The following is a 57,671-nucleotide window of genomic DNA, read 5'->3' as shown; positions in this document are numbered from 1 at the left end:
GTAGCCCACAGCGGACGGCATACGGCCGAGCAGCGTGGAGACTTCCGAACCTGCCTGCGTGAAGCGGAAGATGTTGTCGATGAAGAGCAACACGTCCTGGTTCTGAACATCGCGGAAGTACTCCGCCATGGTCAGAGCAGACAGAGCCACGCGAAGGCGCGTTCCCGGCGGCTCATCCATCTGGCCGAAAACAAGGGCGGTGTCCTTAAGAACGCCTGCCTCTTCCATTTCAACCCAGAGGTCGTTTCCTTCACGGGTACGCTCACCAACACCGGCGAATACCGAGGTACCACCGAAGTTGCGGGCAACACGGGTGATCATTTCCTGGATCAGAACGGTCTTGCCAACGCCGGCGCCGCCGAACAGGCCGATCTTTCCACCCTTGATGTACGGGGTGAGAAGGTCGATGACCTTGATGCCGGTCTCGAGCATCTCCGTGGAGCCCTCGAGGGACGCGAAGGACGGAGCCTTGCGGTGGATCGGCCAGTAGGCGTCTGCCTTGATCTCGGACTCTTCGACGTCCAGCGGCTTGCCGAGAACGTTGAAGATGTGGCCCTTGACGCCGTCGCCGACGGGCACGGAGATGGGAGAGCCGGAGTCCCGCACGGTGGTACCGCGGACCAGGCCGTCGGTTGCCTGCAGGGAGATGGCGCGAACGAGGTTGTCACCCAAGTGCTGGGAGGTCTCGAACGTGATGGTTTTCGTCTGGCCGTTGAGAGTGATCTCAGTGGTCAGAGCGTTGTAAATCGAGGGGATTGCGTCAGCCGGGAATTCGACGTCGACAACCGGACCAATAACACGGGCAATGCGGCCGGTGGCACCGGCCGTAGCTACGTGTTCGGTAGCAGTGGCAGTCATCTCTCTCACTTCACTCAGTAGATGGCGTGGGGTTAAGTTTATCTGTTTGGTGCAGGTGCGGCTTTGAGCCGAATCCGTTGCTGGCTAGGACGCGAGGGCGTCTGCGCCGGCCACGATTTCGGAAAGCTCCTGCGTAATCTCGGCCTGGCGGGCCGTGTTGCGAAGGCGCGTGTACTTCTTGATCAAATCCGTAGCGTTGTCACCGGCCGACTTCATAGCGCGCTGGCGGGCTGCGAGCTCGGAAGCTGCGGCCTGCAGCATGGCTGCGAAAATGCGGGACTCGATGTAACGCGGAAGCAGTGCGTCAAGCACCTGCTCTGTTTCCGGTTCAAACTCGTACAACGGCAACAGCTCGGATTCCGAGGCTGCTTCCTCCTCTACGACCTCCAGCGGAAGCAAACGGATGACCGTCGGCTCCTGCGTCACCATGGACTTGAAGCGGGTGTACACAACGTGGATCTCGTCCACGCCGCCCTCTTCGAAGTCGGTGGAGAAGTCTTCAAGAAGTGCAGCTCCGACTTCCTGCGCGGTTTCGAATTCCGGTGCGTCCGTGCCACCGGTCCATACGCGGGCGTAGGACCGGTTGCGGAAATCGAAGTACGCCTGCGCCTTGCGGCCAACCAGGTACGCCTTGACTTCCTTGCCTTCTGCGTGAAGAAGCTCGGTGAGACCTTCAGCCTGCTTGAGCACACTTGCGGAGTAGGATCCTGCAAGACCGCGGTCCGATGTAATGATCAGGACTGCGGCGCGGCGGATCTGCTCCGGCTCGGTGGTCAGCGGGTGGTCGATTTCGCTCTGAGTTGCGACAGCAGAAACGGCGCGGGTAATCGCGTTCGCGTAAGGCAGTGAAGCTGCTACGCGGGCGCGGGCCTTACCGATGCGCGAGGTAGCGATCAGTTCCATCGCCTTGAAGATCTTGCGCATCGACGTCGTCGAGCTGATCTTCTGACGGTAGACCCGAATCTGGGCTCCCATACTTATCCTTTCCTAAGTTCCCGATGTGCTGCCCTGCCGGGGCCCTTACGGACCCCGGCAGAGCAGGTTATCGAAACTAGCGCTTCTGCTTGACGATCTTTTCCTGGTCGACGTCGCCGCCGGAGATCGCTGCGTGCTCTTCGTGGCCAGCGCCAACCAGGTGGTTGTCGCCTTCGCCGAAGAAGCCCTTCTTGAAGGAAACAATGGCTTCCTTCAAGGCTGCAGCGGTGTCGTCATCCAGGACGTTGGTCTGAGCCAGCGTGGTCAGGATGGAGGACTTGTGCGTGAGGTGCTCCAGGAACTCGGACTCGAAGCGGCTGATGTCCTCAACCGGAACGTCGTCCAGGTAACCGTTGGTACCGGCCCAGATGGACACAACCTGGTTCTCAACCGGGAACGGTGAGTACTGGCCCTGCTTCAGCAGTTCCATCAGGCGTGCACCACGGGTCAGCTGCTGACGGGAAGCAGCATCCAGGTCAGAGGCGAACATAGCGAATGCCTGCATGTCGCGGTACTGAGCCAGGTCCAGCTTCAAGGTACCGGAGACCTTCTTCATGGACTTGACCTGTGCAGCGCCACCAACGCGGGAGACGGACACACCAACGTCAACAGCGGGACGCTGGTTGGCGTTGAAGAGGTCCGACTGGAGGAAGATCTGGCCATCGGTAATGGAGATCACGTTGGTCGGGATGTAGGCAGAAACGTCATTTGCTTTGGTCTCGACGATCGGCAGACCGGTCATGGAACCTGCACCGAGCTCGTCGGAGAGCTTGGCACAACGCTCCAGCAGACGGGAGTGCAAGTAGAAAACGTCACCCGGGTATGCTTCGCGTCCCGGCGGACGACGCAGCAGCAGGGATACGGCGCGGTAGGCTTCGGCCTGCTTGGACAGGTCATCGAAGATCACCAGAACGTGCTTGCCGCCGTACATCCAGTGCTGGCCGATGGCCGAACCTGCATACGGTGCCAAGTACTTGAAGCCGGCGGGGTCAGATGCCGGGGACGCCACGATGGTGGTGTACTCCAGTGCGCCGTGATCCTCGAGGGTCTGACGAACGGCTGCGATGGTGGAAGCCTTCTGGCCAACACCAACATAGACGCAACGTACCTGCTTGGTGACATCTCCCGAAGCCCAGTTGGCCTTCTGGTTGATGATGGTGTCCACGGCGATGGCGGTCTTGCCGGTCTGGCGGTCACCGATGATCAGCTGACGCTGGCCACGGCCGATCGGGATCATGGCATCGATAGCCTTGAGGCCGGTCTGCATCGGTTCGTGAACCGACTTGCGTTCGGTAACGCCCGGAGCCTGAAGTTCCAGTGCACGGGTGGCCTCGGCCTTGATCTCGCCGAGGTCATCGATGGGCTGGCCCAGGGGGTCGACAACGCGACCCAGGAAGGCGTCGCCAACGGGAACGGACAGGATCTCACCGGTACGGTGAACTTCCTGGCCTTCTTCAATACCGGTGAAGTCACCGAGGATAATGACACCGATCTCGCGGACGTCAAGGTTCTGGGCCAGGCCCAGCGTGCCATCTTCGAAGCGAAGCAGCTCGTTCGCCATGACCGAGGGAAGACCCTCAACACGGGCGATGCCGTCACTTGCGGTGGTCACACGACCAACCTCTACGCGCTCTGCGTTTCCGGGTTCGTAGGACGCCGCGAACTCGTTCAACGCATTACGGACGTCGTCGGCGTTGATGGTCAATTCGGCCATCTGCAGTCCCTGCTCTCCTGTTTTCGTGATCATCGTTGCTCACGATGACCGGGTTTTATATCAGTTAAGTTGTGCTTTGTCTTCGCTAGCCAGCGAGCTGGCGGCGGAGTTCGGTCAGGCGGGCGATAACCGAAGCGTCGAGCACTTCGTCACCCACCTGCACGCGGATTCCACCGATCAGTGCGGGATCAACATTGACGTTGACCTTCAGTTCGCGGCCGTACAGGGCATCCAGCCCGGCCTGCAGACGGCTGGCCTGCGTTTCCGTCAACGGACGGGTAACGCTGACAGTTGCAATCCAGCGCTGCTGACGCTTGGCTGCAAGCTTGGCGAATGACTCGACGAGCTTGCTCGGCTTGACACCACGCGGCTGCGTAACTGCCTGGCTGATGAGAACTTTTGCTTCCTCGCTGCTGCCAGGAACAAGTTTCTCGGCCAATGCAATCTTCGCCGCTGGTGATGCCTGCGGCTCAGACAGAGCACGTTGTACTTCGTGGCTGGAGGCGACGGCCTGGTTGAAGGCAAACAGGTCGTTTTCCAGCTCTTCCAGCCCCGTGATACCGGAGGCAGAAACGGCCGACTTGTTTTCAGCTACGGCAATGACAACCGTGGCGGCAAGCGTCTCGAGTGCATCGCCGATATCGCGTGCCGATGCCCAGCGCGAGCTGGCCAATCCGCCTGCAATCTCAGCAGCATCAGCGGAGACTTTTCCGCCAACCAGCTGCTTGACCAGCGCCGACTTCTCGTCACCGGAACGGGACGGGTCAGTCAGGGCGCGGCGCAAGCCAGCCGAGCTGTCCACCGTTCCCAGGATTCCGAAGAGGTCCTTAGCCAACTGCAGCGAGGCGAAGGGAAGCTTGGCTTCCAGCTGCGCCAGCGCTGTGGTCAGCGATTCGCTCGATATACCTGCCATTACTTAGCTGCACCTGCGCTCTGGGTCTCCAGATCTGCCAGGAAGCGGTCCACAACGCGCGCGGCACGCTGATCGTCGGTGAGTGCTTCCCCAACGATGCGGCCGGCCAGCGTGGTGGCCAATGTGCCAACCTCCGAACGAAGCGAGACAACAGCTGCCTGGCGCTCCGACTCGATGGCAGCATGTGCCTGCTCAGTGATGCGTGCAGATTCTGCCGCAGCCTTTGCCTTCAGGTCCGCGAGGATCTGGGCGCCTTCGGCGCGTGCTTCTTCGCGGATGCGGTTGGCTTCGGCACGGGCGTCGGTGAGCTGCTGCTTGTACTCTTCAAGAGCTGCAGAAGCTTCCGCCTGGGCCGCTTCGGCCTTTGCAATGCCACCTTCGATTGCTTCAGCGCGCTCTGCGAAAGTCTTCTCGAACATCGGGACAACAAACTTGACCACGATGTACATGAGGACCGCAAAGCCCACGAGGACTACGCCCATTTCCCAGACGTTGGGAACGAGCGGATTAGCCTCCGCAGCGCCTTCAGTGGCGGCTGAGATGATCAGCTGATTCATATTTCACCCGTCCTATCTACTCGTGCTTGGGATTCGCTTGGGTTCCAGGACTAGGAAAGAACGAAAGCGAAGACCAGGCCGAGGATGGCGAGAGCTTCAGTCAGAGCCAGACCAAGGAACGCGATCGGCTGCAGCACACGCTGAGCTTCCGGCTGACGTGCAACACCGTTGATGTAAGCGGCGAACACGAGACCCACACCGATACCACCGCCGATGGCCGAGAGACCGTAGCCGATGAGGTTGAGGGAGCCGTTGATGGTGCCTTCCATTTTTTCTTCCTTTCAAGATGCCGCCCGTGCGGCAGGTTGTTTGGGTTGCTTCATCCCCGCGAGGGGAAGTTTTGGGAGCCTAGTGGCTGTCGGCGTGCAGGGCGCCTTCGATGTAGATCGCGGTCAACAGTGTGAACACGTAAGCCTGCAGGGCCATGATCAGTGCTTCGAGCATGTACATGGCCACGGCGCCTACCAGCACCAGTACCGATGCGCCCTTGAGCAGGACGTTCTCCTGCATAACAAGGAACTCGATGCCGGAACCGGCGAGCATGACGATCAAGTGGCCTGCCAGCATGGTCGCAAACAGACGGAGGCTGTGCGTGACCGGGCGGACCAGGAAGTTGGAGATGATTTCGATCGGTACGACGATCGGAAGGATGTACCACGGAACACCGGACGGAACGGTGGCGAGCTTGAAGTACTTCAGGCCGTTCTTCTTGATGCCGATGGCGATCCAGGTGACATACACGATGCCGGCCATGACGTAGGCGCCGCCTACATGCGAGAAGCTCGGGAGCTGGATCAGCGGGATGGCGCCATAGATGTTGTTCACCAGGATGAAGAAGAACAAGCTGAACAGCAGCGGGACGTACTTGATGAAGTCCTTGCCGCCGATGATGTCCTTGGCGATGCTGTTGCGCACGAAGCCGTACGCCATCTCGCCTGCGAACTGCAGCTTGCCGGGTACCAGCTGCTGCTTACGTGCAGCGAGGATGAAGAATGTAGCGATAATGACGACCGAAAGGATCACCAGCAACATCTGCTTGGAGAAGCCATCGTGCGCACCCCAAGGCAGGATTGCCGGCAGGTGCATTTCGTCGATTCCGGGTGGGGTGAATGACCCCGAATCCTGGGCGGGGAGCGCAAGCGCGATCAACGCGTTTCCTCTCTGCTGTGTCCATCATTGGGCATTGGTTGGAATCCGGACGCGTTGGACGCATCTGTAATCCATGTGAAATTATTTGGCATTACTGTCCCCGTCCGTGGACGGACCGCTGTCTGCTTTGCTCTCGCCAGATGAGGAGCTTTGTCTGGTGAGGCCATGCATATGGGAAAGATAGAACCCTCCTGCGGCTCCCAGCAGAGCGCCAAGGAGCACAATCCAGCGGGTCCCCCACAGATTATCCAGACCCCAGCCTATCAAACTCCAGACAATGATCCCGCCAATGATGTAGCTGAAGACGGCTATGCCGGCGTTGTATCCGCCATCGTTTCCGGCTTCTGCTGATTCACCATGTTTGACGGGCTGCTGAGTAGTGGCCCCGGGGCGTGTATAGCGCTTACGCGGAGACATCCGGGCCACCCTTCTGCTCCTCTGGATCGTTGTAGATCTGGAGACGGGCCTTGCTGAAGCCGTAGATTTCGGCGGCTTGCCAGAACACGACTGTCACAACGGCACCGATGAGGAACCATCGGCCATGGAGCCAGTCCGGAGCACCCAGCACAAAAAGCACTACAGCAAAGCCGACCACCTTGATGAAATATGTTGCAACAAAGAGGCCTACTGCGCCGGAGGGGTTGTTACGGCCAACAAAGTGACCGATCAAAAGGCTGATTCCAAAGAAGAGCATGACCAGCACGGCACCGAACGCGGCTGATAGCGCGCCTTGTCCGCCGTTCATGAAGGCCGCAATCACGCACGTGACAGCAGTGGCTGCCAGAGCTGCTACGGAACTAAGAAGAAGCAACCGGAGCCACAACGAGGACGGCTTGCCAACGGCCCCAACACCACGTTTACCGGACGGGTGTCCGGTTTCGGCGTTGGATGTCATGGGGATACCAATCCTCGTGGCACGGGTGCCATATTCTCAAAGTGGGGTTACGGGCGAGTGACTGTCCGCAGTAAGAATTCTACATGAGATAGAACTGTGACCATAACCGACTCTCACAACTACTCCCCCGGACGCGTCGAGTTCCGGGTGAAGTAGGGCCACGCCGTCACGGCAGCCATGACCAGCGCTGCCGCTACGAGGACAATGAGCACGATCTGCCATGGGAACACCGCAAAGGCGACGCCGCCAAAGGCAAGAATGCTCGTCCAAACATAAAGCATGACGACGGCGCTGCGGTGCGAGTACCCAAGGTCCACCAACTTGTGATGAAGGTGCCCGCGGTCAGCGGACCACGGTGACTGGCCTCTGGCTGTTCTTCGGACAACGGCCATCCCCAAATCAAGAAGGGGCAGGGAAAGCACGGCAAAGGGCAGCAAGATGGGAACAATGGTGGGGATACCGTTGGCGCGGTCGTAGAGACCGGAGCTGATCTGCCCGGTGGCCACGACGCCGGCCGAAGCCATGAGCAAGCCAATGAGCATCGCCCCGGAATCTCCCATGAAGATTTTGGCGGGGAACCAATTGTGCGGCAGGAATCCGATGCAGCTGCCAACCAGGATGGCCATCAGGAGTGTCGCGAGGTCCGAGTTGTCCGTGGACGGATTGTTACGGTGAACCCAGTAGGCGGTAAGGAAGAAGGCTCCGCCACCGATGATGGCGACGCCGGCGGCCAATCCGTCCAGTCCATCAATGAAGTTGACTGCATTCATGGTGGTAACAATTAGCCCTGCGGTCAGCGCAATCTGAACTACCTCGGACTCAAGGACAATCGGTTCCGGGATGAAGGGAACCACAGACATCCGCACGCCCCAGATGGCCACGATCAACGCAGCTGCAGCCTGGCCCAGCAGTTTGATCCACCAACGGATGTCAAGGATGTCATCCGCCACCCCCACAGCGACGATCACCACGGCACCCGCCAGGATCCCCCAAGGTGCATCGTTGTGTCTGAAGATGTCCTTAACGAAGAAGGAATTGCTCGCCACCACCAGGGCGACGAAGAATCCGACAAAGATGCCCAGTCCACCGAGTTTTGAGATCAGCGCCGAGTGCATGTCACGGCTACGGATGGGCTGATACAACCGCAGCTTGTTTCCCAGCACGCGGGCACCCCACGTCCCGGCGTACGCTACAACGGCCGCCGTCAGGGCCATCAGCATGTACATGATCATGACGCGGCCCCGGAAAGCAGCCTGCACACCAAACGGTTGGATAGGACCACCGAATGCAGCCGGCGGGATCGAATGCCGTCGGGTTGTGGGCAGCTCAAGGTGTGGAAATCTGTCTTTGGATAAATGGAACTACTCCGTCGCCATGCCTGCACCGGCTGTGCCGAATGTTGCGGGATTTCTGTGGACTCTAGTCACGATACTAATGCCAATGGCCGTGACCACCCTGTGACGCAGCCGCCATGTCCCAGCGTGTTTGGCTGGGATTCAAGCCGCGTAACAGCTACCTGACAGGCTCTTGGACGTTACGCAGCGCGTAGATCCCGTTCAGTACCTGAGCATTGGATCGCGGGGCTTTCAGGCTGTGGCGCAGGCCCTTGAGAAGCCCGGCCAACAGCACCTTACGATTCGGCGAGGCGGCAATCGTGCGGGTCCAGTTGCGCAATGAAGCACCCGTAAAAAGAACCTTTTCCCACGGTGCCAAGGCGTTCGATCGAGTGTAAACCCAGAGCTTGTTTCGCACTTCATAGTAGAAGCGCGCGCCAGGATCCGCTCCGGCGTCGCCAAAGACCTTCGTATGGTGATTGGCCACTGATGCGTTGGTAGTCAGCGCGGTCCCTCTACGAGAAATCCTGGCGGTGTACTCCAGATCGTCATTCCAGATGAAGTAGTCCGCGATGGGCAGGCCGTGCTGTCTGATTTCCTCAGCACGAATCAGCACCGACACGAAGGAAGCACTGCGGATTTGGGTGGCACCCAGCCTGGCAGCAGCGGTGCGCGCGTTCTCGCTTGCCCCCATACGCGGCCGCATGCGGTTCATCGGGTGGTCGCGGCCATCAGTCCACACCACACGGCTGGCGATGAACGCCGGTGCCTCTCCGGTTTCCCGAAGGTAGGACTCGGAGAGGTCCAACGCCTCGCGCAGGGCGTTCGGCTGAGGTTCGGTGTCGTCGTCCATGATCCACACGTGATCCGCCCCGTGGTCGAGTACAGCCCGTTCCATGCCGACGACGAAACCCCCGGCACCGCCCACGTTGGTGTTCAAGGTGACCACATCAGTGGTCAATGCGCCGTGGTACTGCTGGAGGAACTCAGCGGTTTCATCCGTGGAGGCGTTGTCCACGATCACGACGGCGTCCGGTACCTGTGTACCTGCAGCAATGCCGTCCAAGGTGGTCTGGAGAAGTTCACGCCGGTTATAGGTCACTACAACAGCGACCACGACAGGGTGGGACGTCATTTACTTGCCTTTGGTCTTGGATGGTTGGAAACGGCGCCCGATCAGCAGGCCAGCCAGCTTCCAAGGTTCAACAAAAACTCTGTAAGCCACGCGGCCCGGGTGAAGGACCAGCCGCCAGGCCCACTCGAGTCCTAGGCGACCAAGCCACCGCGGCGCCAGTTTCTGGATGCCCGCAACCTGCTCAATGGCGCCGCCGACGGCGCAATAAACGGCAGCCGGCAGATGGGCGAGCCTGCGGTGAAGGACAGCCTCCTGAAGGGGCATCCCGAGTCCCAACAGGACCAACTGCGGACGGAAGTCCGTCAGCCAGTCCACCACCGCATCTTCCAGGGTGCTGTCCCACCCCTCACCGGGCATTCCGTCCACTGTTGCACCGGGGACGATAGCGCGCAGCCGGGCGACCGCCGTCGTATTGGCCGCGCGTCCCGCGCCTACTACGGCCACGCGCTCCAGCCCCTTGACCTTTCCAAGCTCCGGGATCCAATCCATGGAACCCAGCCGGTATGCCATGGTTCCCTCACCCAAGGGCTGGAGTTGACGCTTGTGGGCTAGCCCCCAGAGCATCGCGACGGGAGCACCATCCAAGAGGACGATCGAGCTGCCCTCATACAAAGAACGGACATCCGGGCGCGAATGAAGCAACGTGATGCTGTGCAGATTGTGGCCAAGAACGGTAGCGGTTGATCCGGCTGAAATGAGACTGCCCATTGCGTCTATAACCTCATTGACGCGCATCGGCGTGGCGTCGACGTCAAGGACGGGGACGCGTTGACGCTCCGGAATCATTCGGACTTGGCTTCGTTGGAGGCCTCCGGCTTTGCAGTCTCATGGGTTGACTCCTCGACGACGACGGCGTCGGCTGCAGTTTCTTCAACTGGGGTCTCTTCAACTGCGGTCTCTACACCTGGGGTCGCTTCAACTACAGGTTCTTCGGTTGCCGTGTCATCAGCAGCCGGCGGCGCAGCAGGAATGGTTTCACCAACACCCAGGATGGACGGAACGATCTCGCGAAGCCGTTCCAGCTCAATCGCTCCTTGGCGCACCACCCGGAACGGAGTGGACGTGGCGTCCACAATCGTCGAGGGCAAGGCAGCAGTTCCCTTGACCGGACGGAAGCCGCCTTCGAGGTAGACCTCAACGGACTCCGCCAGTTGGAGTCGCGCTTCCGAGGCTGTCTGTGCCGCTTCCTGGCCCGTCCGGTTGGCGGAGGAAACAGCCAAGGGGCCCGTGAGCCCCAGGAGTTCCAGGGCGATCTGGTCGTCGGGCATCCTCAGGGCAACGGTGCCCTTGGTCTCGCCGAGGTCCCAGTCCAAGGACGGCTGGGCATGAAGGATCAGCGTCAACCCACCGGGCCAGAAGGCTTGGGCCAGCGCCCGGGCATCGGCTGGTACGTCGGTGGCCAGTCCGTCCAGGGCGTTGACCCGTGGAATCAGGACCGGAGGAGGCATTTGACGGCTGCGCCCTTTGGAGGCCAACAACATGGTCACGGCCAACGGCGAGAAAGCATCTGCGGCAATACCGTAGACGGTGTCTGTTGGCAGCACGACGCACTTCTTCTCGCTGATGGCGCGCTGGGCATGCTGAAGCCCTTCAGAACGCTGGTCATCGGAAGTGCAGTTATAGGTTGTGGTCACAGCGCCATTCTTTCACTTATCAGGAGACAGGCTTGCCAGGATCGCGCTGGTGGCACGTTCCTTGCCGTTCAGGTCGTAGTGCGTGGTGACGTTGTTCCAACGTCCGGTTCTTTGCAGCATCCGGCAGATCCATGCAGCCTGGACTTCCGCGTGCTCCATCACAAAATAGCCACCGGGCTTGAGGAGACGGGCCGCTGAGGCAGCTGCCGCGGTCGGAAGTACCATGCCGTCCGCTCCCCCGCCGTAAAGCGCCTCTGGTGGATCGTGCAGTGCAACTTCAGGCTCTGTGGGGATCGCTTCGGCCGGAATGTACGGCGGATTGGATACGACGACGTCGAAGGTTCCGTTGTGCTCGGGAAGGGCATCCCGTAAGTCGCCTTCAATAAGTACCACGCCCAGCGGTTCGAGGTTTCTGGCAGCCCAGGCATGCGCGAGCGTGCTGAATTCCACCGCATGCACTTCCGCGCCTGGGATTTCGTAGGCGATGGAGCCGGCGATTGCACCTGATCCTGTGCCAAGATCCACCACCTTGGGACTTTGCAGTCCTGAGAGGTGGTCGATGACCAACTGAACAACTGACTCCGTTTCGGGACGCGGAATGAAAACGCCCGGACCCACCCGCAACGCCAGGTGCCGGAAATATGCGACGCCGGTGATGTGCTGGAGGGGGACGCGTCCCGCGCGTTCCTCCACCAGTTCCCGGTAACCTTCGGGAGCGGGAGTGTCGCCGAGCAACAGGGCACGGAGACGACCAAGGCCGACGCCCAGTAGGTGATCGGCAAGCAACTCGGCATCCACACGCGGGCTGGGTACGCCGGCGTCGGACAGGACAGCAGTAGCCTCGCGGACAGCGTCCGCGAGGCTTTGGCCTTGGTGAAACGTCATGGATGTACTCTGCTGTGTTTGTTCGGCGCTGTGGTTGTTCGGCGCTGCTCTGATCGGCAGGTCGTTACTCGCCGATTGCGTCCAGGCGTGCCTGCTCGTCAGCTTCAATGGCTGACTGGATCACTGGTTCAAGATCACCGTTCATGACGGCATCAAGGTTGTAGGCCTTGTAGCCGGTTCGGTGGTCAGCAATTCGGTTTTCCGGGAAGTTGTAGGTCCGGATGCGCTCGGAACGGTCCATGGTGCGGATCTGCGACTTGCGCTGTTCCGAGTTGGCGGCGTCAATCTGTTCCTGCTGGTGGGCCAGGAGGCGGGCGCGGAGAACGCGCATGCCGGCTTCGCGGTTCTGCAGCTGCGACTTTTCGTTCTGCATTGCTACAACGATGCCCGTAGGCAAGTGAGTAATGCGTACAGCGGAGTCGGTGGTGTTCACGGACTGGCCACCGGGCCCGGATGAACGGTAAACGTCAATCTTGAGGTCGTTCTGGCTGATCTCGAGTTCTTCGGGCTCATCAACTTCGGGAAGCACCAGCACGCCGGCGGCCGAAGTGTGAATGCGGCCCTGCGACTCCGTGACGGGTACGCGCTGCACACGGTGGACGCCGCCTTCAAATTTCAATCGGGCAAAAACGCCCTGCGCGGGATCGTTCGAATTGCCCTTGATGGCTACGGCAACGTCCTTGTATCCACCCAGATCGGATTCAGTAGCGGAAATCATTTCGGTCTTCCAGCCGCGCGACTCCGCATAACGCATGTACATGCGCAGAAGGTCGCCGGCGAACAACGCAGCTTCGTCGCCGCCTTCGCCACCCTTCACTTCAAGGATGACGTTGCGGGCATCGTCCGGATCACGCGGGATCAGCAGACGACGCAGCCGCTCTTGTGCGGCGGGGATCTGTTCCTCCAGCTGCTCCACTTCGACAGCGAATTCGGGATCCTCGTCAGCCATCTCTTTGGCAGCTTCCAGGTCATCGTTGAGCCCGCGCCACTTGTTGTACGCCTCCACAATGCCCTGAAGCTGAGCAGACCGCCGCCCCAACTTCCTGGCCGCAGACTGATCAGCATAAACAGCAGGATCACTCAACTGCGCCTGAATAGCAGCATGCTCATCAAGCAATCCCTGTACGGACTCAAACATTTTCAAACCTCTTTCGACTCGCAGACAAGTCTAGTTGCGACGATTGGTGACTTAACGACCAACCGCTCAAATAAGCCGGCCAGCGAAGGTGACGGCAACGCTCAAGGTGACCTGACCGCCGTCGAGTAATTTTGCCGGCCCGGGAGTGGCATCGGGCCTGTCGTAGCGTTGCTGCTGACGTACGCAGTATGTCAGCAGCAACGCGAAGGGGCGGGGCCGGCAAAATTACTCGACGGCCCCACCCCAGATAACGCTATTTGTCGTTGTCCGACTTCGCTCCGAGCGTCGTCTTCTGAACCTGCATGAGGAACTCGACGTTGCTCTGCGTCTCCCGGATCTTGTTGGTCAGCAGCTCAAGGCTCTGCTGCTGCTCCAGGCCCGAAAGGACGCGGCGCAGCTTCCACATGATCTTGACCTCTTCAGGCGAGAGCAGGTTCTCTTCACGGCGAGTACCGGACGCATTGACGTCCACGGCCGGGAAGATACGCTTGTCTGCCAATTGGCGGGAAAGGCGGAGCTCCATGTTGCCGGTGCCCTTGAACTCTTCGAAGATGACCTCGTCCATCTTGGAACCGGTCTCGACGAGTGCGGTTGCAAGGATGGTGAGCGAGCCACCGTTTTCGATGTTGCGGGCTGCACCGAAGAAGCGCTTCGGCGGGTACAGTGCTGCTGAATCGACACCGCCGGACAGGATACGGCCGGAGGCCGGTGCTGCCAGGTTGTAGGCACGGCCCAGGCGGGTCATGGAGTCCAGCAGAACCACCACGTCCATGCCCATTTCCACGAGACGCTTGGCACGTTCAATGGAGAGCTCGGCAACGGTGGTGTGGTCGTCGGCGGGACGGTCGAAGGTGGAGGCAATGACCTCGCCCTTGACGGTCCGCTGCATGTCCGTGACTTCTTCGGGTCGCTCGTCAACCAGAACCATCATGAGGTGGACCTCAGGATTGTTGGTGGTGATTGCATTTGCGATGGACTGAAGGATGAGCGTCTTGCCCGCCTTCGGCGGGGAGACGATCAAGCCACGCTGGCCCTTGCCGATCGGTGCCACGAGGTCGATGACTCGCGGGCCAATCTTCTTGGGGTCGGTTTCGAGGCGCAGACGCTCGGACGGGTACAGCGGCACAAGCTTGGCGAACTCGACGCGATCCTTGAGCTCTTCGGGCGTCTTGCCATTGACGGAAGTGACGCGAACCAGCGCATTGAACTTCTGGCGGGCGGACTGCTGACTGCGGTCCTCACCGTCACGCGGTGCGCGGATGGCACCGACGACGGCGTCGCCCTTGCGAAGGTTGTACTTCTTGACCTGAGCCAAGGATACGTAGACGTCGTTTGCACCGGGCAGGTAGCCGGATGTACGGATGAACGCGTAGTTCTCCAGTACGTCCAGGATGCCGGCGACAGGCAGCAGGACGTCGTCTTCGGTTACTTCGACGTCGTCGACGTCCGGTCCCTGCGCGCGACCACGGCGGCGTTCATTGCGGTCACGGAAACGGTCGCTGCGGGTATTGCCGTCACGGCTGTCCTGACCCCCACGACGATCGCTACGGTCGCTCCGGTCGTTCTGCTCGTTGCGGTCACGACGGTTGCGACGGTTACGGCGGTTGCCGGTATCGTCGCCGTCGTTGTTGTCGTCACGGCGACCGCGGGTGTTGTCGCGACGCTCGCCGCGCTGGTCGCCCGAATCGGACTGTTCGCGCTGCTCCGAACGATCGGCACGCTGCTCACGCTGCTCCGAACGATCGGCACGCTGCTCACGCTGCTCCGAGCGATCGGCACGCTGCTCGGTGGCGGGTGCTTCTGCCGCTTCGGCAGGCGCGGCGGCAGCTTCGCCGCGGCGCCGGTTACGGGTGCGTGGCTGACGGCGCTCCGTAGCGGCCTCAGCGGTCTCGACGACCACCGGAGCAGCGTCAGCTTCGGGTGCGGCTGTTGCCTCGACCGGTGCAGCAGCGGCCTCAGCAGCTGCTACGACTCCGTCGCTGGTGGCACGGCGGCTGCGGCCACGACCGCGGCCCCGCGGTGCTTCCTGGGCAGGGGCTTCCTCAGCCACCGCGGCAGGCGCGCTGGCTTCCTTGGAAGCTTTTGGCTCTGCAGCCGGTGTTTCCTTGGCCGCAGTTGCCTTGGCCGTGGCCTTGGCGGGCGCCTTGGTGGTGGACGTTCCGGCACGATGTGCAGAAATGGCCGTGACCAAGTCCCCCTTGCGCATGCGGGATCCCCCGGAAATGCCCAGTTGGCTCGCAAGAGCCTGAAGCTGGGCGAGCTTAAGGCCTGCAAGGCCGCTGCTCTTGGTGGTTGCTGCAGTTGACGAATCAGCAGCAGAAGATGTTGTGTCCACAGCTGAAGCCAGCTCAGTGGTTTCTGTCACGAAGGATCCTTCCCCCTCGACGGCGTCCAGAGCGAGAGCTGGACGCGATGATTTGTTCTGGGCTGCAGTTCAGATCTGCAGCCGGTGACTTGGGCCGTGCCTGATGGATTATGGCCAACAGGGCCGGATACTGATCGTCATCACTGGATCCAGTTGCCCGGACAGCCGGCGTGCGTTCAGGGAACAGAGAGATTTCTGCGGCACCTGAGACAGGCCGGAAAGAGACGACACCACCGACGTTGGCACAGTTGACGAAAGGTACGGCAAAACACCGAGATCCAAAATCAGGGAACTGCCCGCGGCTTTACCGGCGGTGCACTTCCACTCTAGCACCTTGAACGTCCACAGCCAGCGTCATCACGCGCCAACAGACGTCGGGTGTGTTGACCGCCGTGAACGCTTCAATGAATTCAACAACCGCAGCGGCTTGGTCAGCACCATTAGCCAGCACCATCACTGTGGGACCAGCGCCGGAAACAACGGCCGCATGGCCCGCACCACGGAGGGCTGCAAGGAGGTCGGCGCTGGGCCGCATGGCCTGTGCCCGGTAGCTCTGGTGGAGGTAGTCCTCCGTGCCTGGGAGCAGCAAAGCGGGATCTGCAGTGAGCGCATGGATCAGCAAGGCCGCCCGCCCGGAATTCATGGCCGCCGCGTGGTGACCAACCGATGCGGGGAGTAGACCGCGCGCAGTTTCAGTAGCGAGCTCGTAGTCCGGGACTGCCACTACAGGAATAACTGACGACGCGACGTCAGCGCGCGTGCTGCTGTACTGCTCGCTGTCCTGCCATGACAGCGCCAGTCCGCCGAAAATCGCGGGTGCGACGTTGTCCGGGTGCCCTTCCATCTCGCTTGTCAGCTGCAGGATCCAGTCACGGTCCTGCCGGGATTCCGAAGGGACCAGCGCATTGGCGGCAGTAACCGCGGCTACTACAGCCGAGGCTGAAGATCCCAGCCCCCTGCCATGCGGGTTGACGTTATCCGCAATGATCTTCAGGCCCGATCGCTGGTAGCCAAGGCGATCCAAGGCAAGGTCAATAGCGCGCACAACCAAGTGACTTGCATCACGTGGGAGAGTCTCAGCGCCCTCACCGGAGAGCTCAAACTCAAGCTCCCCGGTGCTGAGGGTTTCCACCGTCAAGGTGTCGTAGATGGACAGGGCCAAACCGAGGCTGTCGTAACCGGGGCCCAGGTTGGCACTCGTACCGGGGACCTTGACGGTCAGCCGCTGGCCTGCCGCGACGAGTGCACGATCGGTCGCGGTGGGCTGCATTGATTCCACTCTTAGTTTTCTTCCAGTCCCAGTTCTGCGGCAACGGTGACGACGTCGTTCGGCACCTTGACGGGCTGCACATCGCTGCCGTCTTCGGTGCGGAGGGCCCACTGCGGGTCCTTGAGTCCGTGTCCGGTAACCGTGATGACGATGGTTTTGCCCGACGGAACCTCGCCTGCGGCATGCTTCTTGATCAAGCCCGCGACACCGGCAGCGGAGCCGGGTTCAACGAAAACGCCTTCCTTTGCCGAAAGCCAGCGGTGAGCCGCAAGGATCTCGTCATCGGTGACGGCCTCGATCAGTCCACCGGATTCGTCACGGGCCGCAACGGCGGTTTCCCACGAGGCCGGGTTGCCGATGCGGATGGCGGTGGCGATCGTGTCGGGCTCGGTAATGGGGTGGCCTGCAACGAACGGCGCGGCACCTGCGGCTTGGAAGCCCCACATGACTGGCGTCTTGGAGGAAACAGCCGGAAGTGTTCCATTGGCGGTCTCGAAGGGCGCGGAGTATTCCTTATAGCCCTTCCAGTAGGCCGTGATGTTGCCGGCGTTGCCCACGGGCAGCACGTGGATGTCAGGGGCGTCGCCCAAGCTGTCCACTACCTCGAAGGCGCCGGTCTTCTGGCCCTGAATACGCGCAGGGTTGACGGAGTTCACCAGGAACACAGGGTAGGACTCGCCGAGTTTTCGAGCGATGTCCAGGCAGTTATCGAAGTTGCCGTCCACCTGGAGCAGCGTGGCACCGTGGGCGATGGCCTGGCTCAGCTTGCCCATGGAGATCTTGCCTTCGGGTACCAGCACAGCGCATTTGAGGCCTGCCGCGGTGGCATAGGCCGCAGCCGAGGCGGAAGTGTTGCCGGTGGAAGCGCAAACTACAGCCTTTGCACCGGCTTCGACGGCAGCGGTCATGGCCATGGTCATGCCGCGGTCCTTGAAGGAACCCGTGGGGTTCATGCCTTCGACCTTCAGGTACACCTCTGAGCCGGTCAGCTCGGAAAGCTTCTGCGCGTGGACAAGCGGCGTGCCGCCCTCGCCGAGGGTGATGACCTTGGTGGCTTCCGTTACAGGCAAACGATCAGCGTATTCGCGGATTACTCCGCGCCATTGGTGAGCCACTTAGACCCCTTCTACCCGAAGTACGGATGTTACAGAATTGATGACGTCCAAGCCTTTGACGGCCTCGACGGTTGCCGCTAGTGCAGCTTCGGACGCACGGTGCGTCACGATTTTCAGCTCGGCTGACTCAACGTTCGAGGCAGAGTCGCGGTGGATCGTTTGGCGCATGGTTTCGATGGAAACGCCGTTCTCGGCAAAGATGTGGGCAATCCGGGCCAGCACGCCGGCCTGGTCAGCGACATCCAGGCCGATGTAGTAACTCGTGGTGGAGGCATCGATGGCCAACGCCGGAACGTGGCCCGTGGTGGTCTCAGTGCGCCCTGGGCCGCCCAGGACCAGACGACGCGCAGCGGACACGAGGTCCCCCAGCACGGCAGATGCAGTGGGAGTCCCACCGGCGCCCTGGCCATAGAACATCAGTTCGCCTGCGTTCTCGGCCTCGATGAACACAGCGTTGAACGCACCACGGACAGCTGCCAGCGGGTGTTCACGCGGCAGGAGGGTGGGGTGAACCCGCACGGAAATTCCGCTGCCGTTATCCGATGAATCGATCTTCTCGGCAATGGCGAGCAGTTTGATCACAAAGCCGGCTTCCTTGGCCGATGCGATGTCGGCAGCGCTGACCTTGGTGATGCCTTCGCAATACACATCGTCCAGGGAGAAGCGGGTGTGGAACGACAACGACGCAAGAATCGCCGCCTTCGCTGCAGCGTCGTGGCCTTCGACGTCGGCAGTGGGGTCCGCTTCCGCATAGCCAAGACGCTGTGCTTCGGCGAGGGCATCGGCGAACTGCGCGCCGGTGCTGTCCATCTGGTCAAGGATGAAGTTGGTGGTGCCGTTGACGATTCCGAGGACGCGGGTAATGCGGTCTCCGGACAAGGAGTCACGGATAGGGCGCAGAATGGGAATCGCTCCCGCTACGGCGGCCTCGTAGGACAGCTGGACTCCGGCCTTATCAGCCTCTTCGTAAAGAGTGGGGCCATCCTGGGCGAGCAAGGCCTTGTTGCCGGTAACGACGCATGCGCCGTTCTGGATGGCCGTCAGGATCAGAGAGCGTGCAGGCTCTATGCCGCCCATGAGTTCGATGACCAGGTCAGCGTCCTTGACCAAGGTATCGGCGTCGGTGGTGAACAGTTCACGCGGCAGTTCGACCTCACGCGGCGCGTCGACATTGCGGACGGCGATGCCGGAGAGTTCCAGGCGGGCGCCGCTGCGTGCGGCGAGGGCCTCGGCGTCGTCAATCAGAATCCGCGCAACCTGGGCCCCAACGTTGCCACAGCCCAGCAGGGCCACCTTCAAGGTTCGCATTTCAGACATTCGCCACTCCCATGTCGCGGTTCAAGAGATCTTCTTCGGTTTCCCCGCGGACAATCAGCCGGGCGGCTCCGTCGCGTACAGCGACAACGCCAGGCCGGGCCAGGTAGTTGTAGTTGCTGGAGAGGGCCCAGCAGTAGGCGCCGGTACCCGGTACTGCGAGCAAATCACCGGCTGCCACATCCGCGGGCAGATATACATCTCTAACAACTATGTCGCCGCTCTCGCAATGTTTGCCCACTACGCGGGACAGTTGCGGAGCCGCCGAAGAGTTCCGGGAGGCCAGAATTGCCGAATAATCCGCGTCGTACAGCACCGGACGGGCGTTGTCGCTCATTCCGCCGTCCACCGACACATAGCGGCGCGGATACGTAACGTTCTCTTGCCCTTCTTCGCCCTCAGGGGCGTCAACCCGGACCGTTTTGAGCGTGCCGACCTCATAGAGCGTGAAGGTTGTGCTGCCCACAATGGCACGTCCGGGTTCTATGGAGATACGCGGTGGCGTGATGTCCAGCTCGGCGCACTTGGCGCGGACGACGTCGGCCATTGCCTGCGCGATTTCCGCTGCCGGGCGGGGCGTGTCCACGGGGGTGTAGGCGATTCCGTAGCCACCGCCGAGATCCAGTTCGGGCATGACGATGGAGTACTTGGCCTGCATCGCGGCAAGGAAGCCCAAGAGCTTCTCCGCGGCAACAGCAAAGCCATCGGGCTCGAAGATCTGCGAACCGATGTGGCAGTGCAGGCCAAGCAGCTCGATGCTGGCGTAAGAGGTTGCTGCGGCTACTGCCTCTTCGGCTGCGGACAGGCCGGCTTCCTCGGTGGAATCCTCGGCCATGGAAAGGCCGAACTTCTGGTCTTCGTGGGCCGTGGCAATGAACTCGTGGGTATGGGCGTGCACGCCGGGGGTAAGCCGCAGCATGACCTTGGCAGTCTCGCCGCGGCTGGAAGCGATCTTGGCAACGCGCTCAAGTTCATCGAGGCTGTCCACCACGATCCTGCCAAGCCTCATATCCAGGGCACGGTTGATCTCGGCGTCGGACTTGTTGTTGCCGTGCAGGCCAAGGTTGGGACCTTCAATACCAGCACGTGCCGCCACAGCCAACTCGCCGCCCGAACAAGTGTCCAGGCGAAGGCCTTCTTCAGCCACCCAGTGGGCCACTGCAGTGCACAGGAACGACTTCCCCGCGTAGTAGACGTCCACTCCCCCGCAAATGTCCGCGAAGGCGGCATCAAAGGCGTCCTTGAACGCACGTGCACGGGAGCGGAAGTCCGATTCACTCATGACGAACAGCGGGGTTCCGTACTGTTCCTTGAGTTCGCTAACGGACACGCCATCAATGGTGACCTCGCCGGCGTCGTTCTTCCCAACCCCAGCCGCCCACATAGGTGCTTGCAAGGCGTTGAGGTCTTCGGGAACAGCCAACCACCCGGGCGCGAGCGGAGAAGCATGTGCAGTGTCTGTGTTCATTTCCCTACATCCGTTCCGGCGCAGAAACGCCCAGCAGTTCGAGTCCGTTGGCGAGGACCTGGCTGGTGGCGTCGTTCAACCACAGACGTGTGCGGTTGACGTCGAGCACGGGTTCCTCACCCTGCGGCGAGACGCGGCAAGCGTCGTACCAGCGGTGATAAGCGCCGGCAATGACCTCAAGGTGGCGCGCCACACGGTGCGGTTCACGCAGTTCGGCGGCCTTCGCCACGATGGACGGGTAGCTGCCCAGATAGGAGAGCAACTCGTTTTCGGTGGCGTGGTCCAGAAGTGAAGCGTCAAAGGCGTCCACTCCGTCAACCTGGCGTTCCACCCCGGCCTCGGCAGCATTGCGGGCCGTACCACGCGACCGGGCGTGGGCGTACTGCACGTAGAACACGGGGTTCTCGTTGCTGTGCTTCTTCAACAGTTCGGGATCCAACGTCAGGGGCGAGTCAGCCGGGAAACGAGCGAGCGAGTAGCGGACAGCGTCCTTCCCGAGCCATGAGATGAGGTCCTTGAGCTCGATGATGTTACCGGCGCGCTTGGACAGTTTGGCACCATTCACGGACACAAGCTGGCCGATGAGGACCTCGATGTTCACCTCGGGATCATCGCCCGCGCAGGCTGCAATCGCCTTCAGACGGTTGATGTAACCGTGGTGGTCCGCGCCGAGAAGGTAAATCTTCTCCGTAAACCCGCGGTCCTTCTTGGAAAGGTAGTACGCGGCGTCCGCTGCAAAGTAGGTGGGTTCGCCGTTGGCACGGATCATCACGCGGTCTTTGTCGTCGCCGAAATCGGTGGTGCGCAACCATACGGCCCCGCCGTCGTCGAATACGTGGCCCTGATCGCGAAGCCGGGCGACGGCAGATTCGATCGCACCGGCGTCGTGCAGTTCCTTCTCCGAGAAGAAGACGTCGAACGCAACACCGAATTCAGCCAGCGTGGCCTTAATGTCAGCCATCTGGGCCTCGTAGGCTGCGGCGCGGATGACGGGCAGTGCCGCCTCGTCCGTCAGTTCGCGGATGCCTGGGTGGGCTTTCAGTACTTCGTCGCCCAGTTCGCGGATGTACTCGCCGGGGTAGCCACCCTCCGGTACGCCACGGCCATGAAGGCGGGAAAGGACCGAGTTCGCGAACACGTTCATCTGCGAACCGGCGTCGTTGATGTAGTACTCGGCGGTGACGTCGGCACCGGAGGCGCGCAGGACGCGGGCAATGGCGTCGCCAAGAGCCGCCCAGCGCGTGTGTCCGATGTGGAGCGGGCCGGTGGGATTCGCAGAAACGAACTCCATATTGACCACCCTGCCGGCGAGCGCCTTGTTGGTGCCGTAGCTGGCCCCGGCTTCAACAATGGCCTTGGCGAGTGCACCGGCTGTGGCCGCGTCTACGGTGATGTTCAGGAAGCCCGGACCGGCAATCTCCACTCCCGTAACACCGGGAATGCCCTGCAAATGGTTGCTGAGGACTGCTGCGAATTCACGGGGGTTCATACCGGCCTGCTTGGAGAGTTGCAGGGCGATGTTGGTGGCCCAGTCTCCGTGCTCCCGGTTCTTGGGTCGCTCCACTCGCACGGCGTCGGGCACGGCAGATTCCGTCAAGGCGATTTCGCCGGTAGCGACGGCGTCCTTAAGGCAGGCGGATATGGCAGCAGAGAGTTCTTCGGGAGTCACGCTTCTAGCCTACCGGGGGCCCGCAGAGTCACGGAATTGAGGCTGCCGTATGTGGATAGTGGGACAAAGCCCGTTCACAGGAATGGCTATCTGGCAGCACAGGGTGAACCATTACGCTGAATCCGACGTTGTGAACACGTAGGAGGTGGCCTTGTTGGCCATCACCGTAGTAGAAGCACCTCTGACGAAAATGACCATTGACGAAATCTTGTCCAGTTGAAACGAGCAGACCCATGACTACGCCACTCCGCAAGAGCCTCTACGTTGGTTTCGCCGGCCTCTCCATCATCGGAACGGCCGCGGCATGCGCCCCCACAACCGAAGCCCCCACCAGCAGTACACCGGCCACACAGGATGGCGGTCAGGCCGCCACAGGCAGCCCAACACCTGCAGGTACGTCGTCATCAACGGCTGTAGCCTCCACCGGGGGATCCACCTATAAGGACGGAACCTACAGCTCCGACGGCACGTACACCTCGCCCAATGGTCAGGAGAAGGTGGGTGTTGAACTGACGCTTGCCTCGGATAAGGTTTCTGCGGTCAACATCACGGTCCACCCTTCCAACCCGAATACCAAGAAGTTCCAAGGTGAATTTGCCAGCGGAATCGCCGCGCAGATCGTGGGCAAAGACATCGACGACCTCAATGTCTCCAAGGTCGCTGGCTCTTCTCTGACGTCCGGCGGCTTCAACGAGGCCGTGGAACAGATCAAGTCCCAGGCCAAGTAGGGGCCATGCCGCACCCTGGCTGGAGCACTTTCCGCTTCGAAGGGATCGGTACGCAGTGGGAAATCTCGACGCCGGACCGTTTGGCACCCGCGATCCGCAGCGAACTGCTGGAGATTGTTGCGGAGTACGACAAGACGTGGTCCCGGTTCAGGCCGGATTCATTGGTGTCCATCCTGTCCCATGGCCCGGGCATCATCACGCTGCCGGATCATGCAGTAGCCCTCCAGAAGCTCTATTCCGTGCTGTACCGCCTCAGCGATGGTGCCATGACGCCACTTATCGGGAGCAGCTTGGAGCGACTGGGTTACGACGCCGGTTATGCGCTTGTTCCGTCAGGACTCCCCCTCGCTCCGCCGCGGTGGGAAGACGTCCTCGATTGGACAGGCACGGACCTGGCCGCGAAAGAACCGGTGGTTTTGGACGTCGGAGCAGCCGGGAAGGGCCAGCTCGTTGACCTGCTGGGCGCAGCCCTGCGAGCACAGGGACAGAGCGATTTCCTGGTGGATGGAAGCGGCGACATGCTGCACTCCGGTGACCATCCGGTCACCGTTGCTTTGGAACATCCCTATAACCCCCGGCAGGCCATAGGAACGGTGGAGCTGCACAATTCCGCGCTGTGCGCCTCCGCCTCCAACCGGCGCACGTGGGGTGACGGTCTCCACCATGTCCTGGATGGAAGTACGGGCGAGCCCATACACACCACTGTGGCTACATGGACCATGGCTGAAAGCGCCCTGGTTGCGGACGGACTTGCTACGGCATTGTTCATGCTTGAACCGCCTCGGCTGGAGGTCGAATTTGATTTCTCATGGCTTTCGGTGTCATCGAATGGTGCTGCCGCGTTTTCGCACGGTTTTGAGGGGAGACTGTTCACATGATTGCCGCTAAGTCGCGCCTGGACACCTGGTTGGGCCACTTCACCATGTACCGCCTGATTCTCTGGGTGCTGGGCGTACTGGTTGTTTACAGCATGGTCCTGAACATCCTGGGATGGTTGACCTTCGGGCTTCCGGAGATGGCGGTACACCTGGTGCTTTGCCTGGGTGTGACCTACGCGTCCAGCCGGCTGCTTGCCTTGCTCTTCGGGGTCAAACCGCACACGGAGTCCTCGCTGATCACCGGGCTGCTGCTGTACTTCCTGTTTTGGCCCGCTTTTGGGGTGATGGACATGGCGGGGGTTGCTTTGGCTTGCGTGCTGGCCAGCGTCTCCAAGTATGCCCTGGCGTTCCGTGGCCGGCACATCTTCAACCCGGCCGCGGTGGGCGCGTTCATCACGGGTCTGACCGGGCTGAACATCGCCACATGGTGGGCCGCGACGCCGGCCATGCTCTGGCTCCTGGTTCCCGGGGTCCTGCTTGTCCTGTACCGCACACGAAAATTGCTGATGGCCACCGTTTTCCTGGTGGCTGCCACAAGCATCATCACGGTGGAGCTGCTCAGCCGCAATATGACGTTGGGCCAGGCCCTGTGGCAGTCCCTGGCGCAACGGCCCTTGCTGTTTTTTGTGGGCTTCATGCTCTCGGAGCCCCTCACCCTGCCTCCCCGTCGTTGGCAGCAGCTGGCGTTGGCCGCCGTCGTGGGTGTTGTTTTTGCGGTGCCTTATAACTTTGGTTTCATTGCCAACTCCCCGGAACTGGCACTGTTGGTGGGCAACCTCATGGCGTTCTTCCTGGGACAACGAGGTGGCATCCAACTGACGTTCAAAGGTTCGCGCCCCCTCACCCCGGCAAGTACTGAATTCAGGTTCGAGGCGCACAGGCCGGTGCGCTTTGCCGCAGGGCAGTTCATGGAGCTCAACCTCCCGCATGCAGGCTCTGATGGTAAGGGGCGTCGTCGCGTCTTCAGCATCACCAGCCCGCCCGGCGCCACCGAAATAACGTTTGGCGTGGGCACGGCGGAGCCCCTTTCTACGGCGAAGAAGGCACTGTTTGCGCTTCGGCCCGGGGACCGTATCTCCGCAACGGCCGTGGGTGGGGACTTTGTTCTGCCGAACGACGCCGGGAAGCCGGTGTTGCTCATCGCTGCGGGAATCGGCATTACCCCTTTCCTGTCGCAGCTGGCGGCCAAGGACGCCGCGCGCGACACCGTGGTGCTGTATCTCGCGAAGGGGCGCCATGAGCTGGCCAGCGTGGAACAACTGGAAGCATCGGGCGCCAAGGTAATAGCCCGGCTTGCGGACGGGTCCACTCCCCCGGAGTTCATGGTCGACGCCGGCGCCTCCAGGATCGACGCCCCGCGCCTTAAGGAGCTGGTTCCGGACATTGGGGAACGGGAAGTGTTTGTATCCGGGTCTCCGGCGAGCGTGGATTCCCTGCGCGCTGCGGCACGTGGTGCAGGAGCCCGGCGGGTCCACGTGGACTCGTTCGCAGGCTACTGATGGGCAAGGTTCCGGCCGGGCTCGCCGGCTTGGCGCCGGGTTTTCATTTGCGGCTCAGTGGCTGCTAAGCTCTAGGACGTCCCACCGGCAACGGAGGGAACCCTGGATGCCCTCGTAGCTCAGGGGATAGAGCGTCTGCCTCCGGAGCAGAAGGCCGTAGGTTCGAATCCTATCGAGGGCACAACGAATACCCCGCCAGCAAAGCTGGCGGGGTATTTTTGCGTGCCGGATACTCACTATCAGTTCGGGGCTTGCCGGTCCTGTGCCGCAATAATGTCTGCCCCTACTCCTAGGCTGAATTCAGTTGGTCATACCGATAGCCAAAGGGGTTAGCCATGATGTGCTCCATCGTCCCTCCGTACATGCTTCGCAAGTTAGCCGCCCAGAACGAGCCACGGCTGCGCGCCGTGGCCAGGGCAGCAAAAGAGTCCCTGCTTCACATCAAAGACTTGCAGGCCATCCGCACAGCCCCCATCCCCGCCGCTCCCCCCAGCGCACGCCAAGCCAAGCCCGGCCCTGCCAAACGGACCATTTACGATGCTGAGTCTTTGGAAACTTTGCCCGGACGCGTAGTCCGGAAGGAAGGTGCGGCACCTGTCGGGGACGTGGCAGCCGACGAGGCCTACGACGGCCTGGGGAGCACGCATCGCTTGTATGGCGAGATTTTCGGCAGGGACTCCATTGATGATGCCGGGCTGGCCCTGGACGCCACCGTCCATTACGGGAAGCTCTATGACAACGCCTTCTGGGATGGCTCCCAAATGGTGTTTGGCGACGGCGATGGGCAGATCTTTCAGCGCTTCACCAAGTCCCTTAGCGTCATCGGCCACGAACTCGCGCACGGAGTTACCCAATACACGGCCAATCTGGCCTACCGGAATCAGGCTGGCGCACTCAACGAGTCCATGTCTGATGTCTTCGGCGTCCTCGTGGAGCAATACCTGAAGAAGGAGTCGGTAGAGCAGGCTAGTTGGCTCATCGGGGAGGGCCTCTTCACGGACCAGGTTCAAGGCGATGCCCTGCGTTCCCTGAAAGCACCGGGCACCGCTTACAACGACGACGTTCTCGGCAAGGATCCCCAGCCGGACTCCATGGATACATACGTACGGACCAGTGCTGACAATGGCGGAGTCCATATCAACTCCGGCATCCCCAACAAGGCTTTCTATGTGGTGGCCTCTGAAATTGGTGGCAATGCGTGGGAAGCGCCGGGCCAGATCTGGTACGGCACGCTGACCAGCGGAAGCCTTCCAGCGACGTGCACGTTCGGAAAGTTTGCCAAGACCACTGTGGCCACGGCAGAGGAACTCTTCGGCTCCGGTTCAGCGGAGCATGACGCCGTCCTGAAGGCGTGGGAGACTGTGAAGGTCAAGGTTTAGTCAGGTGGCGGGACCGGATGTCTTTCCTTCGGTCCCTGCCGGTCGGCTAACTAAGGATCAACCGAACGAGAAGCAGCCGGTCATGAAGATCACCGTCCAACGCAGTGGGGGAATCGCAGCGCTGACCCGCATCTGGAGCGTGGACGCAGTCTCCCCTGATGACAAGAATCGATGGGTCCCGATCGTGGAGGCTTGCCCATGGGATGAGGCCAAAAGCCAGGCGCAAGCGGCCAACGAGCCGGACCGCTTCATGTACTCCATCAGGGCAGGCCAACGCCGTGCCACCCTCCCGGAACGTGCTGTTACCGGCCCTTGGCAGGAATTGGTCGAATGCGCCAAGGCTGAAGGATCAGAGTCACGGGGTCGTTTAGGTAGCCGTCGTTAAAGCCGCTGCCCCCGCGGAGCCGGCGTCCGCCCGTCAAAGCTGCGAACATCTGCCCAGCTGACTCAGATGGCTTCCTCCAACTGCCCACGGAATGCACGACGATAACTTTGCGGACTTGTGTCCAGCACCTTTGTGAAGTGGTGGCGGAGCAGCACTGAATGTCCGAACCCGGCTTCCCTGGCAATTTCGTCGATGTTCAATTCAGTGGTCTCCAACAGTTCCTGCGCACGCAGCACGCGTTGCGAATTCAGCCACGCTGCAGGGGTCGCTCCGGTTTCCGCCCGGAAACGGCGGGCGAACGTCCTGGGAGACATGTGGAGTCGGGCCGCCAGTTCGTTCACACTGTGCTCTTGGTCGAGGTGTTCAACCATCCAGCGAAGCAGCTCCTCCATGGGCGCGGAACCGCAACGGGGCATGGGCCTGTCGATGAACTGGGCCTGGCCGCCGTCGCGGTGTGGCGGTACCACCATGTCGCGTGCAATTGCGGCGGCCACATTGGCTCCCAGCTCCTCGCGGACAAGATGGAGGCAGGCGTCGATTCCGGCGGCCGTCCCGGCGCTGGTGATGATGGTCCCGTCCTGCACATAGAGGACATTCTCATCCACGATCGCAGACGGGTACCGGCTGGCCAGATCCTGAGAATAATGCCAGTGAGTGGTGCACCGGCGCCCGTCCAACAAACCGGCACGGGCAAGCGCGTAGGCGCCCGAACAAATGGACATCACCCACGCGCCCCTGGCATGTGCTGCCCGCAACGCCTCCATGACGGACTCGGGGACGTCCTGGTCCCGGCCAAACGGCGCCATGATGACGAGGTCTGCATCGGCCGCTGCTTCGAGGCCGAGGTTCACATGAAGGGACAGGCCGGACTTCATACGGACGTCACCCGGTTCCGGTGTCACCACCCGGAAATCGAAGGCCGGCACCCCGGCCCCACGGTCAGATCGGTCGATGCCGAAGACCTCGAAGGCCGTACCGAATTCGAAGACCGAGAAGTTGGGTACCACCATCACAGCCACTGATTTCAACACATCTCCAGTGTGGCAGAAATTTATCTATTTGGGGCATTTCTGCCACTGTTTCTTGTCCGTCCTCAGGAGCAGGCTTGAGGCATGGAAATCTTCGGAATCATCCTCTTCATCGTCCTCATCACCGCCGTAGCAGCTACCGTTTCAGCCCTGCTAAAGGATGGACTCGGGCACAACCCGCCCATCAACTCAAAGGAACCCTGGAGCGCCTTCGACTCTCCGAGCAGCCCGTACTGGAACCCCCGCATCTACTAGGGGCATGCCAAGCGACTGCAAGGTCCACCAAAGCCACTCAAACCGACGCCCGTCCGTTCACGGAATTCTGCAGGATTCTTCGATCGACGGGCGTCCCTACGCGGTCCCAATCCCACCAAGGTTTTACGCGGACATGAGCTAGATTCACTTGCATGATCCAAACCTCTGCCCGGCTCCTCCAGCTGCTGTCACTGTTGCAGGTGCGTCGGGAATGGACGGGCCCGGCACTCGCTGATCGGATGGGCGTGACCGAACGGACCGTCCGCCGCGATATCGACAAACTGCGCAATCTCGGGTATCCCATTCACGCATCCCCGGGAATCGCGGGTGGCTATCAACTTGGTGCAGGTGCGCAGCTCCCGCCTCTGCTCCTGGATGACAATGAAGCCCTGGCGGTGGCCTTGGGATTGAACTCTGTGGCTGCTGGCCCCGTAGCCGGCATTGGTGAGGCCTCTGTGCGCGCGTTGGCGAAGCTGGAACAGGTCCTGCCGTCCAGGCTGCGTCCCAAGTTCGCCATGCTGAAGGCCGCCGTCACTACCCTTCCCAGCAATGCAGGAACTGTTGATCCTCAACAACTGACCGTCGTCTCCGCCGCAATATCGGACAGACGGCAAATCTCCTTTGAGTACGTCACGTCCGGCGGCGAATCCGCACGAAGGCTGGTGGAGCCCTACAGGTTGGTGGACACCGGCCGGCGATGGTATCTGGTGGCGTGGGACGTCGAACGGGAGGACTGGAGAACCTTCCGGGCGGACCGTCTTGCTTCGCTGCCATCGGAACGCAAGAAATACACTCCACGTCCGCTGCCCGCGGAAGACCTCGCCGCCTACGTGCAGCAGTCCATCACCCGTTCGCCGTACAGGTTCGACGTCGTGGTGCGGCTCCGCGCGCCCCTGGCCGAGATTGCCGCCGTCGTAAATTCCCAGTACGCAACACTGGCGTCCGACGGACCCAAAGCCACCATCCTGCGGTCCGGATGGGACAACCTCGCAGCCCCGGCGGCGTATCTTGCAGCACTCGATGTTGACTTCGAGATCCTCGAGCCTGCTGAATTCAAGTCCTACGCCATGGAACTTTCGCACCGTCTCAGTGCTGCAGCCGGGACTGTGACGGACACAGCGGACGCGGGAGCCCAGCCACAGTAGACTGGCAGCAGCCATGACACTTCATATTTCCTACCCCGCAGAGCTGCCCGTATCCGAGCGCCGCGAGGATCTGATGGCGGCCATCTCCGCAAACCAGGTGACCATCATTGCCGGTGAGACCGGTTCGGGCAAGACCACACAGATCCCCAAAATGTGCCTCGAACTGGGCCTTGGAGACAAAGGCCTGATCGGGCATACCCAGCCACGCCGACTCGCAGCCCGGACGGTGGCCGAGCGCATCGCCTCTGAACTGGACGTAGAGATTGGCCAGGAGGTGGGCTTCCAGGTCAGGTTCACCGGTGAGGTCAGCTCATCCACCAAGATCAAGCTGATGACTGATGGCATCCTCCTCGCCGAGATTCAGCGGGACAAACTGCTCCGGAAATACAGCACCATCATCATTGACGAAGCCCACGAGCGCAGCCTCAACATCGACTTCATCCTGGGCTACCTCAAGCGCATCCTCCCCCAGCGCCCGGACCTCAAGGTCATCATCACCTCGGCAACCATTGATCCCCTAAGGTTCGCCAGGCACTTCGGCAGTGAGGATGATCCAGCGCCGGTCATCGAAGTCTCCGGACGAACTTACCCGGTGGAGATCCGATACCGTCCTTTGTCCCAGCCGGCCGGCGGAGAAGAAGATACCTCGGACGACGAACTCGAAGAGGACCGCGATCCCTTGGACGCTGTGTGCGACGCTGTGGACGAGCTCGCTAAGGAAGCGCCCGGGGACATCCTCATCTTCTTCTCCGGCGAGCGCGAAATCCGGGACGCCGCTGAGGCGATCAACGGCCGTATCCAAACAAACAGGCGACTTGCCGGGACGGAAGTCCTGCCGCTCTTTGCCCGTTTGAGCCTGCAGGAGCAGCACCGGGTGTTCAATCCCGGCGGAAAACGTCGCATCATCCTGGCTACCAACGTGGCCGAGACGTCCCTGACCGTTCCCGGCATCAAGTACGTGATAGATACCGGAACCGCCCGCATCTCGCGCTATTCACACCGGACCAAAGTACAACGGCTCCCTATCGAGCGTGTTTCCCAGGCTTCTGCCAATCAGCGCTCGGGCCGCTGTGGCCGCGTCTCGGAGGGCATTGCCATCCGTTTGTACTCCGAAGAGGACTTCGAGTCGCGTCCTTTGTTTACGGACCCGGAGATCCTCCGGACCAACCTCGCGGCCGTCATCCTGCAGATGACCGCCATGGGAGTTGCCCGCGGTCCCAAGGACGTTGAAAACTTCCCGTTTGTGGAACCACCGGACTCGCGGGCCATCAACGACGGCGTCACTCTCCTGCGCGAACTCGGCGCCTTGACCTCGCCCAAGTCCGGTAACGCGGCCGGCAACGGTCGCAGCGGCAGTGGACTGACCGCCGTCGGGCAGAAATTGGCCCAACTGCCGGTGGATCCACGGCTGGGCCGGATGATCGTGGAGGCGGGCAAGCGGGGTTGTGTGCGCGAGGTGATGATCCTGGCGGCTGCCCTGACCATCCAGGACCCCCGGGAACGGCCGACGGACAAGCAACAGTTGGCTGCGGAGAAGCATGCTCGTTTCCGTGACGAGCTCTCGGACTTCACCGGCTTCCTCAATCTGTGGAACTACATCCAGGAAAAGCAGCGCGAGCTCTCCTCCACCCAGTTCCGCAAACTGTGCCGCAACGAGTTCATCAATTACCTGCGCGTCCGTGAGTGGCAGGACCTCTTTACCCAGCTCCGGCAAATGGCCAAACCCCTCGGCATCGCGCTGGACAATAAGCGCGAAGCAGATCCCGTGGGCAACTACGAGGGCATCCACATCAGCCTGCTCTCCGGGTTGCTGAGCCACATCGGCCTCCTTGATGAGCGCAAGCGTGAATACGCCGGTGCCCGCGGAAGCCGTTTTGCGATCTTCCCCGGCTCAGCGCTGTTCAAGAAATCACCCACCTTCGTGATGGCCGCTGAGCTGGTGGAGACAAGCCGCCTCTGGGCGCGCGTCGCCGCCAAGTTCGATCCCCTGTGGGCTGAACAGGTAGCCCCGGATCTGGTGAAGCGGTCCTACAGCGAACCGCATTGGTCATCACGGCAGGGCGCTGTCATGGCTCACGAGAAAGTGACGCTGTACGGCGTACCCATCATTCCCAACCGTCGCATCAACTACGGGCGCGTCGATCCCGAGTTGTCGCGCGAATTGTTCATCCGCCATGCCTTGGTGGAGGGCGAGTGGAAGACACACCATAAGTTCTTCCACCGGAACCGGGCCCTGCTCCAGGAGATCGAAGAACTCGAAACCCGCATGCGGCGCCGGGACATTCTGGTGGACGACCAGACACTCTTCGAGTTTTATGACGCCCGCGTCGGCAAGGACGTAGTTTCCGAGAGGCACTTTGATAAGTGGTGGAAGGATGCCCGGCAGTCAGATCCCGATCTCCTGGACTTCGACCAATCCTTACTCATGAGCGAAGACGCCGAAGCACTGGACGACTCCGCGTATCCGAAGAGCTGGCTGCACAAGGGCTTCGACCTGCCGTTGAGCTATGAGTTCCATCCCGTGGCGCCAGGCTCGGCCCCCAACCCATCTGACGGTGTCACGGCTGAAGTCCCGGTGCTGTTCCTGAACCAACTGGACGACGCCCCGTTCCGCTGGCAAATTCCCGGGCAACGGGTGGAACTGGTCACGGCGCTGATCAAGTCACTACCCAAACAGGTACGGAAGAACTTTGTGCCTGCCCCGGACGTTGCACGGCAGGCAACCGCAGCGCTGGAAGCCGACTTTGATCCCGCCACCGACGAACTTGAGCCATCCTTGGAACTTGTTCTTCGCCGGCTCCGCGGACACGTCATTCCTCCAGGTTCGTGGAACTGGGATGCCGTACCGCCGCACCTACGGGTTAGCTTCAAGGTGGTGGACAGCAAGGGCAAGGTGCTTGACGAAGGAAAGAACCTTGCTGAACTCCAGGAGAAGCTGGCGCCGGCAACGCGCCGCGCCATCGCCGAATCGCTCGGCGCCACACCCGCGACGACGTCACGCGCCAAGGGCGGCAAGGGAACCGGCACGTCGGGCGCACCCAACGGTCAAACGCCAGCCCCGGGCGCAACGCCGGCAGGCGATGGAATTATTGCCGAACGCGGCGGCATCACCATGTGGGAGTTCGGCACGGTGGAGCGCCAGGTTACCCGGACTGTCAAGGGCCATGCCGTCACCGGCTTCCCGGCGATAGTGGACGAAGGAAAATCCGTGGCACTGCGGGTATTTCAGACCCGGCCGGAGCAGGAAGCCGCCATGCGTGGCGGCGTCATCCGATTGCTTGCCTTGCGGATCCCGCCACCGGACCGTTACGTGCTGGAGCACCTCAGTAATACGGAGAAGCTGACGTTTAGCCAGAACCCGCATGGATCCGTGAGCGCACTCATCGCGGACTGCGCACTGGCAGCCATCGACAAACTGGTTCCGCAGGATCTGCCGTGGGACAAGAAATCGTTCGATGCGTTGTACGAGGTAGTCCGTGCAGAACTGATCGATACCGTGTTCACGGTGACGGCCGTCGTCGAACGTGTCCTGGCCAGTACCCGCCGCATCCAGAAGCAGCTGAAGTCCAACACCAGCCTGCATCTGATCAGCGCCCTCAATGACATGAAGAGCCAACTGGAGCAGCTGGTGTTCCCGGGCTTTGTGGCACAGACGGGCTATGCGCAGCTCAGCCAACTCCCGCGGTACCTTCAGGCAATCGAGAAGCGGCTGGAAAAGCTCCCGGGCAACGTCCAGCGTGACGGCCTGAACATGGCAGTGGTACAGGCGTTGGAGGATGACTACGACGACGCCGTATCGGCTCTGCTTCCAGGGCGCGGCGCCGGCCCGGAGTTAACACGTGTGCGCTGGATGATCGAAGAACTGCGGGTGAGCCTCTTCGCGGTTGAACTTGGCACGGCCTACTCCGTGTCGGAGAAGCGAATCCGCACGGCACTGAACCAAGCACTCGCGCCGGTATAGCCGGGCAGGCATGAGAAAACCCGGCGGCGCTTCACAAGCACCGCCGGGTTAAATCATGCAGGAATCAGCCACAGGCAGAGACCGCCACCACTGGCAAAGTCACCCCTCGGGGACAGCGTCGCTGTGGCCCGCGTCGCGTAAAGCCGCGCGCAGCTTCACGGCAGTGGCATCCATGATGGCGGGGTCCGGGTTGTGGTCCACGTTGTGAAGTTCAAAATCCGCCGTGGAATACGCCGGCCACACGTGGACGTGCAGATGATCCACCTCGAAACCCTCCATCAACACGCCAACACGCTTGGCGTCGAACAGGGACTCCTGCACCTTGCCGATGCGCTGGGCCACGTCCATGACCTTGGCCAGCAATTCCGGGCTGGCTTGCGTCCACGAATCCACCTCTTCACGCGGCACCACCAAGGTGTGTCCTTGGGTGATGGGCGAGATGGTCAGGAACGCCACCACGTCCTGGTCCTTCCAGACAAAGCGGCCCGGGATCTCACCGTTGATGATCTTGGTAAACAGCGTGCTCATGCGTCTGCCCTTTCCGATGGTTCCTGAAGTGTTGCTGTGTCCAGAACGAAACGGTACTTCACGTCTCCGGCCACCATGCGGTCATAAGCTTCGTTGAGTTGCCCGGCCGCCACCACTTCGATGTCGCTCACTACGCCGTGTTCGGCACAGAAGTCCAGCATTTCCTGCGTCTCCTCAATGCCACCAATCAACGAACCTGCGTAGGCGAGCCTCCGGCGGATGAGCAACCCGGGGCTGACCGGTGGCATGTCATCGGCGGGAAGGCCCAGCTGGAAGAGGGCCCCGTCCAGGCGAAGGGTCCGGAAGTACGGGTTGAGATCGTGCGGGGCTGCAACGGTGTCGATGATCACGTCAATGCTCCGGTTGGCTGCCTCCATGGCATCGGCGTCCTTGGACAGGACCACATGGTCCGCGCCCAGCTCCCGTGCGGCCTCGAACTTGGATTCGGAGGTGGTGAATACCGTTACTTCAGCACCCATGGCCTTGGCGATCTTGACGGCCATGTGTCCCAGTCCGCCCAGGCCAACAACACCCACGGAGTCGCCTTCCTCTACCTCGAAATACCGCAGCGGCGAGTACGTGGTGATACCGGCACACAGCAGCGGAGCCGCCGCAGCCGGATCCAGCGCATCCGGGACCCGCAACACGAAACGCCTGTCCACCACCACCGAGGTTGAGTATCCACCTTGGGTGATCTCGTCACCGTGCCGCGGATCTGCAGCCCCGTAGGTGCCTACATTGCCCCGCTCGCAGTACTGTTCCAGTCCTTCGAGGCAGCTCTCGCATTCGCGGCAGGAATCCACCATGCAGCCAACGCCCACGCGGTCACCTGGGGCGAAGTCCTGAACGGCCGCCCCAACACGGGTTACGCGGCCCACGATTTCGTGACCCGGGATCAACGGGTAGGGCGGAACCCTCCACTCACCGCGCGTTGCGTGCACATCCGAGTGGCACAGCCCGCAGAACTCAATGGCAATCTCCACGTCATCCTCTGTAGGTACGCGGCGGGCCACCGTCAGGGGTACCAACCCACTATCCGGGGATGTGGCACCGTACGCTGCAGCCAGCGTTCCGGGGCGATCTTCACTGGTGTCCATGGTGATCGGCTTGGCAAGGGGCGGGGGCACAGGGCGTCCGGGAGTCATGCTTCGACGCTACTCCCGGCAGCCCTGCTTGTGCCACTTGGTCCGGCGGCGTGCTGTTCAAACGGCGCACTGCCCACGGCAACGTCATGGGCAGGATTGTTGGACCATTGCGAAAACGAGCCCGGATACAGCGCAGCCCGGTATCCAGCGATTTCCAAGGCAGCCACCTCGTGGGAGGCCGTGACCCCGGACCCGCAATAGACAGCCACCTTGGACGACGGCTCCAGACCCAGCTCCTCAAAGCGCCGGCGTAGCTCCTCTGCCGGAAGGAACGTGCCATCAGCGGCGACATTCCCCGTGGTGGGCGCGCTCACGGCGCCCGGAATGTGCCCGGCCTTGGGATCGATGGGTTCCACCTCACCGCGGTACCGCTCCCCTGACCGGGCGTCCAGCAAAACACCGTTGCGGTGCCACTGCCCCGCGTCATGCTCAGTGATCGCCGGCATGCGGCCCTCACCCAAAGTGACATTTCCGACGGCGGGTCGCACCTCACCGAATTCCACCGGGTGCCCTGCCGCGCGCCAGGCGGCCAGGCCGCCGTCGAGCAGGTACACAGAGTCAAAGCCCGCATTCCGCAACATCCACCAAACGCGTGCCGCGGCCATGCTGCCACTGTTGTCATACGCCACCACGGTGTCGCCGTCGCTGATGCCCCACGAGCGCGCGGATTCCTGAAAGCGCTCACGGGTTGGCAGAGGATGGCGGCCTTGCCGGGGCTGTGCGTGATCGGCCAGCTCTGTGGGGAGATCCACGAACACCGCGCCAGGAAGATGACCGGCCGTGTATTCGTCGTGTCCATCAGTACGGCCCAGGACCCAGCGGACGTCCAGAAGTGCAGTGCGTTTCCCGGACTCGAGGCGCGCGTGCAGTTCCGACGCGCTGATCAGCGTGGCCATAAGTTCTCCTTCGTTCCTGCGGCATGGACCCCTTTGCTTCCGGCGCCCGGATTCCAGCCTAGGCTTATCCGGTGAGCAATTCGTGTATTCAGGACAGGGCATGGGCCAACGAGGCCATCCGTAAAATCGAGGCTGAGAACAACCGCTCGGCCGACACCCACCTTTATGCCGTCCCACTCCCGGACCACTGGGGAGTCAACCTGTACCTTAAGGACGAGTCGACCCACAGATCGGGCAGCCTCAAGCACCGCTTGGCCAGGTCACTTTTCCTATACGGCCTGGTCAACGGCTGGATCACCGAAGGCACTACCATCGTCGAAGCCTCAAGCGGGAGCACCGCGGTGTCCGAGGCATACTTTGCCCGGCTCATCGGGCTACCGTTCATCGCGGTCATGACCAAGACCACCAGCCCGGAGAAGATCGCCCTGATCGAAGACTTCGGCGGCGCATGCCTGCTGGTTGACCATGCTTCGGAGGTCTACGCCGTTGCGGAAGAGACCGCAAAGACCTCGGGTGGTTACTACATGGATCAATTCACCTACGCCGAACGGGCAACGGATTGGCGCGGCAACAACAACATCGCGGAATCGATTTTTGAACAGCTCTCCTTGGAAGAACACCCGATTCCGGAATGGATTGTGGTGGGTGCAGGCACCGGCGGTACCAGCGCCACCATTGGCCGCTACCTCCGATACAACCGCTATGACACCCGGCTGGCCGTCGTGGACCCCGAAAACTCGGCTTTCTTCCCGGCCTGGCGCGACGGAAACGCGGCCGCGGCAACAGGCCTTCCGTCCAGGATCGAGGGCATCGGCCGGCCGCGGTCAGAGCCCAGCTTCGTCCCGGCAGTCATCGACCACATGATCCAAGTGCCGGATGCTGCCTCGGTAGCCGCCATGCGGCACTTACGGAAACTCACCGGCCTGCACGCAGGACCATCCACAGGGACAAATCTTTGGGGCGTCTGGCAGTTGGTGGCCGCGATGGTGGCCGAGGGCCGGCAAGGCAGCATCGTGTCTCTCATGTGCGACGCCGGCGACCGTTACGCGGGTAGTTACAACGACGCCGGGTGGCTGGCCGCGCACGGCCTGGACCCCGCACCGCATGAAGCAGTTCTGGAACGCTTTCACGACACCGGGGTGTGGCCCGCCTAGACCTCCACCGACTCCTTCGGGGCAAGACGCCTGTAGGTGGTTCCGTAGCGGGCGCCGATCCGGGTGACATGGCCCTCTACGATCCCCCGGCCCAGTTCGTTGAGCAGGGCGTCGTGGACCGGAAAAGCCTGGGGAGCACGGACGGAGATGACGAAGTCCACTACCTCGCCCACTTTGGACCACGGAGCATGGAGGGGAACCAAAAGGGTCTGGACATTGATTCCATCGGGGACTACGAACGAATCGCCGGGGTGAAAGACGTTGTCATCCACCAGATAGCCAATATTCGCCACCACCGGGATCTGAGCGTGGATGACAGCGTGCTGGCCACCAAAAGTCCGGATGCTGAACCCTGCCGCTTCGAAGCCAGAACCGGCCTCCACGGCATACACGCGATCGGCCACATCCCCGTTTTCCTTCAAAGCAGCAGCCACCCCGGCCGGCGCATGGACCTCCAGCGCAGTGTTGCTGCGCAGGGCTGCTGTCACTGCCGCTTGGTCGATGTGGTCATTGTGTTCGTGGGTGACAAGTACGGCGTGGGCTCCGCGCAGGGCTTCCTCAGACTCGGAGAAAGTCCCGGGATCAATCACCAGGACCTTTCCTTCCTTCTCCAACCGGACACAAGCGTGGGTGTACTTGGTGAGCTTCATGGAGACAGCCTATGGGCGCCCACTGACAGTTTCCAAGCCTCCCCTACTGGTAAAATTGGGCTTTGCCAACATCCCCAGGGAAGTGAGTCTTTCAATGCCACAGGGCACCAATTCGGCCACGACCGGCAACGCAGCGCCGGCCACCAGCGGTGTCAGGGAGCAGCGCGTCACCAAGCAGCGCTTGGCCGTCAGCGCCGCCCTGGACGAATTGGATGACTTCGTGAGCACTCAAGAGCTTTACCGGCTGCTGCAGAACAAAGGCATCTCCGTGTCGCTTGCCACGGCCTACCGGATTCTGCAGTCCCTGGCCGACGACGGCCTCATTGATGTCCTTCGAAACGGCGACGGTGAAGCCGTCTACCGGCGCTGCGCGGTCACCGGACACCACCACCACCTGCTCTGCCGCAACTGCGGTAAGGCAGAAGAAGTGGAGGCACCCGCCGTCGAGACCTGGGCTGCCCGGACGGCAACTGAACACGGCTTCACCGAGGTTGCCCACACAGTGGAAATCTTCGGGTTGTGCCCCGAATGCACAGCCAAAAAGGCAGCCGGCAAGCTTTAGAGCGCTCCCGCCGGCTGGTCCCGTGATACGCGGCCATTAAGGCCCCTGTTAGCGCGGACCCTGCCGATGATCCGGCACACCACGTAAATCAGGAAGGACAGCGTGGTGACATACGGGCTGATGGGGAGGCGGCTGCCCAAAGCCAAAAGAATTCCACCCACTGTGGCCGTCATCGCGAAAAGCACACTCAGCAGCACTACCAAACGGGGTGATGTAGTCACCCTCAGCGCGGCAGCTGCAGGGGTGATCAGCAAGGCGAGGACCAAGAGCGCGCCCACGATCTGGATGGACAACGCCACACTGACACCCAGCAGCACCATGAAAGCGATGGCAAGGCCACGAACCGGCACACCCCTCGCTTCTGCCATTTCAGGGTCCACGCTGGCGAAGCTCAGTGGACGCCAGATTGCCGCCAAAGCAATCATCACCACCACAGCCGTGCCGGCAAGCACCTGCAGTTGCACCGTATCAACGGACACGATCTGACCTGTCAGCAGACCGAACTTATTTGCCGCGCGACCCTCATAGAGCGCCAGGAACAAAATGCCCAGGCCCAGCCCGAACGGCATAATCACACCAATAATCGAGTTCTTGTCGCGTGCCCTTACTCCCATGAAGCCCAGGAGTACAGCCGCGGCCACAGAGCCAATCAGGGAGCCGAAAATGATGTCGGCTCCGATCAGCAGGGCGAAGGCAGCACCGGCGAAGGACAGTTCGGAGATGCCGTGGACCGCGAAAGCCAGGTCCCGTTTCATCACGAACGTACCCACCAACCCGCCCAGAAGCCCCAGTACGGCACCCGCCCAGATGGAATTCTGGACGAGAACCAGCAATTCACCATAATTCTCAAAATTGAAAATGGTCTGCAGGATGCTCTCGACGTCCATCTAGAACTCCTCCCCGGTGGTTGCGTGGGCTTCGTCATGGAAGTGGGTGGTTGCGTCGGGAAGACCCACCACCACGATCCTTCCATTGGCGTGAATGACTTCCACGTGGCTGTCGTACAGTTCGGAGAGTACTTCCGTGGTCATGACCTCCTGCGGAGTTCCGACACGGAACTTTCCACCGGCCAGGTAGAGCACACGATCCACGTAGTCGATCACAGGGTTGATTTCGTGGGTCACGAAGACCACGGCGCTGTTCCGCTCATGGCATTGCTTGTTGATGAGTGAACTGACGCCCTGTTGATGATGCAGGTCCAGGGAAAGCAGTGGCTCATCGCAGAGGAGAACCTGCGGCTCGGTCGCCAAGGCCTGCGCCACCCTGAGACGTTGCTGCTCGCCGCCGGATAACTGTCCAACCGGCACCCTGGCGTAGTCCGATGCGCCCACCTGCTCCAGCAGCTGGTCGATCCGCTCGTTGACTTTGCCGGATGCAAACCGCATTCCCCAGCGGTGCCCATCGATCCCCAGCCCCACCAGGTCACGGGCGCGAAGCGGGGTGTCCGGGGCAAACGATTTTTGCTGGGGTATATAGCCGATTTTTTTGCTTCCCCGCTCCACCGGGTGCCCACCCAGGGACACGGTTCCGGAATGCAGTTCCTGCAATCCGAGCAGAACTTTCAGGAAGCTGGTCTTGCCGCTGCCATTTGGACCAAGGACAGCGAAGAACTCACCCGGGTTGATGTCCAGGTCCAGGTCCCGCCAGAGTGTCCGCTTGCCGAACTGCAGGCTGGCTCCGCGGAGGCTCACTACCGGTGTCAAAAGTTATCCTCATATCCATGCATTCCGTGGAACGCAGTTGTTGTGCCGCTGGTATTGGCCACCAGGCTGGTGGCAAGCAAAAGGCCCCGCAGCCATCCTGAATATCTTAGGACGCCAGCGGGGCCCTTCACCCCATAACGGGTGCAGGGAACGCTACTTCTTGAGTGCGGCGGTGACTGATTCCACGTTGTCCGTCATCCACTGGAGGTAGTCTTTCCCGTCCGGCAGCGTTTCAGTGAAGTTCACAACAGGTACCCCGGCCGCTTCCGCAGCCCGCTTGACCGACTCGGTCTGCGGCCCCTCCGTCTGCTCGTTGTACGCCAGGAACCGGACCGATTTGGCACTGACCAGATCTGTGGTTTCCTTCAGTACCGCAGCCGGGACATCGGTCTCTTCTTCGATTGCCGCGCTGTAGGCTTCCGGCGTCTTGTTTTCCAAGCCTGCAGCTTCGAGGAGGTACAGCGGAACGGGTTCAGTGACGGCCACGGGGGCGTGCTCATTGCCGGCCTTGATCTCGTCAAGCTTGCCCGTCAATTCTGAGAGCTTTGCCTTGAATGTCTCCGCATTAGCCGTGAAGGTCGAGGCCGATCCCGCGTCAAGGCTGCCCAGCTTGGCGGCCACCGCGTCGGCAACCTTGCCCATGGTGTCCAGGCTGTACCAAACGTGCTCGTTAAAGTCTCCGTGGTTGTGGGTGTGGCCCTCTTCGCTGTGCGCTTCTTCGCTGTGGCCCTCCTCTTCCGGAGCAAGGCCTGAAATCTCGACGGCGCTGATCATGTTCTCGTGGCCGACTTTCGTCTCATCAGCAATCTTGTGGAGGAACTCGTCATAGCCACCGCCGTTCTCCACTACGAGCTTGGCTTTGGAAATCACCAGCTTGTCCTGGGCGCTTGCCTCGTATGAGTGCGGGTCCTGGCTGGTCTTGGTGATGATGGCGTTCACGTTGACTTTGTCCCCGCCGACAGCCTTCACGACATCCCCGTAGACATTGGTAGAGGTGACAACTTCAATGGCGCCTTTTGTGGGATCATTGTTCGCTCCGGCGGTCCCGGCACAGGACGACAGCAGTAGGGCGGACAGAGCTGCAGAAGCGGCCACGGACAGGCGGGTGGCGGAACGACGCACGAAGACCTCGGATCTACTCAAAATGAGAATCAAACACAATTACTGGGAGATTTCAGTGTAGCCCCAAATGGGAATGATTCCTATTTAGAAGGCTCTGGCGTCACCTGGAACCAGGCGACGCCAGAGGGATCTACCGCTTCCTACTGCACCTGCTGACCGCCATAACGGCGAATGCCGGTTGCCTGTGTAGCATCGCGGATCTCACCCACTAACTGCTCAATGACGTCCTCCAGGAACAACACGCCTTGGGTCTCCCCGCCCGAACCCACTACACGGGCCAAGTGCGAACCCGTTCGCTGCATGACGGACAATGCCTGCTCGATCTCGTCGTCCGGAGCCAGGTTGGCCAATGACCGTATCCTGCCCTCGGCAATCGGGTGTTTCCTGCCCTCGTCCGGAATGGACAGGATGTCCTTCACGTGGAGGTACCCGGCGAGTTCGCCGTCGTCGTCAACCATCGGGAACCGTGAGAAACCGGTGCGGCTGACCGCCTTCTCCAAATCCACGGGAGTGGATGCTGTCTTCAGGACCACCAGCTTGTCCAAGGGAACCATGATGTGCGAAGCAGTGTGTTCGGAAAATTCCAGAGCACCGCTCAAAAGACCCGCTTCATCGTCCACCAACCCATGGCGCGTGGACTCCCGGACGATCGACTGGACTTCCTCAAGCGTAAAGGAAGAGGACACTTCATCCTTGGGTTCAATTTTCATCAGCCGCAGGATGTGGTTGGCGAGCCAGTTCAATGACCAGATCACCGGGTTCACCACCCGGGCTATGAACATCAGCGGCGGCGCCAACAAGAGAGCCGCCTTGTCTGCAACGGAAACCGAGATGTTCTTGGGCACCATTTCGCCAAAGGTAACGTGCAGGAACGTGACGAACAGCAAAGCGATGGCAAACGCGATGATGTCTGCCAATTCAACCGGAACACCAACCAGCTCAAGGGGCTCCGCCAACAGATGGTGGATGGCCGGCTCCGCAACCTGAAGGATCAGGAGCGAGCAGACGGTAATGCCAAGTTGCGCACAGGCGAGCATCAGCGAGACGTTTTCCATTGCACGCAGTGTTGTTTGCGCGCGCTTGGACCCGGCTTGTGCCAACGGCTCAATCTGGCTTCGACGCGCGGACATGACCGCGAATTCAGCGCCAACAAAGAAGGCGTTGCCAATCAGAAGCACCACAAGCCAGACGATTCCTACCCAGTCATTCATAGGGCACCTGCTTCACGGCGCGGATTTTCGGCATCCGCAGCATCCGACATGTCCGTCTCCACGTGATGGAAACAGATCCTGTCGATCCTTCGGCCGTCCATCCTGGTCACAGTCAGCGTCCCGCCGACGGTTTCGACGACGTCGCCAGTCCTTGCGATGCGCCCCAGTTGGCTCATGACGTACCCGCCCACGGTCTCGTAGGCCGATTCGTCGGGGACAGTGAGGTTGGGTATCTGCTCGGATACCTCGTCCGGCCTCAGCAAGCCCGGAAAGTACCAATCGCCGGATGCACTCTGCAGCACTCCCGGCCGGACTTTGTCGTGTTCGTCAGCAACTTCCCCGACGATTTCTTCCACAAGGTCCTCCAGCGTGGTGATTCCTGCGGTTCCGCCGTATTCATCGAGTACAACCGCCAGTTGGAGGTTGCCTTCCCGCAACTCGGACAGGAGCGCATCCAAGTGGATCGTCTCCGGGACCTGCAGGACATCCGTCATGATGGCACCGGCCTCGAGCTTGGCCCGGCGCTCAGCGGGGACGGCTACCGCCTTCTTGACGTGGACCACGCCGCGGATGTCATCGGTGGAATCACCAATGACAGGGAATCGGGAGTATCCGGTCCGTCGCGCAGCATCCAGGACATCGGATACAGGCTGGTCGGCGTCGATCGTTTCCATGCGGATGCGTGGCGTCATGACGTCCGCCGCAGTGCGACCGGAAAAGTTCAAGGTGCGGGCAACAAAGTTGGCCGTGCCGGCATCCAATGTCCCCAACTCGGCGGAGCGCCGTACCAAGGAAGCGAGTTCTGCAGGTGTCCTTGCCCCTGAGATCTCTTCCTTGGCTTCAAGACCGAACAGGTTCAACACCTTGTTCGAGAATCCATTCAGCACCACGATTGCGGGCTTGAAGACAGCTGTGAACATCAATTGGGGGCGCGCCAGGCGCTTACCTAACGGAAAAGCGAGAGCAATGGCCATGTTCTTGGGGACCAGTTCGCCAATCAGCATGGACAACAGGGTTGCGATCACCATGGCAAGGATCAACGCCACGGAATGGGTGACCTCGGCAGGGATGCCCACCGCACCCAATGGTCCCAGGAGAAGCTGCCCCAGCGACGGTTCCATCACGAAACCTGTCAGCAAGGTGGTGAGCGTAATGCCCAACTGGCAGCTGGAAAGCTGGGTGGAGAGGGACTTGAGGCACTTCAACAGCGGGGCGGCGGCGTGGTCGCCATTATCCACCGCGCGCTGAACGCTGGCTTGGTCCAAAGCAACAAGGGAAAACTCAACTGCTACGAAAAAGCCGGTGCCAAGAATCAGAGCAAAACCGGCTAGGAGGAGAATCCATTCCACTTAGCGCATCACTCCAAGAGTGGGCGCGTGCAGTGGAGATAATGCCTGCTGCGCCGGGATTCGCCCGGGCGGAGGCTGGTCGGGTCCCGCAGACGGACGGTCCGCAGAACCACCGGCAGTGAGCGCCGGCGAGTGATGGGCATGTGAACGGGTGTTGCCGGCTCGACGGGCACGCTGTGCGGGGTTGCCTGAGCGGCTCCCCCGACAGTTCCCAGGCCGGCACCTAGATTTACTGTCCATAAGACTTTCAGTCTACAGTCAGCCGGGCAGTGATGCCCTGCCGGCGTCACGTACCCTTCAAAGAAGAGGCACATGTCCATTAAGTCAGCCGCAACATGATTTAGGTCACCACTATTGGCAGTTAACCAACGATGCTAACTAGACTGACATGGGTCTGAGTTCGCGGGACCCGGACCCTGGCCCGTCATTGTGGAGAGCATCTGTGGCCAGCGGGAAAACAACACTCATGGAAGAGGCGTATTTCAAGTGCCAGAGCAGCCCAGCCACCGTCTACCAGAGGAATTTGGCGGAAACGAGTGGCTCGTTGACGAACTGTACGAGCGGTACCAACAGGACAAGAATTCGGTCGACGCCAAGTGGTGGCCGCTCTTCGAGTCCTTTGCTTCCGGTGACGGCACTTCTTCCAACGGATCCTCCGCAGCCGCTTCGGCTGTCAATCCCCCTACCCAAGCACTTCCCGTGGTAGCTCCGCCCGCAGCGGCACCGGCACCGACGCCGGCCGCTCCCGCAGCTGCCCCCGAGCCTGCACCGGCGGCACCCGCCCCGGCGAAGAAGGCACCCGCCACGGTTGCCCGGGACGGAGCAAAGAAGCCCGTCGCCGGTGCCACGGCCCAGCCGATTCCGGCACAGCTTCCCAAGAGCACCAAAGCTCCCACGGCACCCGAGGAAGACGTCGTTTCCGTCCTCCGCGGCCCGGCCAAGGCCATCGCCACCAACATGGTGACCAGCCTGGAAGTACCCACCGCCACGAGCGTCCGGGCAGTTCCTGCCAAACTGCTCATTGACAACCGGGTTGTCATCAACTCCAACCTTGCCCGCGCCCGCGGTGGCAAGGTGTCCTTCACGCACCTCATCGGTTACGCCGTTGTCCGCGCGCTCTCCCAGTTCCCCTCGATGAACGTCTACTACGACGAAATCGACGGCAAGCCGAGCGCCGTCCAGCCGGCTCACGTCAACTTCGGCATCGCCATTGACATGCCCAAGCCCGATGGCACCCGCCTCCTGATGGTTCCGAACATCAAGAAGGCCGAGACCATGGACTTCGCGGAGTTCTGGCACACCTACGAGGACCTCATCAAGCGCGCCCGCAACGGCAAGCTCACTGCTGACGACCACGCGGGCACCACGGTGTCCCTCACCAACCCCGGTGGGATCGGCACCGTCCACTCGGTGCCGCGCCTTTCCAAGGGCCAGGCTGCCATCATCGGCGTCGGCGCGCTTGATTACCCGGCCGAGTTCCAGGGTGCCAGCGAGAAGATCATCGCCCAGAACGCCATCAGCAAGATTCTCACCCTGACCTCCACCTATGACCACCGTGTTATTCAGGGCGCAGGAAGCGGCGAGTTCCTGAAGCTCGTCCACCAGCTCCTCCTTGGCGCGCAGAACTTCTATGACGAGATTTTCGAAGCCCTGCGCATCCCGTACGAGCCCGTGCGTTGGAGCCCGGACCTCCAGGTTGATCCTGCAGACGAGATCAACAAGGTTGCCCGTATCCAGCAGTTGATTCACTCCTACCGCGTGCGCGGCCACCTGATGGCTGACACCGATCCCCTGGAGTATGTCCAGCGCAAGCACCCGGACCTTGACGTCCTGACCTACGGGCTGACCCTCTGGGATCTGGACCGCGAGTGGCCTACCGGCGGGTTCGGTGGCAAACCACAGCTCAAGTTCCGCGACATCCTTGGAGTCCTCCGCGACGCGTACTGCCGCACCACGGGCATCGAATACATGCACATCCAGGAGCCGGCGGAACGCAAATGGTTCCAGGATCAGCTGGAGCACCCGTACTCCAAGCCGAGCCGCGAAGAGCAGCTGCGCATCGTTTCCAAGCTCAACGCCGCAGAGGCTTTCGAGACTTTCCTGCAGACCAAGTTCGTTGGCCAGAAGCGCTTCTCCCTCGAGGGCGGCGAGTCGCTGATTCCGCTGCTCGACGCCGTCATCTCTGACGCGGCCGACGACGGACTGGACGAAGTTGCCATCGGCATGGCCCACCGTGGCCGCCTCAACGTGCTGACCAACATCGCAGGAAAGACCTACGCACAGGTCTTCCGCGAATTCGAAGGCACCCAGGACCCCCGCTCGGTCCAGGGCTCCGGTGACGTCAAGTACCACCTCGGCACTGAGGGTACTTTCACCTCGGACAACGGCAAGCAGACCAAGGTCTACCTCGCCGCCAACCCGTCCCACTTGGAAGCTGTTGACTCCGTCCTCGAAGGCATTGTCCGCGCTAAGCAAGACCGCCTGGACCAGGGTGAGTCCTTCCCTGTCCTGCCCATCATGGTCCACGGCGACGCAGCCTTCGCGGGCCAGGGTGTTGTGGCTGAAACCCTCAACCTCTCGCAACTGCGCGGCTACCGCACCGGCGGTACCATTCACGTGATCGTCAACAACCAGGTTGGCTTCACCACCGCACCGTCGTCATCGCGTTCGTCAACGTACTCCACCGACGTTGCCAAGATGATCCAGGCACCGGTGTTCCACGTGAACGGCGACGACCCCGAAGCCGTGGTGCGCGTTGCGCAGCTCGCCTACGAGTTCCGTCAGCGGTTCCACAAGGACGTCGTCATCGACATGGTGTGCTACCGCCGTCGCGGCCACAACGAGGGCGACGACCCCTCGATGACCCAGCCCCTCATGTACAACCTGATCGAAGCCAAGCGGTCCGTTCGCAAGTTGTACACCGAGTCGCTCATCGGCCGCGGAGACATTACCGAGGAAGAAGCTGAGCAGCTGCTCCGCGACTACCAGGAGCGCCTTGAGCGCGTCTTCGCTGAAACGCATGCCGCACAGACTTCCCCGATCCCGATCATCACGGCGGACTCCGCTGCTGTCTCGGACATCGAGCGTCCCATTGCGCAGCAGTCTGACTTCGGGACGAACTCCCCCACGTCCACAGCGATTTCCGCCGAAACCCTTGCCCGCATCGGCAAGGCGCACCTGGAAATTCCGGATGGCTTCACCGTTCACTCCAAGCTCAAGCAGCTCCTGGAGAAGCGTGAGCAGATGTCCCGTGAGGGCGGCATCGACTGGGGCTTTGGCGAGATCGCAGCCTTTGGCTCACTGATCATGGAAGGCGTACCCGTACGCCTGGCCGGCCAGGACTCCCGCCGCGGCACGTTCGTCCAGCGTCACGCAGTGTTCCACGACCGCGCCAACGGCAACGAGTGGCTGCCTTTGGGCAACCTCTCCGACGACCAGGCCAAGCTGTGGATCTACGACTCCCTGTTGTCCGAATACGCTGCCATGGGCTTCGAATACGGCTACTCTGTGGAGCGTCCGGATGCTCTGGTCCTCTGGGAAGCCCAGTTCGGTGACTTCGTCAATGGCGCCCAGACCATCATTGACGAGTTCATTTCCTCGGCGGAACAGAAGTGGGGTCAGCGCTCCTCGCTGGTGCTCATGCTCCCGCACGGTTACGAAGGCCAGGGACCGGACCACTCGTCGGCACGCATTGAGCGCTTCCTGCAGATGTGCGCCGAGGACAACATGATCGTGGCCAACCCCACCACTGCTGCCTCACACTTCCACCTGTTGCGCCGCCAGGCCTACAGCCGCCCACGGAAGCCGTTGATCATCTTCACCCCCAAGCAGCTGCTTCGCCTCAAGGGCGCGGCTTCGGCTGTTGAGGACTTCACCACCGGAGGCTTCAAGCCGGTTATCGGTGATCCGGACGTGCAGCCGGCCAACGTGGACCGCGTCATTCTGGTCTCCGGGCGTTTGTACTACGACCTCCTGTCCAACCGTCAAAAGTCCGGCGATACCTCGACGGCGATCATCCGCGTGGAGCAGCTATACCCGCTGCCCAAGGCAGAGATTGATGCCGAGCTCGCCAAGTACCCGAACGCTGACATCGTGTGGGCACAAGACGAGCCCGCCAACCAGGGTCCCTGGCCGTTCATGGGCCTTAACCTGGCACCGGAGCTTGACCGCAAGCTCCGCCTCGTGTCGCGTCCGGCTTCGGCCTCCACCGCTGCCGGATCCATGAAGCGCCACGCCGCTGAACAGGACACCCTGATTAAGCAGGCGTTCGAACGCAAGTAAGCGAAACTGCCCGGCCTGAGGAGCGATGTGCGCGCCTTAGGCCGGGCAGTTCTGTTTAATGGGACAGGACCCGGTTCCCAAACCGGCCGATGATCGGCCAAACCGTGCAAGGACCGTAACGAGTGTGAAGAGGTAGCCGTGGAAGACAGGAAGCTGCGCATCGCAGCTGTAGGAGATGAACTGCTCGCGGGCCTGGGGGATCCCCGCGCCTTGGGCTGGCTCGGTAGAGTCCTGGCCCGCACACCCCAGGATTCCGTCGTGGTGGAAAGTTTCCCGCTCCCCTGCCCCATGGAAGGCACCGAGGGCCTCGCCGCACGCTGGCAGGATGAAGCCGGAAGGCGCTTCAGTGATCAGCATGAGAATCGACTGGTGATCGGCCTTTCGGGTCGCGACCTTGAGTTTGGACTGTCCACGGCACGCAGCCGGCTGAACCTTGCGAACATCCTTGACGGGGCTTCGCATAGCAGCGTGGAGGTCTTTGTGGTGGGCCCGCCGCCTACCTTGGACCCCGCACGTAACAAACGTCTGGCCGAGCTGAACACGGCGTTTGCCGACGTCACCACCAGGCGGAACCACCATTACGTTGACACGTTCTCTCCCTTGCTCAATCATGAGCAGTGGAGGACGGACCTCGCAGCCAATGGGGGAACACCGGGCCAGGCCGGCTACGGATTGATTGCGTGGCTTGTCCTGCACCGCGGCTGGTTCCAGTGGCTTAATATCGCCCAACCGGAGTAGCCATGACGCGGATCGTGTAGGTTTCTGTCAGAGCACCATTCACCGCGGCCGTTGTTGCCGCAGTGGTCGCTACAGTTTCCTGCAGTTCCGGTCCGCCCTCACGGCTTCGTACGGCACTGGTGTCCGCGACGCCCAGCGCGAAGTATCCATCGAGGACCATATCCGGGTGGGCTCCGTCACCAAGACCTGGACCACAACTGCCATTTTGCAGATGGTCCAGGAGGGCAAGCTTTCCTTGGATGATCCGGTGTCCCGGCACCGCCCCGACGTTCCCAACGGCGACAACATCACCATCGACCAACTGCTGACCATGCGGAGCGGGCTGTACAACTACACGGAAACCCTTGACCTCAATTCGGCCATGGACACAGACCCGCAAAGGGTCTGGCAACCGGACGAACTACTTGCCCTGGCGTACAGGCACCCACCGTACTTTGCGCCCGGCCAGGGTTTTCATTACTCCAATACCAGTACGGTCTGCTAGGCCTCATCGCCGAAAAAGTCGACGGGAAACCCTTGGGGCAACTGTTCAGGGACCGCATCTTCGAGCCGCTGGGCATGACAGGAACAGTCTTCCCGGACATTTCGTCCAACAGCATTCCCGCACCCCACCCCCAGGGCTACTTCTTCGGGGACAACGTCCTGACCATGACTAATCCCGCGCTGCCGGAGGCCATGCAGCAGGAAGCCATCGCCGGCACGCTCGCGCCCAACGACGTCACGCTCATCGGAAAGATGTACCGGTCCTAGGCCCACCCTGCCGTTGATTAGCACACGCAGAACCATTGCCTCCACAGCAGATGCGATATATCGTGTTTACATAAACGCGATATATCGCAACGTGGAGGAATGATGTCTGACGAACTATGGACCGTGACGGACCCCCAAACCATTGACGTGGAGAATGTGCGCTCACTCAAACTCGGCATTGTCAAAGGCCGCTTTGACGTCGTGACGCACCAGGAACCTTTTGTCCGCATCGAAGTCAGTGAGATCACGGGCGACCCGCTGACGGTCACTCTTGTTGACGGAAGGTTGGAAGTACGCCACCAACTGCAGGGACCGCAGGGCTGGTTCCGCAACTTGATGAGCACCGTCAATAACACCAGCAGCAACTCGGTGATCGTCGGCATTGCGCTGCCATCCGGCGTCGACGTTGAGGCGGGTACCGTGAGCGGTGACGGAATGGTCTCGGGCATCAGTGGACGCACCCGGCTCAATACGGTGTCCGGTTCTGTCCTGGCGGACGGCACCAGCGGCGAACTGCACGTCAATACAGTCAGTGGCGAGGTCATCGCCAGAAACCACGACGGCGTCCTGACCGCTAAGAGCGTCTCAGGCGAAGTCACCGCTTCGGGCAAGTTCAAGAACGTCCGTGCGAGCACCGTGAGCGGCGACCTCAGCTTTGACCTGCAGGACTACACCAACGACCTCGGGGCCAACTCCGTTTCCGGAGACCTGACCATCCGGCTGCCGCACGACGTCGGCCTGGACATCGTGGCGAAGTCGGCCAGCGGAACCGTGGTGATCGATGACCAAATGTACGCCCAAGCAGGCAGCACTGTTCACACTATTGTCGGTCCCGACGAAAGGCTGATGCTGGTGCGGACCAACACCGTTTCCGGCAAGACCTACATCATGCACGGATCGGCTCCCACACCGGAAAGCGGCCACCCCATCCCCGGGGAAGCAGGCCTCTGATGCCTCCGGTTTTCGCTCACGGCGCCCTGCGGCTGTACCTGCTCGCCTTGCTGGAGGCCGGTCCCAAGCACGGCTACGAGCTCATCAAGGCGTTGGGCGAACGGTTTGGGGGCACCTACTCCCCTAGCGCCGGTACTATTTACCCGCGCTTGGGCAAGCTGGAGGAGGAAGGCCTGGTTGCCACGGAGACCGAAGGCCGCCGCACCAAGTACCTCATTACGGACGCCGGCCGCGCTGAGCTCGATACTCGCCGGGATGAGCTGGCCAATGTCGAAGACACCATCTCCGCGTCCGTCAGGCGACTTGCCGACAACCTGCGGGAGGACATCCGCACCAATATGCGCGGCCTGCGGGCAGATCTTGCGGCCACTGCTGAAGCTGCACGAACCAGCGCTTCTTCGGCCCATTTGCGGAGCAGGACGATGGGGCATACTCCCGAAAGTCAACGCATCCTCAAGGAAGCGGAATTACTGGTTCAGTCCTTCAGGGATGACATCCGCGTCGAGTTACGCCAACACGGCGCCTCGCAGTCCCTGACTCCCCTGACGCTCGAAACCGTGCGCACCGTATTGGACCAGGCCCGCATATCGATCAGGAACACGCTGCATCATTGACGACGCCGGCGGCCACCAAGCAGCACGAAACCTGCCGGTTCGCGGCGCAGCACCCGGATGTGCGAAACTGGAGGGCAGCTTTATTGAGTATCAATCCTTGAAGGAGGCCAGCTATGAGCAAGCGTGCACGTAAGCGTCGTGACCGTAAGCGCGGCGGCGCGAACCACGGCAAGCGTCCCAACACCTAAGCCACCGGCTTAGCGTCACAGGCTTAAAAGCGAAGGCCCCGGAAACCATGCGGTTTCCGGGGCCTTCGACGTTAAGGTCAATCCTGTAAAGAATCAGGCTCTTCAGCATCCGGCCGGGATCAGGCGTCCACTGGCTTGATGGCGTGGATGCGGTCCAGTATGGAGTTTTTCAGGTTCTCCGGGGCGGATTCAGTGCATGACCGCTTAACCATGGTGCGGATGAGGCACTCAAGGTCATACTGCTCGGCGCACTCCTCGCAGGTATCCAAGTGCTGCTTGATCTCAGTGAGATCCTCGCGGGTCAATGCGCCGTCGAGGTACTCGTAGATCCGTTGCATTCGCGTATCGTCGCAATCGCCCAATCCCTGGCAGTCGCTCATTTCTCTTTCTCCTGATTGTTGCTTCCGGCCGCGGCCTGATCTTCGGTTTGGGCCCTGAAGCCCCGTTCGGCGGCATAGTCCGCCAACATATCCCGCAGCATCTTCCTGCCGCGGTGCAACCGTGACATGACCGTGCCGATCGGGGTATTCATAATCTCTGAAATTTGTTTGTATGCGTAGCCCTCAACGTCCGCGAAGTAGACCGCAAGGCGGAATTCCTCAGGAATCGACTGCAAAGCGTTCTTCACGTCGGAGTCAGGGAGGTGATCCAGTGCTTCGGTCTCTGCCGACCGTAAGCCTGCCGAAGTGTGCGACTCCGCCTTGGCCAACTGCCAATCCTCGATCGTGTCCGAGTTGGACTGCAGCGGCTCACGCTGGCGCTTCCGATAAAGGTTGATGTAAGTGTTGGTGAGGATCCGGTACAGCCAGGCTTTGAGATTAGTTCCCGGCTTGTACTGATGGAACGCCGAAAACGCCTTGGTGTAGGCCTCTTGGACCAGATCTTCGGCATCGGAGGGGTTGCGCGCCATACGCATGGCTGCCGAATACAACTGGTCCACGTACTGCATGGCGTCACGCTCAAAGCGTGCCCGCCGCTGTTCCGGGGTTTCCGAAGCAGGATCGACGTCGTTTGCCGCCGTCGCGTCATCATCCGCGCCGGCTGCCTGGTACTTGGCCGCTGCGGCCGGTTCAGTGGTGCTCATCGTTGCCAAGTCTACTGTCAGCTGCCGCGATTCCGGCTGCATTCCATATCCAGGCTCCGGCAGCACCACCCGGTCCTTAACCAAAGTCAAAAAACCCACTCCGTTCAACAGGCGGCACACACCATGCCGCAGTCCGGTCTCCGCCGCACCTGTGGTTCACAACGGTGGCCGCCGGGTAAATATTCCGCAAAAGTGCAAGACTAGATCAGACTGCACCCCTTGAACACAACATTCACCGAACTAATGTGGCAAGCCATCAGGAGGCAAGACATGTCTGTTATCCGTTTTCTCGCACGTCCCATGCTCGCGTCCAGCTTCGTCGTCGCAGGGCTGGACAAGCTCAGGAACGCGGACGACACTGCGAAGCAACTCTCTCCCGTCCTTCGTCGCGCCTCCGAATCGCTGCCCTTCAAAGCTGACGAAAAGACACTCGCGCGCGTCCTCGGCGGTGCACAGTTGGGCGCCGGCGCTTTGCTCGGGCTCGGGAAACTATCACGCTTTGCCGCCACGGTTCTCGCTATCACTTCGGCGCTGAACTCCTATGTCGAGTGGCGTTCGGCCGACATCAGCACCAAGGAAGGCCGGAGCGCCCGCAAGGCGCAGTTGCTGAAGAACATTTCCCTCACGGGCGGCGTGCTTCTTGCCGCAGTTGATACCGACGGCCGTCCGAGCATTGCCTGGCGGGCAGAACACTTGGCGGCCGATGCAAAAAAAGTGACAGGCAAGCAAATCAAGCGCGCAGACAAAGCAGTTCGCAAGGCCGTAGACAACGCAGTTGGAGCATAAGGAAGCATGACCGGCACCACCTCCGCTAACACCGAATCAGCAAAAGCCGCCACCACGCTGCCCTTGTGGCCGGCGCCTCACGCCAAGGGGCCAGTGGACGCAACGGTGACGGTCCCAGGTTCAAAGTCGCTAACAAATCGGTTCCTGGTGTTGGCGGCTTTGGCGGATGGTCCCTCACGGTTGAGGGCTCCCCTTCACTCGCGCGACTCCGCACTGATGATCCAAGCTCTCCAGCATCTGGGTGCCACCGTCAAGGAGGTACCCGGCGACGGCCACTTCGGTCCGGACCTGGAAATTACTCCGTTGGATCCGGCTGCACCCGGAGCTGAGACGGCAATCGACTGCGGGCTCGCAGGAACCGTTATGCGGTTCGTTCCCCCGTTGGCTGCGCTGCGTCACGGCGTCACAGTCTTCGACGGCGACCCCCACGCCCGCAAGCGGCCCATGGGGACCATCATCGAAGCCCTGATCGCCCTCGGAGTCCCGGTGGCAGCAGATGGGGGCAGGACGCCGTCGTCCCTTCCCTTCGCTGTGGACGGTACCGGCGAAGTTCGGGGCGGCCACCTGGTGATTGATGCCAGCGCTTCATCGCAGTTCGTTTCCGCGTTGTTGCTGGTGGGTGCCCGGTTCGTTGAGGGCCTGCATCTGGAACACGTGGGCAAACCCGTTCCCAGCTTGGACCACATCACCATGACGGTGGAGGTCCTCCGCAGCGTGGGTGTCACGGTGGACGATTCCGTACCCAACCACTGGCGTGTCTCGCCCGGCCCCATCCGGGCCTTTGACCAACGGATTGAACAGGACCTCTCCAACGCCGGACCCTTCCTCGCCGCGGCGCTGGCCACACGTGGCACCGTCCGCATTCCCAATTGGCCTGCCGGCACCACGCAGGTAGGCGATCAATGGCGGAGCATCCTGGCTGCCATGGGTGCAGAAGTAACGTTTGACGACGGAACGCTGACAGTGACCGGCGCGGCCGAGATCAAAGGTGCCGACTTCGACGAAACCAGCGAACTGGCGCCCACGGTCGCCGCATTGTGCGCCCTGGCCAACGGGCCCTCACGGTTGACCGGCATCGCCCACCTCCGGGGACACGAAACCGACCGGCTTGCCGCGCTGGTTGCCGAGATCAATGGCCTCGGAGGCGATGCTGAGGAAACCGCCGATGGCTTGGTGATCCGCCCGGCTGCCCTTCATGGAGGCGTCGTCCACAGCTACGCCGACCACCGCATGGCTACTGCCGGCGCGATCCTTGGTCTGGCCGTCGAAGGCGTACAAGTCGAAGACATCGCCACGACGTCAAAAACCATGCCGGAATTCCCACAGATGTGGGCGGCCATGTTGCAGCAAACAGATGACAGCGACGATCTTGATGAGGCCAGTAACTGACCATGGGCCGTGACGCACGTTCCTGGGACGAATCCGACGTCCGGATCCGTCCCAGCAAAAAAGGATCCAGGCCCCGCACCAAGGACCGCCCCAGCCACGATGACGCCGTGATAGGCAGGATCATCACTGTGGACCGCGGGCGCTACCGGGCAATTGTTGGCGAAGATTCCGCCAATGAGCGGATCGTGATTGCAGCCCGCGCCCGTGAACTGCGGCGAAATCCCGTTGTCCCAGGGGACTTCGTCGCGCTGGTAGGTGACGTCTCAGGGTCGCCCGACACTTTGGCGCGTCTTGTCCGGGTGGAAGAGCGGAAGACGCTTCTTCGCCGCAGCGCTGACGATACCGACCCCATAGAACGGGTAGTTGTAGCCAACGCCGATCAGCTTGTTGTGGTTGTTGCGGCGGCCAACCCGGAACCACGCACCGGGTTTATTGATCGTGCCCTGGTTGCAGCATACGACGCCGGCATCGAGCCGTTGCTGCTGATCACCAAGGCGGACGTCAAGGATCCGGCGGAGCTCCTTGCCAATTACCTGAGCTTGGACTTTCCCGTGATTATCAGCCGTACGGCTGACTCCGAGGCCGGCGGCATTGATGCCCGCTCGGATGATGGACTCTCAGCCCGGCTGGATAAGGACGCCGTATCCCAGCTCCGCTCACATCTAGGTGGCAAAGTCACCGTCATGCTGGGCCACTCGGGTGTCGGCAAATCCACCATGGTTAACGCACTTACAGGGGCGGAGCGCGCCACGGGCGGCGTCAACGCGGTGACGGGCCGTGGCCGGCACACCTCATCCTCGGCCTTGGCGCTGAAGCTGGACGACGCCCCGTCCGGCAGCTGGATTATCGATACGCCCGGCATCCGCTCCTTCGGCCTGGCGCATGTGGACCCGGACCGGATCCTCCATTCGTTCCCGGACCTTGAGCCCGGCACTGAAACCTGCGACCGCGGCTGCAAGCACAGTGCAACCGCCACCAATTGCGGGCTGGATGCATGGGTGAACGATGGCCATGCAGGACCATCAGGAGTAGCACGGTTGGCCTCCCTGCGCCGCCTGTTGGGTGCAGACCCAAGACTCGAGGCGAAAGAGACCAAGGAACTGGGCACCGTCAACTGATCGTTACCGGCTTCACGTCCCCAATGAGGCGAACGATTCAGGATAGTTTGGTGGCATGACCCATCCCGTTTCCACGTACAACGATGACCTGCGCCTGGCCCACGTCCTCGCTGATTCAGTCGATGCCCAGACCATGGATCGCTTCAAGGCACTGGACCTCAAGATCGAAACCAAGCCCGACCTCACGCCGGTCACTGACGCTGACAAGGCCGCTGAGGAAGCTATCCGCGGCCAGCTGTCCCGCTCGCGCCCACGTGATGCGGTCCTGGGCGAGGAGTTCGGCAGCAGCGGCCACGGCTCGCGCCGTTGGATCATCGACCCCATCGACGGAACCAAGAACTTCGTCCGGGGTGTTCCGGTGTGGGCAACGTTGATTGCCCTCGTGGACGACGGCGAACCTGTGGTGGGCGTTGTGAGCGCCCCGGCATTAGGGAAACGCTGGTGGGCCGCCAAGGACATGGGCGCCTACATGGGCCGGTCCCTCGCCTCGGCCACGCGCCTCAAAGTTTCCAACGTCTCCAGTTTGGCTGACGCCTCCATGTCCTACTCCAGCCTCTCGGGCTGGAAGGAACGCGGCAATCTTGACGAGTTCCTGGACCTCACCGAAGATGTTTGGCGCACGCGCGCCTATGGTGACTTCTGGTCGTACTGTCTCGTGGCCGAGGGCGCAGTGGACATCGCCTGCGAGCCTGAGCTGAACCTTTATGACATGGCAGCACTCGTCCCCATCGTCACTGAGGCCGGTGGCCGTTTCACCTCCCTGGAAGGCGAAGACGGTCCCTTCGGCGGCAATGCGCTGGCCACCAACTCGATCCTTCACTCCGAGGTCCTCAAGCGGCTCAACCCCGGCTTGGACGATCTTCTCTAGTCCTCCTGCAAACCAGCAGGAACGGAATATTCGACGGCGGCATCCCCCTTTTGGGGGTCTCCGCCGTTTTTTATTCGACGAAGCGGGCATTTTGGCTCCGACGTAACAAAGGGCTTAACAATCGGCAGCGGCTTTGGAAGGGCCCCCGGACGTGCTTTAGCCTTTTTACAGGTCACGAGTGCCAGCGCTAAACCCCGGTTAGCTGGCCGGCAACCCTCCATTCGCGGTGGGGTGCCCCGGGTGACGACCCGGCCGGTCCGGAACGGATGCGGCAAGCGCGGATTCCCTATGGGGGTCCCTCTTGAGTGAGGTCCTATGAGCACTGTCACGTTCGACTCAAACATCATTCCGTCCTTCGCCGCAGAAACCACAGCAGAGACAGCTGCCGCTGCACGGCCGCTGGCCGCTGTTACCGGCGCCGAGTTGCAAGCGCCCCTGATTCAGGGCGGACACGTTCGCTACGCAAACCTCGACTACGGGGCATCGGCTCCGGCGTTGACCATCGTCTCGGCCTACCTCAACGAAGTCCTTCCCTACTATGCGAGTGTCCACCGCGGTGCGGGCTACGCCTCCCAGATCAGCACGTCGGTGTACGAAAATTCACGGAACATCGTCCGCGAATTCGTTGGCGGGCGGGCAGATGATTCTGTCATCTTCACCCGGAACACCACGGACTCCTTGAACCTGCTGGCCGGCTGCCTTCCGCTGATCAACGGCAAGCCCGCAGGTGAGGTCCTGTACCTGGATATCGAACACCACGCCAACCTGCTTCCGTGGCAGGGCGTCCCGCACCGCAGCGTCGTAGCGGCACCAACCTTGGCCGAGACCCTGGACAAACTCCGCGGGGAGCTGGCTCAAGGCGGTGTTAGCCTGCTTGCGGTAACCGGAGCCTCCAACGTCACCGGTGAGATCCTACCCATCGCAGAGCTTGCTTCCCT

54 protein-coding genes, 1 tRNA gene, 1 pseudogene and 1 riboswitch (2 of these 57 cut by a window edge) are annotated in these 57,671 nt (G+C 61.4%); of the genes and pseudogenes, 22 read left to right on the top strand and 34 right to left on the bottom strand.

Translation table 11 applies throughout. From position 1 onward, the window contains the following. The 21 genes from atpD to argS all read right to left on the bottom strand — a co-directional run. Positions 1–858 carry the 5' portion of a F0F1 ATP synthase subunit beta gene (atpD, locus tag EU811_RS12080; protein WP_091468394.1) on the bottom strand. The gene continues 594 nt to the left of window position 1, outside the view, so only the first 858 of its 1,452 coding nucleotides appear in the window; the start codon lies at positions 856–858; the stop codon falls past the left edge of the window. A gap of 84 nt (positions 859–942) precedes the next feature. After that, positions 943–1,833, bottom strand: coding sequence for a F0F1 ATP synthase subunit gamma (locus EU811_RS12075; RefSeq protein WP_011775258.1), 891 nt, complete (start codon positions 1,831–1,833; stop codon positions 943–945). Positions 1,834–1,909: 76 nt separating this feature from the next. Then, positions 1,910–3,547: a F0F1 ATP synthase subunit alpha gene (atpA, locus tag EU811_RS12070; protein WP_011775259.1), complete on the bottom strand. Its 1,638-nt coding sequence runs from the start codon at positions 3,545–3,547 to the stop codon at positions 1,910–1,912. A gap of 85 nt (positions 3,548–3,632) precedes the next feature. Beyond that, positions 3,633–4,460, bottom strand: a complete 828-nt coding sequence (locus tag EU811_RS12065; RefSeq protein WP_142938632.1) for a F0F1 ATP synthase subunit delta — start codon at positions 4,458–4,460, stop codon at positions 3,633–3,635. Then, complete coding sequence (locus EU811_RS12060; RefSeq protein ID WP_011775260.1) at positions 4,460–5,017, bottom strand: F0F1 ATP synthase subunit B; 558 nt, start codon at positions 5,015–5,017, stop codon at positions 4,460–4,462. The genes EU811_RS12065 and EU811_RS12060 overlap by 1 nt, the downstream gene beginning before the upstream one ends. A gap of 50 nt (positions 5,018–5,067) precedes the next feature. Next, positions 5,068–5,286, bottom strand: coding sequence for an ATP synthase F0 subunit C (gene atpE, locus EU811_RS12055; protein WP_011775261.1), 219 nt, complete (start codon positions 5,284–5,286; stop codon positions 5,068–5,070). 79 nt (positions 5,287–5,365) lie between these two features. Further along, complete coding sequence (gene atpB / locus EU811_RS12050; RefSeq protein WP_142938631.1) at positions 5,366–6,166, bottom strand: F0F1 ATP synthase subunit A; 801 nt, start codon at positions 6,164–6,166, stop codon at positions 5,366–5,368. Between the two features lie 81 nt (positions 6,167–6,247). Next, positions 6,248–6,583, bottom strand: coding sequence for a hypothetical protein (locus EU811_RS12045; protein ID WP_142938630.1), 336 nt, complete (start codon positions 6,581–6,583; stop codon positions 6,248–6,250). Beyond that, positions 6,570–7,061, bottom strand: a complete 492-nt coding sequence (locus tag EU811_RS12040; RefSeq protein ID WP_142938629.1) for a hypothetical protein — start codon at positions 7,059–7,061, stop codon at positions 6,570–6,572. The genes EU811_RS12045 and EU811_RS12040 overlap by 14 nt, the downstream gene beginning before the upstream one ends. Before the next feature lie 119 nt (positions 7,062–7,180). Continuing rightward, positions 7,181–8,293 (bottom strand): MraY family glycosyltransferase, encoded by a 1,113-nt coding sequence (locus EU811_RS12035; RefSeq protein WP_142938667.1) that lies wholly within the window; start codon positions 8,291–8,293, stop codon positions 7,181–7,183. A gap of 280 nt (positions 8,294–8,573) precedes the next feature. After that, positions 8,574–9,530: a glycosyltransferase gene (locus EU811_RS12030; RefSeq protein ID WP_142938628.1), complete on the bottom strand. Its 957-nt coding sequence runs from the start codon at positions 9,528–9,530 to the stop codon at positions 8,574–8,576. Next, positions 9,531–10,316 (bottom strand): WecB/TagA/CpsF family glycosyltransferase, encoded by a 786-nt coding sequence (locus EU811_RS12025; RefSeq protein ID WP_142938627.1) that lies wholly within the window; start codon positions 10,314–10,316, stop codon positions 9,531–9,533. Further along, a complete protein-coding gene (locus tag EU811_RS12020; protein ID WP_142938626.1) occupies positions 10,313–11,164 on the bottom strand; it encodes an L-threonylcarbamoyladenylate synthase in 852 nt (283 codons plus the stop codon). Before EU811_RS12020 ends, EU811_RS12025 begins: the two co-directional genes overlap by 4 nt. A 12-nt stretch (positions 11,165–11,176) precedes the next feature. Continuing rightward, complete coding sequence (prmC, locus tag EU811_RS12015; protein ID WP_142938625.1) at positions 11,177–12,049, bottom strand: peptide chain release factor N(5)-glutamine methyltransferase; 873 nt, start codon at positions 12,047–12,049, stop codon at positions 11,177–11,179. 64 nt (positions 12,050–12,113) lie between these two features. Then, positions 12,114–13,187 carry a peptide chain release factor 1 gene (gene prfA, locus EU811_RS12010; protein ID WP_142938624.1) on the bottom strand — a complete coding sequence of 358 codons (1,074 nt, stop codon included), beginning with the start codon at positions 13,185–13,187 and terminating at the stop codon, positions 12,114–12,116. A 253-nt stretch (positions 13,188–13,440) separates the two neighbouring features. Beyond that, on the bottom strand, positions 13,441–15,552 hold the full coding sequence (gene rho / locus EU811_RS12005) for a transcription termination factor Rho (RefSeq protein ID WP_142938623.1): 2,112 nt from the start codon (positions 15,550–15,552) through the stop codon (positions 13,441–13,443). Positions 15,553–15,856: 304 nt separating this feature from the next. Next, positions 15,857–16,831: a homoserine kinase gene (thrB, locus tag EU811_RS12000; protein WP_142938622.1), complete on the bottom strand. Its 975-nt coding sequence runs from the start codon at positions 16,829–16,831 to the stop codon at positions 15,857–15,859. A gap of 2 nt (positions 16,832–16,833) precedes the next feature. Then, positions 16,834–17,937, bottom strand: coding sequence for a threonine synthase (thrC, locus tag EU811_RS11995; protein WP_142938621.1), 1,104 nt, complete (start codon positions 17,935–17,937; stop codon positions 16,834–16,836). Beyond that, a complete protein-coding gene (locus EU811_RS11990) occupies positions 17,938–19,254 on the bottom strand; it encodes a homoserine dehydrogenase (RefSeq protein WP_142938620.1) in 1,317 nt (438 codons plus the stop codon). It lies immediately after the preceding gene. Next, entirely contained in the window at positions 19,247–20,719 is a 1,473-nt protein-coding gene (gene lysA, locus EU811_RS11985) for a diaminopimelate decarboxylase (RefSeq protein WP_142938619.1), read from the bottom strand. The genes EU811_RS11990 and lysA overlap by 8 nt, the downstream gene beginning before the upstream one ends. Before the next feature lie 4 nt (positions 20,720–20,723). Next, a complete protein-coding gene (gene argS / locus EU811_RS11980; RefSeq protein WP_142938618.1) occupies positions 20,724–22,388 on the bottom strand; it encodes an arginine--tRNA ligase in 1,665 nt (554 codons plus the stop codon). Positions 22,389–22,621: 233 nt separating this feature from the next. Between argS and EU811_RS11975 the strand changes: the two genes are divergently transcribed. The 6 genes from EU811_RS11975 (at position 22,622) to EU811_RS11950 (ending at position 27,257) form a co-directional block, all read left to right on the top strand. Then, the gene (locus EU811_RS11975; protein WP_142938617.1) at positions 22,622–23,116 is read left to right on the top strand and encodes an FMN-binding protein; all 495 of its coding nucleotides are present in this window, start codon (positions 22,622–22,624) and stop codon (positions 23,114–23,116) included. Between the two features lie 5 nt (positions 23,117–23,121). Continuing rightward, positions 23,122–23,994, top strand: coding sequence for an FAD:protein FMN transferase (locus EU811_RS11970; RefSeq protein WP_142938616.1), 873 nt, complete (start codon positions 23,122–23,124; stop codon positions 23,992–23,994). Then, positions 23,991–25,493, top strand: a complete 1,503-nt coding sequence (locus tag EU811_RS11965; protein ID WP_142938615.1) for an FAD-dependent oxidoreductase — start codon at positions 23,991–23,993, stop codon at positions 25,491–25,493. The genes EU811_RS11970 and EU811_RS11965 overlap by 4 nt, the downstream gene beginning before the upstream one ends. Positions 25,494–25,601: 108 nt before the next feature. Further along, a tRNA-Arg gene (locus EU811_RS11960) sits at positions 25,602–25,674 on the top strand. A 154-nt stretch (positions 25,675–25,828) separates the two neighbouring features. Then, the gene (locus EU811_RS11955) at positions 25,829–26,872 is read left to right on the top strand and encodes a M4 family metallopeptidase (protein ID WP_223940520.1); all 1,044 of its coding nucleotides are present in this window, start codon (positions 25,829–25,831) and stop codon (positions 26,870–26,872) included. Positions 26,873–26,954: 82 nt separating this feature from the next. Continuing rightward, the gene (locus EU811_RS11950) at positions 26,955–27,257 is read left to right on the top strand and encodes a protealysin inhibitor emfourin (protein ID WP_142938614.1); all 303 of its coding nucleotides are present in this window, start codon (positions 26,955–26,957) and stop codon (positions 27,255–27,257) included. Positions 27,258–27,319: 62 nt separating this feature from the next. Here the strand turns inward: EU811_RS11950 and EU811_RS11945 are convergent, their stop codons facing one another. Beyond that, positions 27,320–28,288 carry a GlxA family transcriptional regulator gene (locus EU811_RS11945; RefSeq protein ID WP_142938613.1) on the bottom strand — a complete coding sequence of 323 codons (969 nt, stop codon included), beginning with the start codon at positions 28,286–28,288 and terminating at the stop codon, positions 27,320–27,322. Positions 28,289–28,369: 81 nt separating this feature from the next. Here EU811_RS11945 and EU811_RS23800 point away from each other — a divergent pair, with 81 nt between their 5' ends. From EU811_RS23800 to hrpA, 3 genes are all read left to right on the top strand, one after another. Beyond that, positions 28,370–28,540: a hypothetical protein gene (locus EU811_RS23800; protein ID WP_165450181.1), complete on the top strand. Its 171-nt coding sequence runs from the start codon at positions 28,370–28,372 to the stop codon at positions 28,538–28,540. A gap of 152 nt (positions 28,541–28,692) precedes the next feature. After that, complete coding sequence (locus EU811_RS11940; protein WP_142938612.1) at positions 28,693–29,685, top strand: helix-turn-helix transcriptional regulator; 993 nt, start codon at positions 28,693–28,695, stop codon at positions 29,683–29,685. A gap of 13 nt (positions 29,686–29,698) precedes the next feature. After that, a complete protein-coding gene (gene hrpA / locus EU811_RS11935) occupies positions 29,699–33,646 on the top strand; it encodes an ATP-dependent RNA helicase HrpA (protein ID WP_142938611.1) in 3,948 nt (1,315 codons plus the stop codon). A gap of 99 nt (positions 33,647–33,745) precedes the next feature. Here the strand turns inward: hrpA and EU811_RS11930 are convergent, their stop codons facing one another. Genes EU811_RS11930 through EU811_RS11920 form a run of 3 tightly spaced genes read right to left on the bottom strand, consistent with a single transcriptional unit; the run spans position 33,746 to position 36,215 of the window. Continuing rightward, complete coding sequence (locus EU811_RS11930) at positions 33,746–34,174, bottom strand: HIT family protein (RefSeq protein WP_142938610.1); 429 nt, start codon at positions 34,172–34,174, stop codon at positions 33,746–33,748. Beyond that, positions 34,171–35,319 (bottom strand): NAD(P)-dependent alcohol dehydrogenase, encoded by a 1,149-nt coding sequence (locus EU811_RS11925; protein ID WP_142938609.1) that lies wholly within the window; start codon positions 35,317–35,319, stop codon positions 34,171–34,173. Before EU811_RS11925 ends, EU811_RS11930 begins: the two co-directional genes overlap by 4 nt. Further along, the gene (locus EU811_RS11920; RefSeq protein ID WP_142938608.1) at positions 35,316–36,215 is read right to left on the bottom strand and encodes a sulfurtransferase; all 900 of its coding nucleotides are present in this window, start codon (positions 36,213–36,215) and stop codon (positions 35,316–35,318) included. The genes EU811_RS11925 and EU811_RS11920 overlap by 4 nt, the downstream gene beginning before the upstream one ends. 71 nt (positions 36,216–36,286) lie before the next feature. Here EU811_RS11920 and EU811_RS11915 point away from each other — a divergent pair, with 71 nt between their 5' ends. Beyond that, on the top strand, positions 36,287–37,369 hold the full coding sequence (locus tag EU811_RS11915) for a PLP-dependent cysteine synthase family protein (protein ID WP_142938607.1): 1,083 nt from the start codon (positions 36,287–36,289) through the stop codon (positions 37,367–37,369). Here the strand turns inward: EU811_RS11915 and EU811_RS11910 are convergent. Further along, a complete protein-coding gene (locus tag EU811_RS11910) occupies positions 37,366–38,019 on the bottom strand; it encodes an MBL fold metallo-hydrolase (RefSeq protein ID WP_142938606.1) in 654 nt (217 codons plus the stop codon). The two genes, EU811_RS11915 and EU811_RS11910, sit on opposite strands and share 4 nt — an antisense overlap. A gap of 94 nt (positions 38,020–38,113) precedes the next feature. Here EU811_RS11910 and EU811_RS11905 point away from each other — a divergent pair, with 94 nt between their 5' ends. After that, positions 38,114–38,581, top strand: a complete 468-nt coding sequence (locus EU811_RS11905) for a Fur family transcriptional regulator (RefSeq protein WP_142938605.1) — start codon at positions 38,114–38,116, stop codon at positions 38,579–38,581. Here the strand turns inward: EU811_RS11905 and EU811_RS11900 are convergent. From EU811_RS11900 to EU811_RS11880, 5 genes are all read right to left on the bottom strand, one after another. After that, complete coding sequence (locus EU811_RS11900) at positions 38,578–39,468, bottom strand: metal ABC transporter permease (protein WP_142938604.1); 891 nt, start codon at positions 39,466–39,468, stop codon at positions 38,578–38,580. The genes EU811_RS11905 and EU811_RS11900 overlap by 4 nt on opposite strands. After that, positions 39,469–40,284 (bottom strand): metal ABC transporter ATP-binding protein, encoded by an 816-nt coding sequence (locus tag EU811_RS11895; protein WP_187697145.1) that lies wholly within the window; start codon positions 40,282–40,284, stop codon positions 39,469–39,471. A gap of 153 nt (positions 40,285–40,437) precedes the next feature. Continuing rightward, positions 40,438–41,439: a metal ABC transporter solute-binding protein, Zn/Mn family gene (locus tag EU811_RS11890; RefSeq protein ID WP_142938603.1), complete on the bottom strand. Its 1,002-nt coding sequence runs from the start codon at positions 41,437–41,439 to the stop codon at positions 40,438–40,440. A 107-nt stretch (positions 41,440–41,546) separates the two neighbouring features. Continuing rightward, complete coding sequence (locus EU811_RS11885; RefSeq protein ID WP_142938602.1) at positions 41,547–42,617, bottom strand: hemolysin family protein; 1,071 nt, start codon at positions 42,615–42,617, stop codon at positions 41,547–41,549. Further along, complete coding sequence (locus EU811_RS11880; protein ID WP_142938601.1) at positions 42,614–43,966, bottom strand: hemolysin family protein; 1,353 nt, start codon at positions 43,964–43,966, stop codon at positions 42,614–42,616. Before EU811_RS11880 ends, EU811_RS11885 begins: the two co-directional genes overlap by 4 nt. Positions 43,967–44,452: 486 nt before the next feature. On the opposite strand from EU811_RS11880, the gene EU811_RS11875 reads away from it, so the two are divergent. Continuing rightward, entirely contained in the window at positions 44,453–48,247 is a 3,795-nt protein-coding gene (locus EU811_RS11875) for a multifunctional oxoglutarate decarboxylase/oxoglutarate dehydrogenase thiamine pyrophosphate-binding subunit/dihydrolipoyllysine-residue succinyltransferase subunit (protein ID WP_142938600.1), read from the top strand. Positions 48,248–48,385: 138 nt separating this feature from the next. Continuing rightward, on the top strand, positions 48,386–48,985 hold the full coding sequence (locus EU811_RS11870) for a GDSL-type esterase/lipase family protein (protein WP_141282482.1): 600 nt from the start codon (positions 48,386–48,388) through the stop codon (positions 48,983–48,985). On the opposite strand, the gene EU811_RS24215 is transcribed toward EU811_RS11870, so the two are convergent. Further along, positions 48,963–49,145, bottom strand: coding sequence for a hypothetical protein (locus EU811_RS24215; protein ID WP_238703398.1), 183 nt, complete (start codon positions 49,143–49,145; stop codon positions 48,963–48,965). The genes EU811_RS11870 and EU811_RS24215 overlap by 23 nt on opposite strands. Between EU811_RS24215 and EU811_RS24735 the strand changes: the two are divergent. The 4 genes and pseudogenes from EU811_RS24735 (at position 49,065) to EU811_RS24730 (ending at position 51,488) form a co-directional block, all read left to right on the top strand. Continuing rightward, positions 49,065–49,735: pseudogene (locus tag EU811_RS24735) on the top strand (serine hydrolase domain-containing protein). The gene EU811_RS24215 and the pseudogene EU811_RS24735 sit on opposite strands and share 81 nt — an antisense overlap. 102 nt (positions 49,736–49,837) lie before the next feature. After that, complete coding sequence (locus EU811_RS11860) at positions 49,838–50,686, top strand: DUF4097 family beta strand repeat-containing protein (RefSeq protein ID WP_142938664.1); 849 nt, start codon at positions 49,838–49,840, stop codon at positions 50,684–50,686. Next, positions 50,686–51,300 (top strand): PadR family transcriptional regulator, encoded by a 615-nt coding sequence (locus EU811_RS11855; RefSeq protein WP_142938599.1) that lies wholly within the window; start codon positions 50,686–50,688, stop codon positions 51,298–51,300. Before EU811_RS11860 ends, EU811_RS11855 begins: the two co-directional genes overlap by 1 nt. A gap of 113 nt (positions 51,301–51,413) precedes the next feature. Then, positions 51,414–51,488: a 50S ribosomal protein bL37 gene (locus EU811_RS24730; protein ID WP_369299106.1), complete on the top strand. Its 75-nt coding sequence runs from the start codon at positions 51,414–51,416 to the stop codon at positions 51,486–51,488. 119 nt (positions 51,489–51,607) lie between these two features. Here the strand turns inward: EU811_RS24730 and rsrA are convergent, their stop codons facing one another. Then, positions 51,608–51,868 carry a mycothiol system anti-sigma-R factor gene (rsrA, locus tag EU811_RS11850; protein WP_142938598.1) on the bottom strand — a complete coding sequence of 87 codons (261 nt, stop codon included), beginning with the start codon at positions 51,866–51,868 and terminating at the stop codon, positions 51,608–51,610. Beyond that, positions 51,865–52,662: a sigma-70 family RNA polymerase sigma factor gene (locus EU811_RS11845; protein WP_142938597.1), complete on the bottom strand. Its 798-nt coding sequence runs from the start codon at positions 52,660–52,662 to the stop codon at positions 51,865–51,867. Before EU811_RS11845 ends, rsrA begins: the two co-directional genes overlap by 4 nt. Positions 52,663–52,842: 180 nt before the next feature. Between EU811_RS11845 and EU811_RS11840 the strand changes: the two genes are divergently transcribed. From EU811_RS11840 to EU811_RS11820, 5 genes are all read left to right on the top strand, one after another. Next, positions 52,843–53,358 (top strand): DoxX family membrane protein, encoded by a 516-nt coding sequence (locus EU811_RS11840; RefSeq protein ID WP_142938596.1) that lies wholly within the window; start codon positions 52,843–52,845, stop codon positions 53,356–53,358. Between the two features lie 6 nt (positions 53,359–53,364). Next, complete coding sequence (aroA, locus tag EU811_RS11835; RefSeq protein ID WP_142938595.1) at positions 53,365–54,747, top strand: 3-phosphoshikimate 1-carboxyvinyltransferase; 1,383 nt, start codon at positions 53,365–53,367, stop codon at positions 54,745–54,747. 2 nt (positions 54,748–54,749) lie between these two features. Further along, positions 54,750–55,865: a ribosome small subunit-dependent GTPase A gene (gene rsgA, locus EU811_RS11830; protein ID WP_142938594.1), complete on the top strand. Its 1,116-nt coding sequence runs from the start codon at positions 54,750–54,752 to the stop codon at positions 55,863–55,865. A 55-nt stretch (positions 55,866–55,920) separates the two neighbouring features. Further along, positions 55,921–56,733, top strand: coding sequence for a histidinol-phosphatase (gene hisN / locus EU811_RS11825; protein ID WP_142938593.1), 813 nt, complete (start codon positions 55,921–55,923; stop codon positions 56,731–56,733). A 170-nt stretch (positions 56,734–56,903) separates the two neighbouring features. Continuing rightward, a riboswitch (SAM riboswitch) is annotated at positions 56,904–57,017 on the top strand. A gap of 31 nt (positions 57,018–57,048) precedes the next feature. Then, positions 57,049–57,671: the start of an aminotransferase class V-fold PLP-dependent enzyme gene (locus EU811_RS11820; RefSeq protein WP_142938592.1), read on the top strand. Its footprint extends 787 nt past the window's final position; 623 of the gene's 1,410 nt are visible here — the first part of the coding sequence; it begins with the start codon at positions 57,049–57,051; its stop codon lies beyond the right edge, outside the window.

Origin of the sequence: Arthrobacter sp. TS-15, from assembly GCF_006964045.1 — a bacterium.
In the GTDB taxonomy this organism is placed as follows: domain Bacteria; phylum Actinomycetota; class Actinomycetes; order Actinomycetales; family Micrococcaceae; genus Arthrobacter.
The sequence above is the reverse complement of the archived record's forward strand: the minus strand, read 5'-3'. Positions and strand labels throughout refer to the sequence as shown.

Excerpts from the sequence above, each read along its gene's own strand:
- EU811_RS12075 (WP_011775258.1), bottom strand. The coding sequence starts at position 1,833 with ATGGGAGCCCAGATTCGGGTCTACCGTCAGAAGATCAGCTCGACGACG.
- atpA (WP_011775259.1), bottom strand. The coding sequence starts at position 3,547 with ATGGCCGAATTGACCATCAACGCCGACGACGTCCGTAATGCGTTGAAC.
- EU811_RS12065 (WP_142938632.1), bottom strand. The coding sequence starts at position 4,460 with ATGGCAGGTATATCGAGCGAATCGCTGACCACAGCGCTGGCGCAGCTG.
- EU811_RS12060 (WP_011775260.1), bottom strand. The coding sequence starts at position 5,017 with ATGAATCAGCTGATCATCTCAGCCGCCACTGAAGGCGCTGCGGAGGCT.
- atpE (WP_011775261.1), bottom strand. The coding sequence starts at position 5,286 with ATGGAAGGCACCATCAACGGCTCCCTCAACCTCATCGGCTACGGTCTC.
- EU811_RS12045 (WP_142938630.1), bottom strand. The coding sequence starts at position 6,583 with ATGTCTCCGCGTAAGCGCTATACACGCCCCGGGGCCACTACTCAGCAG.
- EU811_RS12040 (WP_142938629.1), bottom strand. The coding sequence starts at position 7,061 with ATGACATCCAACGCCGAAACCGGACACCCGTCCGGTAAACGTGGTGTT.
- EU811_RS12035 (WP_142938667.1), bottom strand. The coding sequence starts at position 8,293 with ATGATCATGTACATGCTGATGGCCCTGACGGCGGCCGTTGTAGCGTAC.
- EU811_RS12030 (WP_142938628.1), bottom strand. The coding sequence starts at position 9,530 with ATGACGTCCCACCCTGTCGTGGTCGCTGTTGTAGTGACCTATAACCGG.
- EU811_RS12025 (WP_142938627.1), bottom strand. The coding sequence starts at position 10,316 with ATGATTCCGGAGCGTCAACGCGTCCCCGTCCTTGACGTCGACGCCACG.
- prmC (WP_142938625.1), bottom strand. The coding sequence starts at position 12,049 with ATGACGTTTCACCAAGGCCAAAGCCTCGCGGACGCTGTCCGCGAGGCT.
- prfA (WP_142938624.1), bottom strand. The coding sequence starts at position 13,187 with ATGTTTGAGTCCGTACAGGGATTGCTTGATGAGCATGCTGCTATTCAG.
- EU811_RS11990 (WP_142938620.1), bottom strand. The coding sequence starts at position 19,254 with ATGTCTGAAATGCGAACCTTGAAGGTGGCCCTGCTGGGCTGTGGCAAC.
- lysA (WP_142938619.1), bottom strand. The coding sequence starts at position 20,719 with ATGAACACAGACACTGCACATGCTTCTCCGCTCGCGCCCGGGTGGTTG.
- EU811_RS11975 (WP_142938617.1), top strand. The coding sequence starts at position 22,622 with ATGACTACGCCACTCCGCAAGAGCCTCTACGTTGGTTTCGCCGGCCTC.
- EU811_RS11970 (WP_142938616.1), top strand. The coding sequence starts at position 23,122 with ATGCCGCACCCTGGCTGGAGCACTTTCCGCTTCGAAGGGATCGGTACG.
- EU811_RS11965 (WP_142938615.1), top strand. The coding sequence starts at position 23,991 with ATGATTGCCGCTAAGTCGCGCCTGGACACCTGGTTGGGCCACTTCACC.
- EU811_RS11955 (WP_223940520.1), top strand. The coding sequence starts at position 25,829 with ATGATGTGCTCCATCGTCCCTCCGTACATGCTTCGCAAGTTAGCCGCC.
- EU811_RS11950 (WP_142938614.1), top strand. The coding sequence starts at position 26,955 with ATGAAGATCACCGTCCAACGCAGTGGGGGAATCGCAGCGCTGACCCGC.
- EU811_RS23800 (WP_165450181.1), top strand. The coding sequence starts at position 28,370 with ATGGAAATCTTCGGAATCATCCTCTTCATCGTCCTCATCACCGCCGTA.
- EU811_RS11940 (WP_142938612.1), top strand. The coding sequence starts at position 28,693 with ATGATCCAAACCTCTGCCCGGCTCCTCCAGCTGCTGTCACTGTTGCAG.
- hrpA (WP_142938611.1), top strand. The coding sequence starts at position 29,699 with ATGACACTTCATATTTCCTACCCCGCAGAGCTGCCCGTATCCGAGCGC.
- EU811_RS11930 (WP_142938610.1), bottom strand. The coding sequence starts at position 34,174 with ATGAGCACGCTGTTTACCAAGATCATCAACGGTGAGATCCCGGGCCGC.
- EU811_RS11925 (WP_142938609.1), bottom strand. The coding sequence starts at position 35,319 with ATGACTCCCGGACGCCCTGTGCCCCCGCCCCTTGCCAAGCCGATCACC.
- EU811_RS11920 (WP_142938608.1), bottom strand. The coding sequence starts at position 36,215 with ATGGCCACGCTGATCAGCGCGTCGGAACTGCACGCGCGCCTCGAGTCC.
- EU811_RS11910 (WP_142938606.1), bottom strand. The coding sequence starts at position 38,019 with ATGAAGCTCACCAAGTACACCCACGCTTGTGTCCGGTTGGAGAAGGAA.
- EU811_RS11905 (WP_142938605.1), top strand. The coding sequence starts at position 38,114 with ATGCCACAGGGCACCAATTCGGCCACGACCGGCAACGCAGCGCCGGCC.
- EU811_RS11900 (WP_142938604.1), bottom strand. The coding sequence starts at position 39,468 with ATGGACGTCGAGAGCATCCTGCAGACCATTTTCAATTTTGAGAATTAT.
- EU811_RS11885 (WP_142938602.1), bottom strand. The coding sequence starts at position 42,617 with ATGAATGACTGGGTAGGAATCGTCTGGCTTGTGGTGCTTCTGATTGGC.
- EU811_RS24215 (WP_238703398.1), bottom strand. The coding sequence starts at position 49,145 with ATGGTCCTCGATGGATACTTCGCGCTGGGCGTCGCGGACACCAGTGCC.
- EU811_RS11860 (WP_142938664.1), top strand. The coding sequence starts at position 49,838 with ATGTCTGACGAACTATGGACCGTGACGGACCCCCAAACCATTGACGTG.
- EU811_RS11855 (WP_142938599.1), top strand. The coding sequence starts at position 50,686 with ATGCCTCCGGTTTTCGCTCACGGCGCCCTGCGGCTGTACCTGCTCGCC.
- rsrA (WP_142938598.1), bottom strand. The coding sequence starts at position 51,868 with ATGAGCGACTGCCAGGGATTGGGCGATTGCGACGATACGCGAATGCAA.
- EU811_RS11840 (WP_142938596.1), top strand. The coding sequence starts at position 52,843 with ATGTCTGTTATCCGTTTTCTCGCACGTCCCATGCTCGCGTCCAGCTTC.
- aroA (WP_142938595.1), top strand. The coding sequence starts at position 53,365 with ATGACCGGCACCACCTCCGCTAACACCGAATCAGCAAAAGCCGCCACC.
- rsgA (WP_142938594.1), top strand. The coding sequence starts at position 54,750 with ATGGGCCGTGACGCACGTTCCTGGGACGAATCCGACGTCCGGATCCGT.
- hisN (WP_142938593.1), top strand. The coding sequence starts at position 55,921 with ATGACCCATCCCGTTTCCACGTACAACGATGACCTGCGCCTGGCCCAC.